This window comes from uncultured Sphingobacterium sp. (assembly GCF_964277905.1).
GTDB lineage: Bacteria > Bacteroidota > Bacteroidia > Sphingobacteriales > Sphingobacteriaceae > Sphingobacterium > Sphingobacterium siyangense.
Genome location: NZ_CAXYKD010000001.1, coordinates 230,687 through 288,357, shown reverse-complemented (window position 1 = coordinate 288,357; position 57,671 = coordinate 230,687). Strand labels below are relative to the sequence as shown.

Genomic DNA, 57,671 nt, shown 5'->3' with positions numbered 1-57,671 from the left:
GCTTTTCCAGTTGCTTGCCTAAACTGTACATTAAAAGTTAGTAGTAGACCGGCCGTCCAAAAAGATATAATTTGGATTCAGAGAACCATAGGTTTTCGCCGCTATGTCAGGTTTTAAATTACCGTCGCTTAAGCCAGTCAATGGAAAACGCGAAATTGTACGATTCGTTAGATCAGAAACATAAAAGAATTTACCTTCGTTGAGACGGTCATCAATGGCTACCCCCCAAGGTTTTTCTAAGCCCGTATTAGCACCACTGATAACGTAATCAGGGTCTATATTTTTGTCTGTAATCCCACTAAACAACGCCGTAGGGTCTTTGAAAAATAACACTTCTTTACCCGATGTCACCGCAAGTAAACCCTTATTAGGCGCATAGGACACGGGGCCTAGTTCAGTTTTACCCTTGATATAGACTTTCATTACTGGCTTAAATCCATCTACGCCGACAATCGTATCACGTGGCTGATCGATGAGTTGTTGTTTTAGATTAGTATAAACAGCAAATCCACTTTTATTTTCTGCTCCTTCATTATTAAAGCCTATAACAACAATTTTTTGATTATTATCACCTGTGCTATTGTTCACTAAGGTCAGAGAACTGGGAACAATGGTCCCCAGGTTAATCTGTTTGTCAATGATTAGTGCCCCACCTTTTAATCCTGCTTTTCCGCTTGGTGTGCTTATAGCATAAAACATGGAGCTGCCCGCTCCTCGATTTGTAACCGCCAATAGAAATGGTATTGTAGCAGATCCAGAAGTACCATTTTGCTGGGCATATGTATAATAAGCCAATCCCTTAACATTTGTAAAACCACGGTATCCAATTGCACCTGCATTACCTGGAATTCCATAAATATCATTTGCAAAAGGAATACGCTGAATAAAGGTATCCTGAGCCGTTATACTCGCCTGAAAAATAGCCTGGGCACTTGCATCAAAAAGAATGGGTCCCCCTCCCTTAGCCGGAGAAAGATACTGATAGATATTATCCAAATTGTTCGTATCTGCCGGATCTACAATCATCATATTCTTCAGGGAAGAATTATTCGGATCATAATCCAGGAAAGAGATATATAATCGTGATATCTGCGTGACGCGTCCAATATTGCTTGGTTCATCATCCAGTTTCTTGCATGATGTAAAACCTATTACACTAGCAAAGAATAGGATAATACAGGATTGAAACGAAAATTTCATATATTTTTTATTAAAAATAGCGTATTGCGTTAAACATACAAATCTACTAATATATGCAGCATATAAACGAATTTATATAATTCTTTTAAGGACAAACTCGTATAAGTATAACGGAAATATTTGTCAATTCGCTACTTTTTGATTAAAATTGTCCTTGTTTTTTATTAGCACATACGATTATGGAAAATAAGGAATTTGTAAGGGAGACGTTGGCATTACCGGGAGAGGGCAAAAAATTACTTTTACACTCCTGCTGTGCTCCTTGTTCTGGAGAAGTGATGGAAGCACTCATTGCTTCGGATATCGATTTTACAATCTATTTTTACAATCCCAATATTCATCCCCGCAAAGAATATGATTTACGCAAAGACGAGAACATCCGATTTGCGGAAAAACATAATATCCCTTTTATTGATGCGGACTACGATGTTGATCATTGGTTCGATTTGGCCAAAGGGATGGAGCAAGAGCCTGAAAGAGGCATTCGCTGCACCATGTGTTTTGATATGCGTTTTGAAAAAACGGCTGAGTATGCAGCTGCGAATGGCTTCGATGTGATTTCAAGTTCGCTGGGTATCTCCCGCTGGAAAAACATGGAGCAAATCAATGACTGTGGTTTACGTGCGGCCTCCCGCCATGAAGGGATGGAGTATTGGACATTCAACTGGCGCAAGAAAGGTGGTTCTGCCCGTATGCTTGAAGTCTCCAAAAAGGAGAAGTTCTATATGCAGGAATATTGCGGCTGTGCTTATTCGCTACGTGACACCAACAAATGGCGTATGGCAAATGGGCGCGAAAAGATAGAGTTAGGCAAAAATTATTATGAATAAGCCCTGTTACTGGTGTATATAAAGCTTTGCTTCGGAATATTTAAAAAAATATTTCTATCCTAATGATTTTATACATACCTTTGCAGGCTCAAATGCAAGATTGTGAAACATCTAAAACAATACAGAATTCCCTTTTCGGGACTCAACGCTGGAAAGCACAATTTTGAGTTTGACATTAATAAAAAGTTCTTTGACTGCTACGAACATTCGATTGTAAAAGATGGCAATCTGAAAGCAGAAGTTGAATTGCAAAAACAAGAAAATCTATTGATTTTGCATTTTGATATCCAAGGCGAAATTCAATTGACTTGTGATACCTGCTTAAAAGAGTTTATGTCACCGATTTCAATTCAAGAACGAATATTAGTCAAATTCACGGATGAAGATTGGACAGATAATACCGAAGAGGTGTTGATCTTATCCAAAAGCGACCATGAGTTGGATATAGCTGAGTTATTATACGAATACATTAATTTAGCTGTTCCCTATATCGTAAAATGTGAAGAGCAGGGACAAGGTATACAATGTGATCCTGAGATGCTCGCGTTATTTACAAGCGAGCCTGATTCAGAAAAACAAAAAGAAGAAGAAATTATCGACCCACGTTGGGAAGCATTGAGAAATATTAAAAATAACTAAAACAAAAATACGAGATGGCACATCCAAAACGTAAAACTTCTAAATCAAGAAGAGACAAAAGAAGAACACATTATAAAGCTGAAGCTCCAAGCTTGACAGTATGTAAAGAAACTGGCGCAGTTCATTTACCTCACCGTGCGTATACTGTAGACGGAAACTTGTACTACAACGGTAAATTGATCATTGAAAATACAGCTGTTGTCTAAGGTAAACCTTTCATAACACCAAAACATCCCAGACAAGCACTATTTTAGAAATTTGCTTTACTTTGGGATGTTTTTTGCGTATTATTGATTTACTAAATAATAACGGATGAAGATTGGTTTAGATATTTTAGGAGGAGATTATGCTCCTAAAGCAACGATAACAGGTGCTATTGAAGCACAAAAGCAGCTTACTGGAGACCAAAAAATAGTCCTTTTTGGTAAAACTGAAGAGACTAAACAATTAATCAATCAAGCCGGAGGAAATTCATCTGACTTTGAATATGTAGAGGCTCCAGAAGTCATTGCAATGGGTGAACATCCTACCAAAGCAATAACTCAAAAACCCAACTCAAGTATTGCGAAGGGATTTGAATATTTAAAAAACAAAGAAATTGACTCATTCGCTTCTGCTGGTAATACCGGCGCCATGCTTGTGGGGTCAATGTTCAGCGTTAAAGCTATCCCAGGCGTATTACGTCCTGCTATAGCATCCATTGTTCCCAAATTAAAATCTGGCTTCGGAATCTTATTGGACGTCGGCGCTAATGCGGACTGTAAACCAGAGATGTTGAACCAATTTGCAATCTTGGGAAGTGTCTTTGCCGAACATGTGTTTAATGTATCCAATCCTAAAGTTGGATTATTGAATATCGGAGAAGAAGAAGAAAAAGGAAACATCCTAACAACCTCTACCTACCCCCTACTTAAAGCCAACGACAAGATTAACTTTATCGGAAATGCAGAAGGCCGTGACCTGTTCAGTGACCATGCCGACGTTTACGTCTGTGATGGATTTACAGGCAACGTCGTCTTGAAACTCGCAGAATCATTTTATGTAGTGACGTTGAAAAAAGGTTTTAAAGATGATTTCTTCGACCGATTCAACTACGAACAGTACGGCGGAAGCCCTATCTTGGGAGTTAATGCTCCTGTCATTATTGGCCATGGTATTTCGACACCTGAGGCCATTAAAAATATGGTTTTATTTTCAAGAGATATGATCGAGTCTAAGTTCATTGACAGCATCAGATCTATTTTCAATTAGAATATTTATGTCAAAGATTCACGCCGCAATCACGGCTGTAAATGGTTACGTTCCGGATTATATCCTTACTAACAAAGAATTGGAAACAATGGTCGACACCAACGACGAATGGATTGTTTCCAGAACGGGAATCAAAGAGCGTCGCATCTTAAAAGGTGAAGGGCTTGCTACTTCAGATCTTGCTGTACCTGCGGTTCAAGGTTTATTGAAAAAAAGAGGTATAGCTGCTACAGATATTGACCTTATTATCTTTTGTACAAGCACACCAGACATGCTGTTCCCTGCGACTGCAAATATTCTGGCCGATAAAATCGGAGCTACAAATGCATGGGGATTTGATCTTCAGGCTGCTTGTTCAGGTTTCTTGTTCGGTCTGAATACAGGAACACAATTTATCACTGCTGGTACACATAAAAAAGTCCTAGTTATCGGTGCAGATAAAATGTCTTCGGTAATAAATTATCAGGACCGTAATACCTGTATCCTATTTGGTGATGGTTGTGGTTGTGTATTGTTGGAGCCAAATGAAGAAGGAATGGGTATACAGGATGCTATTTTAAAAACCGATGGTTCCGGAGGACAGTTTTTGAATATCAAAGGTGGCGGTTCGCTGAATCCGGCGTCGCATGCAACTGTAGATGCAGGATTACATTATGCTTACCAAGAAGGTCGTACAGTCTTTAAATTTGCAGTAACCAATATGGCTGATGTAGCTCATGAAGTTATGGTCAAAAACAACTTAAAATCAGAAGATATTGCTTGGTTGGTACCTCATCAGGCCAACAAACGTATTATTGATGCAACTGCAGAACGTGTGGGTCTTCCGGAAGAAAAAGTGATGGTGAACATTCAAAAATATGGGAATACGACCAGTGGTACTATCCCTTTATGCCTATGGGAATGGGAATCTCAATTGAAAAAAGGAGATAATCTTATCCTTGCAGCTTTTGGCGGTGGTTTCACTTGGGGATCCATCTATTTAAAATGGGCGTATTAATTGTCCATTTTATGGTATAATTTATTACTTTTGACAGTTAGAATTTTTTAGAAACAAACAAAACCTAGAATACTATGGGTATGGATATCAAACAAATTCAGGACTTGATTAAATTCGTTTCAAAATCAGGTGTGAATGAAGTCTCAATTGAAGAGCAAGATTTTAAAATTACAATAAAGACAAATCAAGAGCCTACGTACGTAACAGCTACTGTTCCTGCTGTTGCTCCAATTGCTGCTCCTCAAGTTGCACAAGCAGCGGCGCCAGCTCCGGTAGCTAGCCCTGTAGCACCAGCTGCAAGTGCTGAAGCAAACTTGATTACAGTCAAATCACCTATGATCGGTACATTTTACCGTTCGGCTGGACCTGGTAAACCATCTTTCGTTAATATTGGTGATGATATCAATACCGGTTCTGTATTATGCATCATTGAAGCAATGAAATTATTCAACGAAATTGAATCTGAAGTTTCAGGTAAAATCGTTAAGATTTTGGTAGAAGACGCTCAACCTGTTGAGTTCGACCAACCATTATTCTTAGTTGAGCCTAAGTAATTTACAATTACGTAAATGAATACATGTAGCCTCCAAAGGGCTACATTTTTTGCAAACTTCATAATTCAAGACAATGTTCAAAAAAATATTAATTGCAAATAGAGGCGAGATTGCCCTGCGCATTATCCGTACCTGTCGTGAAATGGGTATTAAAAGTGTTGCAGTATATTCGACTGCTGATAGAGACAGCTTACACGTAAGATTTGCGGATGAAGCAGTTTGTATTGGTCCTCCTCCGAGTAGAGATTCTTACTTAAACATTCCAAATATTATTTCTGCAGCTGAATTGACAAATGCAGATGCAATTCATCCAGGATATGGTTTCTTATCGGAAAACGCACGCTTTTCAGCAATCTGTGCAGAATATGGTATCAAATTTATTGGTGCTACTGCAGAACAGATCGAAAAAATGGGTGATAAATCCCGTGCTAAGGATACCATGAAAAAAGCTGGAGTTCCTACGGTTCCAGGATCGGATGGTTTGATCTCAAACGTAAAAGAAGGTATTACATTAGCGAATGAAATCGGCTACCCAGTAATCATCAAAGCAACTGCCGGTGGTGGTGGTCGTGGTATGCGTATCATTTGGAAAGATGAAGAGTTCGAACCAGCTTGGGATTCTGCACGTGTTGAATCTGCTGCAGCTTTCGGTAACGATGGCATCTACCTTGAAAAATATGTAGAAGAACCGCGTCACATCGAATTCCAAATTGTGGGCGATCAATTTGGCACGGTATGTCACCTATCTGAACGTGACTGCTCGATACAACGTCGTCACCAAAAATTGATTGAAGAATCTCCATCACCTTTTATGACTCCCGAATTGAGAGCTGAAATGGGAGAGGCTGCTGTCAAAGGTGCTAAAGCTGTAAACTATGAAGGTGCTGGTACAATCGAATTCTTGGTTGACAAACACCGCAACTTCTATTTCATGGAAATGAATACCCGTATCCAGGTCGAACACCCTGTAACGGAAGAAGTAATCAACTTTGATTTGATCAAAGAGCAGATAAAAGTGGCCGCAGGAATTCCGATCTCTGGTAAAAACTATGAACCAGGAATGCATGCGATTGAATGTCGTATCAATGCGGAGGACCCTTTCAACAATTTCCGTCCTTCACCAGGTAAAATCACCAACTTCCACTCACCAGGTGGACATGGTGTACGTGTAGATACACATGTTTACTCTGGTTATTCAATTCCGCCGAACTATGATTCTATGATTGCTAAATTGATCACTGTGGCACAAACACGTGAGGAAGCAATTTGTACCATGGAACGTGCGTTAAGCGAATTCGTCATTGAAGGGATCAAAACAACCATTCCTTTGCATTTGAGATTGATGCGTGACCCTAACTTTAGAGCCGGCAATTTCACAACAAAGTTTATGGAAACTTTCGACCTAACGGAATATCCAGCAGAAGATTAAATAAAATTATCTTTACATACATAAAAAATACCATTCTTTACAATAAGAATGGTATTTTTGTTTCCAAACAATTTTTATGAGTACACCTAATTCGAAAGATCTAATACAAGCTATTAAAGATAAAGGGAAGAATATAGAAGCAGAAATGTCTTTTTTTGACCACCTTGAGGTTTTGAGATGGCATTTGGTCCGTTCAGCAATTGCGATCTGTATCTTTGCAGGTATTGCCTTTACATTCTACGATTTCGTATTCAACGATATCATCATGGGGCCAAAGAATCTAAATTTTTGGACCTATCGCATGATGTGTAAAGCCGCAGATGCTTTCAATTTAGCGGACTTCTGTGTCAAAAAAATTCCTTTTAATATCATCAATACCGAACTAGCGGGTCAATTTATGCTTCAGATAAACTCCTGTTTATTGATGGCTTTGATGATGGGCTTCCCTTACCTTCTTTTTGAAATCTGGTTATTTGTAAAACCAGCATTGACCGATGTGGAAAGACGCTCTGCACGTGGTTTTGTTTTTTACTCTTCTTTATTGTTTATTTTAGGAGCGCTCTTCGGATACTATATCGTTGTACCTTTATCCATCAACTTTCTGGCAAATGTATCCCTAAGTGATGAAATCGTGAACCAGATTACCATTGATAACTACCTTTCTACGATAGCAACGTTAACATTGGGCTGTGGAATTGTTTTCCTACTGCCGATACTGGTGTTTATTCTCTCGAAAATAGGCATTATGACCCCTGAATTTATGCGGGCCAGCCGTCGTTATGCAACTGTAATTATTCTAGTGATAGCCGCTATCATTACACCTTCTGCAGATGTGATCACCATGTTGACCGTTGCAGCACCAATGTTCTTATTATATGAGATCAGTATTATGGTTTCTGCGGATGTCAAAAGAAAAAAATTAGCACAAGAAAAATAAAATAACAATAAAAATGAGCACCGTAAAGAAAATTGCGATTGGAAGTGACCATGCTGGTTTTGAATACAAAACAGCTTTGGTAAGCTTTTTGAATGAACTGGGTTATGAAGTAACAGACTTTGGAACAAACTCTCCAGATTCAGTTGATTATCCAGATTTCGCACACCCAGTTGCATCAGCAGTAGAAAATAAAGAAGCTGATGCCGGAGTCTTAATTTGTGGAAGTGCAAATGGTGTTGCTATCACAGCTAATAAACACCAAAATATTCGTGCTGCTATCTGTTGGTTGGAGGAAATTTCGGCTTTAGCCCGTCAGCATAATGATGCGAACTTGGTATGTATCCCAGCACGTTTTATCGACCTTGACCTTGCTAAAAAGATCGTCAACACATTTATGAACACGGAATTCGAGGGTGGACGTCACGCTAACCGTGTAAACAAAATAGCTTGTAGCTGTTAATAAATTAACATTTTTTAAGAAGCGGATGAAAGGTAAACTACATTTTTCATCCGCTTTTTTTTATATATTGTGCAGATACTGACACCTGTTATACGAATTAAGCAGATAATGCTCGCTTAATCCGGTTAATTAGAATTACAAAAATAAAGCGTTGAAAGTCGCACTAGTAAAAAATAAACAATGAAAAAAATATACAACCTGCTTTGGATCGCATGCTCCCTAATGAGCTGTGCAAAAGCACAGGACGTAAACAGTAAATATGCGGATGAAATCACCGTAGAATCGACGCAGAAGCATCTGCGTACTTTAGCTTCTGTCGATTTTGAAGGCCGAGGGACCGGCCAAAAAGGTGGTCGTCTAGCAGCAGAATATATTGCCAATGAATTTAAAAAATATGGACTTAGTGCGCCTGTCAATGGATCCTATTTCCAACCCCTGCAACTAATTCGCAACAGCTTTAAGGTAAAGCAATTTAGTATTAACGATAGACCCTTCCAACATGGTAAGGACATTTTTGTCATTGGCAACAATGAGAACAAGTTCTTCGAAAGCAATGAAATTGTGTTTATTGGCTATGGTATAGATGATCCCAAGTATTCGGATATCTCAGGCATGGATCTCCACAATAAGATCGTTATGTTGATCAATGAGAATGAGCCAACAGATGAGAAAGGGAATTCATGGATTACCAGCAAAAAGACTGCTTCGGACTGGGCAACAACCCGAAATAAAAAAGTCAAGGAGATCCTTAAACATAGTCCCAAAATGGTACTAGCCATTAATAGTCAGCTGTCTCAACTTCTGGAGGATGCAGGAGACCGTGCTATTGAGGGCCGTTATAATTTGGCGGTGGATCAACCTGCGCCGGAAAAGTCACCCATGATCCCCGTGGTCAATATTACAGACCATGCAGCAAATTATATTCTAAACTTAGCGAGAACCAATCTTGCCACTGTGGTTGCAAAAATTAATCGTACGGGACAACCGAATTCCTTTGCTATTTCAACAAATTTTAAAGCTGAGTTTGGCACCAATGCGGCGCCTTTAGCCGATCCTAATATTCTTGGCTACCTGGAAGGAACAGATAAAAAAGACGAAATCGTTGTGATCGGGGGCCACTATGACCACGATGGAATAGATTCCAAAGGAAATATCTTCTTTGGGGCCGATGACAATGCCTCGGGTACAACAGCTGTCCTTGAGTTGGCACGTGCTTTTTCTAAAGCTAAATCAACCGGAAATGGCCCACGGCGCAGTATTTTGTTCATCACCTATGCGGCAGAAGAAAAAGGTTTATTGGGTTCCAAATTCTATACAGAAAATCCCATATTTCCATTGAAAAACACCGTTGCCTGCATTAATATTGATATGATTGGCCGTGTTGACGACAAACATCTCAAAGGTAATCACGATTATATCCATGCGATCGGTTCAGATAAATTGAGCTCGGAGTTATATCAGATCAATAAAAATGAGAATGAAAAACATACGAAACTGGAGATTGACTATATGTATGACAATCCAAAGGATCCTATGCGCCTCTACTATCGCTCCGATCATTATAACTTTGCCAAGAAAGGTATACCATCTGTATTTTACTTTTCGGGCTTGCATCCGGACTACCACACACCTGCAGATACCTATGACAAGATCGACTTTCCATTGATGGTTAAACGTGAAAAGCTCGCATTTTACACCGCATGGCAAATAGCCAATCGGGAAAATCGCCTGGTGGTTGACAATAATAAAGAGTAAGGTCAAATTATCGCTTGTAAAAAGAACTATTTTATACTGTATAAAAAAGCAAGTAAATGATTGTTTACTTGCTTTTTTTATGTATTAAAATGAGCTTTAGCATAAACCTTTTATCCACAATTATTGTTATCTTTAATACAAAACAAGTATAATTTATGGCTTTTGTAGATTACTATAAAGTGCTTGGCATTGATAAAACAGCTTCAGCTGATGAGATCAAAAAAGCATATCGAAAACTAGCCCGTAAATACCACCCTGATGTCAACCCCAATGACAATGAGGCCAAACAACGATTTCAGGAGATTAATGAGGCAAATGAAGTATTATCCGACCCCGAAAAGCGCAAAAAATATGACCAATACGGTGAACATTGGCAACATGGAGAGGAGTATGAAAAAGCGCAGCAACAATACCGTCAGTCCCAATCCACCGGAGGAAATCCATTCGGAGCTGGGGGAAATCCATTTGGTAGCGGCGGCTCCCACGAGTACACCGGAAACTTTGATGATGGGCAATTCTCGGATTTCTTCGAACAGATGTTTGGCAGCAGACGCGGGGGAGGCCGCCAAAGTACCTTTCGTGGACAGGACTTTAATGCCGAACTCAGCTTAACCTTACAAGAAGCTTACACGACACATCAACAGACCTTCAATATCAATGGAAAAAGTATCCGCATCACAATTCATGCTGGAGTGGAGGATGGTCAAAAAATCAAACTGAAAGGATATGGCAGTGAGGGTATCAACGGGGGGCCGAAAGGAGATCTCTATATCACAATTAACATCACACCAGATGCCCGTTTTAAACGTCAGGGGAATGACTTATACACTACACTTGATGTAGACCTTTATACAGCTATTCTAGGCGGCGAAGTGACCTTAGATACGTTCGGCGGAAGGGTTAAACTGAAGATTAAAGCCGAAAGTCAAAATGGCGCAAAAATGCGACTTAAAGGAAAAGGATTCCCCTTATACCGCAAGGAAGGTGAATTTGGCGACCTTTATGTCACATTGAATATTCTAATGCCCAATAATCTGTCTGCCGAAGAAAAGGCATTGTTCCAACAGTTGAAGGATTTAAAACAATAATCTTATGGAAACGACACTCATTAAAGTCATCGACTTCTGCCAGTCCAGAAAGGTTGAAACAACCTTTCTGCAAAGCATGGAGGAATACGGACTCATACATATTGTCATTCAACAAGAAGAACAATATATTGATGAAGAGGAGCTCCAAAAATTGGAGCGTTTTTCAAATCTCTATTATGACCTTGAAGTAAACCCCGCAGGAATTCAGGTTGCTAGCCATCTATTGGAAAAAGTTGAGCAGCTCCAAAATGAAATTTTGCATTTAAAGAATAAATTGAAAGCCCTGGATTATTGATCCAAGGCTTTCAATTTATTCTTTAGAATTCGACGTCCCGCTCTGTATTCACCTTAGTCTGCCAAACAATTTTGTCTTGCAATGTGGTATACAGAATTTCATAATCCCCTTTACAGGTCACAAAGGACCCATAAAAATCTCCGGGCTTCATCACGCGGTAAACAACCAGTTTTCGTTCTCCGCCGACTTCACCATAGGCTTTCATTAACATATAGCCTGTTTTATTCACCTTTTCCTCAGGGATTTTATAATCCAAATGCGATCGGCTACTACCATCATCAGGGCATAAAATCTCTGTGCGGCTCGGGGTAAATTTATAACGATCGCGATACATAGCAACATTAGACATCACTACATCCTTCGCCCACGCGATATCGGTAAAATCCTCAGGGAAGAGAAAGATCAGCGACACCATTTTCTCTTGCCAAAGGCGCCCATTAAACGGAATTACAAAATGAAGCAGCTTTTGCCCCTTAAAAGTTGTAGTCGTATAAAAATATCGCCCCTCCTTATTTTGCTCCCGTTGAAAAGAACTTAAATCAAGTAGGTGATTTTTTTTCCCTTTTACATTTGGCGAATTGTTGACTACAGCAAGCATGTCATACTGATATTTTCCTTCCAGATGTCCAGAAAACAAAACCTGATACGCGGTATCTGAATAGCGTAAATGGCGCAATACACGACGAAATCGATTGTCAACCTGCTTTGCATTAATTGGATTAGTCTTACCTTGCCAATTTTTATCCTCCATAATATCATCTCCGAGGAATACGGTGAGCTCTTTGTTAATATTAACAAAATACTCATCTCCTTGTACAGCAAAACCGTTGGGAACCACTTTATAGGACTTACAGGAAGAAAGCATGGCCAAAACCACAATAAAATAGAAAATTTGAATGAATCTGCTCTGCATATTTATGATCTAATCTTTACTTCTTTAAATTTAAACGAATCGGCAATGTGTAAGCCACGCGTACCGGTTTACCGTTGACTAATCCCGGTTTCCATTTTTTCGCACCTTTTAGGAGCTCCAATGCCGCCTCTTTGGTTCCATAACCAAGATCTTTTTTTACATCAACATGGGATAAACTACCATCCTTTTCGACAATAAAAACCACTTCAACAATGCCATTAACCTCCCGTTTAATTGCTGCTTCAGGAAAAACAAAATTATCGCCTACCCAGATCATAAAAGATCGCATTCCCCCAACAGGTGTTGGTTGCACCTCAACTTTATCAAAAGTTACTAAGTCGGACTGAAAATCCAATGAAAGATTCCAGCGGTCGCTCTCATTTTCCGTCCTTATCGATTTTACTTCCTTGAGTTGTTTTTCCGTCTCTTCACCAGATTCAGCGCCCGGGAATGAATGAGATGACATCCGGACCTTTCTGCCCAATGTGTCGGTTTCCTCCCAATAATAAGTTGTTTTTCCGCCAACGGTAACGGGCAAGGAAAGCAGCGATCGAACGACTTTCCCATTGACGATTGCAGGTTTCCATTTCCCACTTGCTTTTACAGCATTTTCCACAGCTGATGCCAGGCCATAGCCCAAATCATTCTTAGCCTTTATATGGCTCAACTCACCATTTTTCTCCACGATGGCTGTGATGACAATTACCCCGATCACATTATTCTTGATTGCTTCATCACTCACGTGGATTCTACTGGCCAATCCCACGACATACTTTTTCATTCCTCCAACTGGAATAGCCAATACCTCCGGGTCTTTGTATATCTTCCTGTCTTCATTTACCTGTTCGTTTTTTAACTCCTCAGGTTGGTTCGATAATGCCTGGTCATCAATCACAGTTAACCTATTGACGCTTTCTTCAACATCTGCTACCATATCCTTGGCCCTACTCGTATTAAAGATCAACGTAGACCCCGCTACCACCAATAGCATGGGCAACACAATCACATATAACAAGCGTTGTCTTTGTACAGATTTAACTTTAAATAACATCGTGATGCGCTGCTTTAAAAAAGAATGATTGGAAAACTCATGTGAAAAAGCCAATTGATCTGTACGTAAAGCATGAGCAACCAGCATTTCTGCATAAGCCACTTTATCGGTCGAGCATATTTCATCTACAATATACTCGTGTTGAAACCTTATTTCCTTTTGAAAGAAATACACAACAGGATTGAACCAATTAAAAATTTTCAGCAGCTCAATCAACACCAAATCGTAGGAATGCCCCTGGGCAGTATGGACCTGCTCATGCCATGCAATATTCTCCTTGTTTTTAATCGATTTTCCAATCACAATCCTATTAAAAAAAGAAAAACTCAAGTATTCAGGAGAAGAGCGCATTACCCGAACAAGTTGCCTGATACGCACCGCCAGGAAAAAAAAGGCGACAGCCACTCCTATCCAATAGATCTTGGTAAGAATATCCAATAGAAAAAGAGGTTTTTTTTCGATCGGGCTCCCGATTTCGACATCCATATATGTTCCTAAATCGACCTGTGGAATATGATTGAAAATCATCTCTGTCTTGGGCAATTCAATAAAAATACCCACGGGAGCTAGTAAAGAAAATGCAACCATTCCAATCAGATAGATCCGATTCCATTGAAAAAAAGTAAGTTTTCTAAAAATCAGTTTGTAGAGCACAAAACTGATAATCAATGAAATATTGACAATCAATAAGTAAATCATAATCAAAAGTTTATAAAAGAGTATTGGTTGTTATTTATTACGTTCGATGATGGACAAGATGTCATCAAGTTCTTTGATGTCCAACCTGTTCTCTTCCAGAAAATAAGAGAGCATACTTTTGGGCGAATTATCAAAATAATTGGTTAATAACTTACCTGTAATACCTTTCTTATATTCCTCTTTTGAAATCTTTGGTAAATATTGATGACTTTTACCAAAGGATTCATGCGTTACAAAGCCCTTCGTTTCAAGAATACGAACGATGGTCGAGACCGTATTGTAAGCAGGTTTCGGTTCCGAAAGTCGATCAATAATCTCTTTGACAAAGCCACGGCCCATCTCCCAGAGCTCTTGCATAATCTGCTCTTCAGCTTTCGTTAACTCTTTAAAATCCTCCATAACTCCTCAAGAATAAATTAAATACCTGAATAATAAATCAATAGACAAGTTATAACTAAAAACATAGTTTAACAACTAATAAATTAGTTTAAAAACTAATATACTGATAATCAATTTATTATTTTTTGTCAATACGGAATATTGTCATATTTATTCATCGAAATTCTTTTTCCTTGAAGCTTTCAATTGAGATTGTTGTTTCTTTCGATCCAGCCTTTTGAGAACACTCGAATACGGAGTTTTGGTTTTCTTACGAGGTTTTGCTGGCACAAGTGCGGCCGTCAATATACGCTTAAAGCGATCGATTGCGATTTCTTTATTGCGGACCTGCGACCGGTCGATATCGCATTCCAATTGCAGTATTCCTTCTTTATTTATACGATTTGCCAATGCGGTGAACACCATTGCTTTTTCCTCAGCAGAAACAGCTGTCGATAGCGCAACATCCCACTGCAGCAATACTTTCGATGACACCTTGTTTACATGTTGTCCACCTGCTCCACCCGACCTGGAAAACTTAAACGTAAGTTCTCCTATTACTCCTTCTAAATTCATTTATTTTTAAATGCTTCTTCTATTTTTTCCATCTTTTTTAATAGAAAGCTCAATTTTTCCACTTGATCCCGTTGTACTTCGACAAGTTCTTGTTCTTTGCGGATAATGAGATGATCTATTTTTTCATGCAATTCCCTGATTTCGAGTTCAGCCTTCAAGTTGACCATATAGTCATTTCTTGCGCGTTCACGATCCTTATCTTCCTGTCTGTTTTGACTCATCATAATAACCGGAGCCTGCAAGGCCGCCACACAGGACAAAATCAAGTTAAGTAAAATAAAGGGATACGGGTCAAAGCCTTTATTATTTAACCAAAAGATATTGGCTGCAATCCAAACAATCAAAAATAAGATAAAGGAAATAATAAAGGTCCAGCTTCCACCAAACTCAGCTACTTTATCTGCAACCCGATCTCCTACGCTGACTGACTCCTTATCATCTCCGTCCAGACTTGCGCTGATTACTTTATTTTCCTTAAAGCTATTGATTACCTGCTGATCCAATTGACTTAATTGCCCCGACTCATCTTTCAGAAATTCGGAGATATAAGTTTCCTTAAATCGTGTCAACTCGCTTGCGGCGATATACTTGTCCTTACTAAAACTTGGATATTCCTTCTTTATCAGCTTAAAAATAGGTTGTCGGATTGAAGCCCCCAAAATACGTTGCTCCGAAGGAAATTGCTGTCCTGAAATATCACTTATAAAGTTATCCATATACCGATTTAATGTCTATTTAAAGATAGTGCTTTTTAACCAATCAAAAAATTCACAAAACTATGGCAATTGGTTTTTGTTATTTTACGCATAAATAGACGAAATTTGCAACACAAAATTCAGGAATAAGCGTTATCAATTTTTCATGTTAGCATGAAATAATTTAAAAAGACAATTGTTAAGGTAAATAACTTCGTCCGTGCCTTATGAATAAAAATAGTTTATATGTGATAGACATCACATGTCTTGGACGACAACACGCAGAATACTAACATTAGGTTCCTTGGAGCCTTTAAACACAAATTAAACAGCGCGTATAACGGAATGCCGTTAAAAATATACGCTCAGACATAATTACGCAAATGAAAATAGGAATTGTTTGTTATCCCACCTTTGGTGGAAGTGGTGTTGTTGCAACCGAACTAGGAAAGGCTTTGGCCGCTAATGGACATGAGATCCATTTTATCACCTACCGACAACCCGCACGTCTGGATTTCTTCTCTGAAAACCTGTACTACCATGAGGTAGCTGTTTCGCAGTATCCACTTTTTGACTTTCTACCCTATGAATCTGCATTAGCCAGCAAACTGGTTGATGTTGTTCGTTTTGAAAAGTTGGATTTGATTCACGTCCACTATGCCATTCCACATGCATCGGCGGCATTTATGGCAAAACAGATCTTACTCACCACGTATGGCATTAATATTCCTGTAGTAACGACCTTACATGGTACGGATATTACACTGGTTGGTAAAGACAAGAGTTTTAGTCCTGTTGTTACATTCTCCATCAATCAATCCGATGGCGTAACTGCGGTATCACAGAATCTGAAAGATCAAACGCTCCAATACTTTGACATTACCCGAGACATCAAAGTGATCCCAAACTTTATTGATCTGGACAGGTTCAGCAATAAAGATCGGTCACATTTCAAAAAAGCCATTGCACCGGGCAATGAACGCATATTGGTCCATACGTCCAACTTTAGAAAAGTCAAAAATACAGAAGATGTCATTCGTATTTTTAAGAAAGTCCATGATGTTATACCTTCCAAATTATTAATGGTAGGTGATGGTCCTGAGCGTCGAAATGCGGAAGAGTTATCCAGAGAACTTGATGTATGCAAAGACGTCCGTTTCTTGGGGAAACAGGACGCAGTGGAAGAAATATTATCTGTATCAGATCTTTTTCTGATGCCTTCAAGTTCGGAAAGTTTCGGTCTTGCGGCTTTAGAAGCCATGGCTTGTCAAGTTCCAGTCATCTCTTCCAATACCGGAGGTTTACCCGAGCTGAATGAAAATGGTGTAACTGGATTTCTCAGTGCTGTTGGTGATGTTGAAGATATGGCGAAAAACGCGATTTATATCTTGGAAGATGGAGAACGCTTAGAAAAATTTAAAGAAGCGGCATTAAATCATGCAAAAAAATTCCAATTGTCTAATATTATGCCTTTGTATGAGCAGTATTACCAAGAAGTCATTAATCAAACAATAAAAGCACAATAAATATCACTTTAAGGCTTAAGGGATGAAAAAAATATTTTATCTTTGACCTTTGGAAAATTTCCAAAAAAACAATTATGAAATACAAACGTATCTTATTAAAACTTAGCGGTGAATCCTTAATGGGTGACCAAAGCTATGGTATCGATATTAACCGTGTATCACAATACGCTAATGATATCAAAGAAATTCACGATCAAGGTTTAGAAATTGCAATTGTTATCGGTGGCGGTAATATATACCGTGGTCTAAGCGCTGAAAAATCAGGCATGGACCGTGTTCAAGCAGACTATATGGGCATGCTTGCCACAGTCATCAACAGCATGGCTCTTCAAGATGCGCTTGAGAAAGTTGGGAAAAAGACACGTTTGCTTACTGCGATCAAAATGGAGCAAATCTGCGAACCATTCATTCGTAGAAGAGCGGTACGCCATTTGGAAAAAGGCCGTATTGTTATTTTCGGAGCTGGTACTGGAAACCCATATTTCACAACGGATACCGCTGCATCTTTGCGTGCAATCGAAATCAATGCCGATGCTGTATTGAAAGGAACACGTGTAGATGGTATCTATACTGCCGATCCTGAAAAAGATCCTAGTGCAACAAAATTTGAAGAAATATCATTCACAGAGGTTTATGAGAAAGGATTAAATGTCATGGATATGACTGCCTTTACCCTTTGTCAAGAAAACAAATTACCGATCATTGTATTTGATATGAACAAACCTGGCAATTTATTAAAACTTGCCAATGGTGAACATGTCGGAACTGTGGTTAAATAATTTAAATCTGTAAAAAAACGTAATCTTATATGAACGAACTAATTTCAATTGAATTGGACGATTGTAAAGACAAGATGTCCAAAGCAGTTGCTCACACCGAATCCGAATTAACTAAAATTCGTGCGGGTAAAGCTTCTCCATCCATGTTAGATGGAATTTCAGTAGACTATTATGGCAGCGCCACTCCACTTTCACAAGTGGCTAACATTAATACAACTGATGCACGGACTATTGTTATCCAACCTTGGGAAAAATCGCTCATCAACGCAATTGAAAAAGCTATCACAGACGCTAACCTAGGAATCAACCCACAAAATGACGGTATCGTTATTCGTCTGAATATTCCTCCTTTGACAGAAGAAAGAAGACGTGATTTGGTTAAGAAAGTAAAAGAAGAAACTGAAAAAGGCCGTATTGGTGTTCGTAATATCCGTAAAGATGTAAACGAATCCATCAAAAAATTAAAAAATGACGGCGCTTCAGAAGATGAAATCAAAACTGCTGAAGGTGAAGTTCAAAAGTTAACAGATGCATTCATTGTAAAAGTTGATAAATTGGCTGAACTGAAAGAAAAAGATATCATGACTGTTTAAGTTTTCCTACTTGAATAGAAAAAAGGTCTGAAAAATATTCAGACCTTTTTTATTGGTATGAAGACCTCCCCACTCTTTCCCTGTAACGGACTCTTACCGCCCCCATAATACCATATCTCTCCGAAGATTTTATAATTATAAGATCAACATACTCTTCAAAAATATTCCTTGTTGTACCATTGATTTCTGAACAAATAATTGTACATTGTACACTAACAAGTAATCAATTATATGATGAACAATTCTCGCCGTCAATTTTTAAAGCAAGCTGGAATAGGTCTTTCGGCAGCTTATCTGGTGCCCAACTTTATATCTTGTCAAAATAAAGCCGGTGCAATCAGCGACAATCCATTACAGAATATAGGCGTACAGCTTTATTCCATCCGCGATTTAATGGATAAAGATCCGAAAGGATCTTTGGAACAAATTGCCAAAATTGGGTATAAACATGTTGAGCTCTATGGAATAGATGCTACAGCCAAACAGTTCTGGAAATTGCCCTACAAAGAGTTGAAGAAAATATTGGATGATAACGGTCTAAAAACACATTCAGGCCATTATGATATGTCCAAATACCTAAGTAAAGCTCATACCGACAAAGAAGACCTTGCGGTTTATTTTGATGCAGCAAAAGAACTTGGTCAAGAATATGTGATTGCTCCTGTAACACCGATGTTTGATCTGAATGCATTGAAAAAAGACGATTATCTCTATGCTGCAGAGCAATTGAATAAGGCTGGTGAACAGGCTAAAAAATTAGGTCTAAAAGTTGCTTATCACAACCACTTCTGGGAATTTAGGGATCTGGGCAATAATACGACGGGTGAAGAGGTGATGTTAGCATTCACTGAGCCTGATTTGGTTGATTTTGAATTAGACCTTTTCTGGGCAGAAAAAGCGGGTAAAAACCCGATAGCTTTGTTTGAAAAATTCCCCAACCGTTTTAAACTTTGGCATGTCAAAGATATGGATAAAACCAAATCCAATCCTATTGAATGGCCCAAAGATGGAAAATTGCCGATTGAGCAAATCTTCAATGATATCAAGTATACCGAAGTGGGGACCGGAAGCATCAACTTCCCTGAAATCGTTAAAGAAAGGAATAAAGCCGGACTTAAATATGCTTTTGTTGAGCAAGACAATATCTATATGCCAAATAAGATGGAAAGTCTCAAAAAAAGCTACGATTATGTACAGGCAAATCTTACAAAATAAAAAAGGGAGCAATGCTCCCTTTTTTATTTTGTAAGATTGTCAGCTTAAAATTCGGTATCTTCTACCTCCACTGCTGTCTCGATTACTTTTCTCGCCAACTCTTCTTTAAATTCGATGATATTCTTACTGATTGTTTCATCATGTGTACCAAGAATCTGAGCCGCCAATATACCTGCATTCTTCGCCGCATTTAAAGCGACAGTTGCTACAGGAATACCATTTGGCATCTGAAGAATAGAAAGTACCGAGTCCCATCCATCAATGGAATTTGATGATTTTACAGGCACGCCTATCACAGGTAAATGTGTAATAGAAGCAACCATTCCAGGCAAATGCGCCGCACCACCCGCTCCAGCAATAATAACTTTCAAACCACGAAAAGCTGCATTTTTCGCATAATCAAACATACGTTGCGGTGTACGATGTGCTGAGACGATCGTTACCTCAAATTCCACCCCAAGGGCTTTGAGCACATCTATAGCATCCTGCATAACAGGAAGGTCTGATTTGCTTCCCATGATAATGCCTACCTGGGCCTTATTATTGACTGACATAGTATTGTTTAAGCTTTAACTTTTAATATTTCTTGTACTTTTCTTGCATTGGAGATCGCTTTCTCCCGATCATCATTGATGATACAAACATGGCCCATCTTGCGGAATGGCTTCGTATATTTCTTTCCATATAAATGGATATATACGCCTTCCATTGCCAACACCTCTTCTACTCCCTCGTATTTGGCCAATCCTTCATAGCCAGGTTCACCTAACAGGTTAATCATAACGGCATTCGTTCTGCATCTGGTATCACCTAACGGTAGATTGAATATAGCCCTTAAATGCTGTGCAAATTGCGACACATAATTACCCTCTATTGTCTGATGACCACTATTATGAGGGCGCGGAGCCAATTCGTTGACCAAAATATCACCATTTTTCGTTAGGAACATCTCTACAGCCAATATACCTACGATCTGCAAATCATCGGCAATCTTTTTTGCTATAGCCTCTGCGCGTTGTTGAATCTCTACACCGTACAAAGACGGCGCAATCAAAAATTCCACCAAGTTAGCCTGAGGATTAAATTCCATTTCCACCATTGGAAATGTAGACACCTCCCCCTTATCATTCCGGGCAACAATGACCGCAATTTCCTTTTCAAAATCTACCCATTCTTCAATTAAGCTAGGTTCTTCGAACGCATCTTGTATATCCTGCTGGGTAACAATCTTCTTAACCCCTTTTCCATCATATCCATCCTTACGTAATTTCTGGATATAGGGTAAGTTTAACGAGGCATTTACTAAATTATCCTTATTGGATATCAATTGAAACGCCGACGTTGGTATATCGTTTTGTTTAAAAAATTGCTTTTGTAGACCTTTATCTTGAATCAGACGAATGATACGTGATTGTGGGTACACGATTACTCCCTCGCCTTCTAGTTTCTCCAAAGCATCTACATTCACCTTCTCGATCTCGATCGTGATCATGTCCAAATCCTTACCGAAATTATAGACCGTTTCAAAATCGCCCAATGAACCACATTCAAATTTATTGCACAACTTGCGACAAGGAGCATTCTTATCCGGGTCCAATACATGAACATTTACATTGTAATTAATGGCTTCCTGGATGAGCATTCTTCCCAGTTGACCACCGCCAAGAATCCCCAATTGCAATTCACCATAAAAATCTTTTGCCATAATTGATTTAAAATCTTATAAAATTTATCTTTTAAGCCTTTCCGCTGAACAATTGCTCACCTAACAAGCTTTCTTTGTCTATCTTTTTTTGCAATTCAATAAAAGCACCAATTAGCGCCTCTGGACGTGGCGGACATCCCTGGACATAAACATCCACAGGGATAACGCGATCTACCCCCTTGACCACATGATAACCATGCTGCCAATATGGACCACCACAGTTGGAACAAGAGCCCATCGAAATAACATATTTAGGATCTGGCATCTGTTCATATAGTTTCTTGATACGATCGGCCATCTTAAAGGTAACCGTTCCAGCAATAATGATCACGTCGGATTGCCTTGGAGAAGGCCTTGGAAATACGCCCATCCGATCTAAATCGTAAGTTGAAGCCATTGCCCCCATCATTTCAATGGCGCAGCAAGCAATACCAAAGCTCATAGGCCACATCGAAGATAATCTTGCCCAATTCAGCAAATCATCTAATTTGGCAACAATAACACCATTATTCTGCAATTGACTATCTAAACTCATGCTTACTCAGGTTTTTTAAATCGAGGTTTAAAGGCTGGTTTCGGCGTCGACACCTGTTCATCTACCGTTGTTTTGTGCGCGACAGTTTCATCTACAACCAGTGCATAATCACGCACCTGATAGGTCTTACTATTCAGGCTTGCATAGGCGCTATCCGGGATAGGTACAGGAACTTTAGGTAAGGACACATTCGGTTTAACCCATTCTAAATCGCCCTTTTTCCAGACAAAAACCAACCCTAGAATTAAAATGCCAATGAACATCGCCATTTCTATCATGGTAAACCACCCCCATCTTCCATCTGCTGCAATATATTCGGACTGTCCAAATACAGTGGCCCATGGAAAAATAAAAATAAGCTCCACATCAAAAAGTAAAAATACGAGGGCGATCACATAAAACCGTGGATTAAACTGAACCCAAGAAGAACCAATGGGATCCTCTCCACATTCGTAGGTACCAGATTTGATGGGATTATTCTTTTTCGGAGAGATTAAACGTGCAAGAAAAATGGTCGCACAGACTAACAGCGCCCCTATCAGAAGAATGATAAGGATTTTGCCGTATTCCGATAATTGCGCGGGGTCATCCATAATAATTACAAATTTAACAAATATTTCGTTCACTCGGGTGAGGAACTTGAAATTACGAATTATTTCTTTAAAAACAGTTCGAATTTTACGGAATCAACCAGCAGTATCCTGTCCGCAAGTAACATAGATTCATCTTGTACAGCGCATAGTAGAAACGAAAAAATTAATCAAAAAGGCAATACAATGATCAAAGCCTTCATGACTTCGCAGACACCAACAGCAATGAAAGCGGACTGAAGGTTCTTTCTGGCCAATAAGATCAGACACTTTCAGAAAAAAAAATAGGGCATCGTATAAAACGATGCCCTTCTTATGATGTAACTATTCTCTAAAAATTACATTTTTCCTGGCATTTTGGGCATATTACGCATCATTTTAGCTGCCATCGCTGGATTAGACATCTGCTTCATGACTTTACGCATATCACCAAATTGTTTCAATAACTTATTCACTTCATTAATATCAGTACCTGATCCTTTCGCAATACGTAAACGACGTTTTTGATCAATGACATCTGGATTTTCGCGTTCAAAAGGTGTCATGGAATCGATAATCGCTTCAATGGGTTTGAAAGCATTGTCATCTACTTCAATATCTTTCATTGCTTTACCAACACCAGGGATCATTCCCATGAGGTCTTTCATATTACCCATTTTCTTGATTTGTTGAATCTGGGATTTAAAATCGTTGAAATCGAATTTATTCTTACGGATTTTCTTTTGGAGCTCTGCAGCTTGCTTCTCGTCAAACTGTTGCTGCGCACGTTCCACTAAGGATACGACGTCACCCATACCCAAAATACGGGATGCCATACGATCAGGGTGGAATACGTCCAATGCATCCATCTTTTCACCTGTACCAATAAACTTAATGGGTTTATTAACGACAGATTTAATCGACAATGCAGCACCACCGCGTGTATCACCATCCAACTTAGTCAATACTACACCTGTAAAGTCCAGACGGTCGTTGAACGTTTTAGCCGTATTCACGGCATCTTGACCAGTCATTGAATCCACAACAAATAGGATTTCGTCTGGTTTTGTCGCTTCTTTAACTGCAGTAATCTCTACCATTAAAGGCTCATCGATCGCCAAACGACCAGCTGTATCGATGATTACAACGTTATTTCCATTACGTTTTGCTTCTTCCACACCGGCTTTGGCAATCGCAATAGGATCGTTAGATTCACGATTCACATACACTGGTACGCCCACCTGTTCCGCGAGCACTTCCAATTGATCGATCGCTGCAGGACGGTAAACGTCACCAGCCACCAATAATGGTTTTTTATTCTTTTTATCTTTAAGGTACAAGGCCAACTTACCTGAGAACGTTGTTTTACCAGCACCATTCAAACCCGCAATTAAAATAACTGTTGGATTTTTTCCAGTCTCAAGCTCTGTAACAGATCCGCCCATCAAAGCTGTCAACTCATCATTCATGATCTTCGTCAACAATTGGCCCGGGGAAATACTTGTCAGTACATTTTCGCCTAAAGCTTTTTGTTTAACATCGTCGGTAAAAGTTTTGGCAGTTTTATAATTCACATCGGCATCCAACAACGCTTTGCGAATTTCTTTCATCGTTTCTGCAACGTTGATCTCGGTAATACTACCTTGTCCTTTTAATACTTTAAAGGCCCTATCTAACTTATCTTGAAGATTTGAAAACATAAAATCTGAATCTTATTCTATATAAACAGCAAAGTTAAAAAAATTGTCTATAGTAACCTCATTAACACACCATAAAAAATGCGACTATAAAAAATAATCGCATTTTTGTAGGATAAAGTTACAATACCCCTATTTAATCACTTCTACGGCCACCGAATAAAATCGATGCATAATATAAAAGTGTCACCAACGCACTTAACGCTGCTACAACATACGTCATCGCTGCCCATTTCAAAGCATCTTTTGCACCGTCATGCTCTTCACCATTATAGGTTACACCAGCATGGTTTAACCATTCCAGCGCGCGGTTCGACGCATCAAACTCGACAGGCAAGGTGATAAAAGAAAATAAGGTCGTAATAGCCAGCGCCCCAACTCCAACAGCTAAAAGCCATGGGTTACCACCTTTAGAAAAAGCAAATAGCATAACGCCGAGCATCAATACCCATGAAGTCATTTTGGAAGCCGCATTGACCATCGGTACCATTGCCGAACGGAATCCCAACCATTTATAAGCTTTGGCGTGCTGTACAGCGTGACCACATTCGTGCGCCGCTACCGCTGCAGCTGCAACACTGCGACCACTGTAAACTTCAGGGCTTAAATTAACGGTTTTATCCGACGGATTATAGTGATCTCCCAAACGATCTGGGATAGACAATACCTTTACATCATATATACCGTTATCATTTAACATTTTTTGCGCAATCTCAGCTCCAGACATCCCGTTGCTCAAAGGCATTTCGGAGTATTTCTTAAATTTGTTTTTGAATCTTGTTTGGACAATTAGGCTTACCACCATTATTCCAATAAATAAAATCAAGTACATAGCTATTCAATCGTTTTATAGTTATAATATGACTATCAAACCTTATTCCAATCGTTGAAAAAAGGTATATGCATAAATTTCTAAGATAAAAAAAGTCTTTGACCTGACAAAAAGAACAGGTTCTTCTGATCTCCACATGACATAATTACCACATCATTTGGACAAATAACTCCGCTTTCAGCTTCGGTCCAACGAAACACTTACACTGATTAACAAGAATTCAATACGTATACTCATCGGTCATTTCCGAAGGCGCACAGTTATTTTAAGTTCGATCAGGGGAGTTTATTGAAAGAAATGGCTTTTGAAGGCATGATGCGCAAAGGATTGTAGCATTGCCTTAATTACAAACAAGCGGCAGGAAAATACAAAAGCAGCGATACTGCCTGTAATCCCAATTAGGAATGTAAATAAAAAGGGGCGTTTTGAAATGCCCCCTTTATTATAAATAGCCCATTTGCAGGGTAAGATCGGTACCTTCAATCATCTTACGTAAATTACTCAATGCGTAGCGCATCCTCCCCAAAGCAGTATTGATACTTACTTCGGTTATTTCCGCAATATCTTTAAAACTCATATCACAAAAGTGTCGCATAATGAGCACTTCTTTTTGATCGTCCGGAAGTTTTTGGATCATTTTTTTAAGATCAACATCAACCTGCTGTTTGAGCATTTTTGACTCTGCGCTTTCATCACTAAATTCGAGCACCTCAAAAATATCAAAGCCATCAGCATTCACAATATTTGGAGCACGTTTTGCTTTTCTAAAAAAGTCAACAATCATATTGTGCGCTATACGAATAGCCCAAGGTAAAAACTTACCCTCTTCATTATATTTACCGGATTTTAATGTGTTGATGATTTTAATGAAAGTCTCCTGGAAAATATCTTCAGCAAGATATTCATCTTTTACTTTCATATATATAGAAGTATATATTTTCGATTTATATCGATTCAACAATGCCTCTAGACCGGACTCTTGGCCACCGACATACATTTGGATCAACTCTTGATCGCTTTTACCTTTTAGAAGTCTCATACGTCACTTACTTTTTTAGCAGTTCGCAAATAAATTATCAGTTCTGTGTTAAAATGTAAATGTTTGCCGTATAAACTATCCTTTCTTATTGTAAAACAATCAATTAATCTAAAACCAAATTACCGCAAAATAAATGAGTAATCAAATTATTACAATTTATTTTAAGGTTTTTTAACATTTAAAAATAAGTTATCTGCCTCACATTTCCAAACCGAGCTCTTAAGGCAATTCTCCCAATCCCTCCGAAACAAGCTAAAACCAGCGGTTGTACATGAGAAGAGCAACACGCCAATGAGGCATTATTTAATCCGAACTTTATAGGGAGTTAATAGGGACCTAATAGGGACCTCATTCGGATGAATCCCTATTTGAACCGTATAAAGTACGGTTCAGGTTATTATATAATTCCCGTGATAAGTTAAATTGGTACGGACTTATACCATACATGTTATGCTGAAAATAGCTGTAAGAAAATAAAAAAAGCGGAACCACCGCATCGGTGATTCCGCTTTTTTTATTTCTAGGGGAATTTCTTATTTATACAATGGGAACTCAGCCATCATTGCTCTTACTTTGCCATGGATCAAATCCAGTTGAGCATCGTTAGATGCATTTTTCAATGCCTCATCGATCAATTCGCCGATTTGTATAATTTCATTCTCTTTAATACCACGTGTTGTAATTGCAGCAGTACCAAAACGTACACCTGAAGTCACAAAAGGAGAACGTGTATCGAAAGGAACCATATTTTTATTTGTTGTGATACCGGCTTTACCTAATACAGCTTCAGCTTCTTTACCAGAAATATCTTTGTTGCGAAGATCCACCAACATCAAGTGATTGTCTGTACCACCAGAGATGATCTTGTAATCTCTTTCTACAAAGAATTGTGCCAATGCAGCTGCATTTTTCTTTACCTGAACGATATATTCCATATACTCATCGGATAAAGCCTCTCCGTAAGCGATCGCTTTCGCTGCGATTGTATGCTCCAAAGGACCACCTTGTGTACCTGGGAATACAGCTAAATCCAATAATTGTGTGATTGTACGGATTTCACCTTTAGGTGTTTTGATACCCCATGGATTTTCAAAATCTTTACCGACCATAATCATACCACCACGTGGACCACGAAGCGTTTTGTGCGTCGTTGTCGTAACGATATGGCAATGTGGAAGTGGATCATTCAATAAACCACGAGCGATTAAACCTGCAGGGTGAGAAATATCAGCCATTACGATAGCACCAATCTCGTCAGCAACTTTACGAATGCGCGCGTAATCCCAATCACGAGAATAAGCCGAAGCACCACAGATGATCATCTTTGGTTTTTCACGAAGCGCTGTTTCTTCCAATTGCTCGTAGTCAATTAGACCTGTATGTTCTTTTACACCATAAAATAATGGTTGATAGATCTTACCAGATAAGTTCGCTGGTGAACCGTGTGTCAAGTGACCACCGTGAGATAAATCAAGACCTAAAATTTTGTCACCAGGTTTGATTGTCGCCAAAAAAACAGCCGCATTTGCTTGAGCACCAGAGTGAGGCTGAACATTTACCCATTCTGCGCCAAATAATTGTTTTGCACGATCAATTGCGATGGTTTCAATCTCATCCACAACTTCACAACCTCCATAGTAACGTTTTCCTGGGAGGCCTTCTGCATATTTATTTGTCAACACTGAACCAGCAGCTTCCATCACTTGTTTTGAAACAAAGTTTTCTGAAGCAATTAATTCAATACCTTCTTCTTGGCGTTTAAGCTCATCAGCTATTAAATTAAAAATGGCTTGATCTCTTTCCATTGTTTTTAAATGTTGTAAAGTAAATTTTGTAGTTTATTTTAATGCCTCAAAGATAGCATATTCCATAAAGAATATCGACAAAAAGTCCTATTTTATTAAATATTCTTAGAAAAAAAACCTTATTTATGCGAATTACCTAATTAGGTCAAGATCATTTTATGATGCTATCGGACCGAATAAGCGTACGAAGAATTGAATGTTTCGAAAATGTCAAAAAATTCCGGTCAAGCATTTTGCCATTAAAAAAATGTATTTTTGTATTGGATTGGCTAAAACACTATTACAATGAGTACAGAACATACAGCAGTTGCTCCTGTTTCTTTAACAGAAGGGGCAATCAAGGAACTAAATAAATTAAAGGATCAACAAGAAATCTCTGATGATTTTGGTTTACGTGTCGGTGTTGAAGGCGGCGGTTGTTCCGGTATGAGTTATATCTTGGGCTTTGACCAGAAAAAGGACGGCGATAACGAATACGAAATTCAAGGAATTCGCATCTTTATGAACAAAGCACATGGCCTATATCTTGCCGGTATGGAAATCGACTTCAAATCGGGACTCGATGCAAGGGGCTTCACATTCAATAATCCCAATGCAACAAGTACCTGCGGATGCGGAAGCAGTTTTTCAGCATAACTGAATTTCAGCAAGAATGAAATAACAAAGGGACTGCCATGGGTAGTCCCTTTGTCGTAGCAGATACTACCGTCGTTTTTCGCGAGTTGATCAAGGGGGAGATTTCAAAAAGTTCAACCTCGATTTAATGATATAAGCACAACAAAGCCCTCTTTCATTTTCCATCATAAATCACTAAATTAGCGACCTTTAGAAAAGAAGCATACAACAGTCTGATGTACAAAGAATATAAGCAGTTAAATTTACCCGAGATAGGTAAAGAGATTTTGACCCGTTGGGAACAGGAAAAAATATTCGAAAAAAGTATCAATAATCGTCCTGAAAGCAAGACCTATACATTTTTTGAAGGTCCGCCTTCTGCAAATGGAATGCCTGGAATTCACCACGTGATGGCACGTACGATTAAGGATATTTTCTGTCGTTACAAGACTTTGAAAGGTTACCAAGTGAAACGAAAAGGCGGCTGGGATACCCATGGTCTGCCCATTGAACTTGCTGTCGAAAAAGCTCTTGGAATCACAAAAGAGGATATCGGCAAAAAGATTACCGTAGAACAATATAATGACGCTTGTCGCAAGGAGGTAATGAAATATACCGATGTATGGAATGACCTAACCACCAAAATGGGCTATTGGGTTGACCTTGAGCATCCTTATATTACTTACAAGAATGAATACATCGAAACCTTATGGTATTTATTAAAAGAACTTTACAAAAAAGGTCTTTTGTACAAGGGTTATACGATACAACCTTACTCTCCGGCAGCAGGTACAGGATTGAGTTCGCATGAACTTAACCAGCCCGGCACCTATAAAGATGTTAAAGATACCACCATCGTTGCAGAATTTAGACTTATCAAAAGTCAGCTTCATCCAGCTATAGAAAAATTAGTTGACGACGATGCGGAGGATGTAGCATTCATTGCCTGGACGACCACGCCATGGACTTTACCGTCCAACACAGCTTTGGTTGTAGGCAAGAAAATAAATTATGTTAAGATCCGAACTTTCAATAAATATACTGGAGCTCCTGTATCTGTCGTGTTAGCGAAAGATTTGATCAGCAAACATTTTAAAGCGGAAGGAGAAAATGCGTCCTTCCAAGACTATAAATTGGGCGACAAAGTAATTCCTTGGGAGCTTGCAGCAGAATTTGTAGGCGAAGAACTTGTTGGCTTGCGCTATGAGCAATTGTTGCCCTATATCACCAACGCGGACTTACAAGAAAATGCTTTCCGCGTTATTCCAGGCGACTTTGTTACGACCGAAGACGGTACCGGTATCGTCCACGCTGCTCCTACTTATGGTGCGGATGACTTTCGTGTAGCAAAAGAACATGGTGTACCGGGCATCTTGGTGAAAGATGAAAATGGAAAAGAGGTACCTACTGTTGACCGTACTGGACGTTTTGTAAGTGAAATCACAGATTTTGCAGGAAGATTTGTCAAAGAGGAATATTACAGCGCTGAGGAACGTTCAAAAGAAGACTTCAAACCCACAGACGTGTTGATCTCTATCAAACTAAAAGAGGACAACAAAGCTTTCGATGTCAAAAAATATGAGCATACCTATCCACATTGTTGGCGTACCGACAAACCTGTTCTATACTATCCATTAGATAGCTGGTTTATCCGCACCACAGCAGTGAAGGAAGATTTGGTTGCATTAAATAAAACCATCAACTGGAAACCTGAAGCAACCGGTACCGGCCGCTTTGGAAACTGGTTAGAAAACTTGGTAGACTGGAACCTTTCGCGTTCGCGTTACTGGGGAACTCCACTTCCTATCTGGCGTTCAGAAGACGAAAATGAAGAAGTTTGTATCGGCTCCTTACCTGAATTAAAGTCCTTATTGGAAACTTCTTTGACCTCAGACGTTTTGTCTGACGATGAAAAAGCGAAGAATAAAGCTTACTTGGATAAATTCGACACCGAGCAACTGGATCTTCACCGCCCATATGTGGACGATATCGTTCTTGTTTCTGATGCCGGACAAAAGTTATTCCGCGAACCTGATTTGATAGACGTCTGGTTTGATTCGGGCGCAATGCCTTATGCACAATGGGGATTGGATCACGAAAAATTAGCCAAAGGCGAAGAGTTTCCTTTTAAAGCTGGATTCGATCATGCATACCCGGCAGACTTTATCGCTGAAGGGGTTGATCAAACACGGGGTTGGTTTTTTACCTTACATGCGATTTCTACGATGATGTACAAATCGGTTTCCTTCAAAAACGTGGTTTCCAATGGCTTGGTATTGGATAAAAATGGAAATAAGATGTCCAAACGCCTAGGCAATGGTGTTGATCCATTCTCGACGATCGATCAATACAGTGCCGATGCAACACGCTGGTACATGATCAGTAATGCCGCACCATGGGACAACCTTAAATTCAATATGGAAGGGTTGGATGAAGTCCGCCGTAAATTCTTTGGTACTTTATATAATACCTACGCTTTTTTTGCATTGTATGCCAATATCGATAAGTTCTCTTATTCAGAACCAGATATTGCTTTGGAAAAACGTCCCGAAATTGACCGTTGGATTATCTCCTTGTTAAATTCGTTGACCAAGGAAGTAGACGAATACTTAGCGGATTACGAGCCTACAAAGGCCGCGCGCGCTATTCAAAACTTTGTTGATGAACATCTCAGCAACTGGTATGTCCGTCTTTGCCGTCGTCGTTTCTGGAAAGGAGATTATACAGAAGATAAAATTTCGGCCTATCAAACACTTTATACATGTCTTGATACGATTGCGAAATTGATGTCGCCAATATCACCTTTCTTCTCGGATAGATTATTCCTGGATTTGAATTCAGCCACGAACAAGGAACAAGTAGAATCTGTTCACCTGGCGAATTTCCCCGTTTATAATGAAAGTCTAGTCGATAAAGATCTGGAAGAACGCATGGCTTTAGCGCAGGATATCTCATCGCTGACACTTTCTTTACGGAAGAAAACTTCCATCAATGTACGTCAACCATTAAATAAAATTTTGGTTCCGGTACTTGATAGTGCTTTCCAAGAAAAGGTAGAGAAAGTAAAAGATCTGATACTTTCTGAGACCAATATCAAAGATATCGAGTTCATTACAGATACCACTGGTATTATTAAGAAAAAAATAAAACCAAATTTCAAAGCTCTTGGCGCGAAAGTTGGTAAGGATATGAAGTTAGTTTCTTCGTCTATCCAATCGTTGACTATAGATCAAATCAGCACATTGGAATCAACAGGCGAATTGGCCCTAGCAGGCACGCCATATACGATTTTACTGAGCGATGTAGAAATTATAGCAGAAGACGTTGAAGGATGGCAAGTCGCGAATCTAGGTAAATTGACCGTAGCATTAGATGTACATATCACCGAAGAATTGAAAAAAGAAGGTTTATCAAGAGAATTGATCAACCGCCTACAAAATCTAAGGAAGGATAAAGGATTAGAAGTCACTGATAGAATTAACGTAAAGTTAACAGCTGCTTCAGAAGTGGTCAATGCTGCCAACGAAAATTTATCGTATATTTGCACCGAAATTCTGGCCGATTCATTGGTATTTGAAGATTCACTAACTGAAGGAGAGACCATCGAGATCGATGGCAAAGAACTTAAGGCATTAATCCAAAAAAATTAAATTATGGCAAACAACAACGAGAAAACACGCTATAGCGATTCAGAATTACAAGAATTCAAAGATATTATCTTGGACAAGCTTAGAATAGCAAAAGAAGAGCTTACCTCGTTGACCGCAACGCTTAATAACAGTAATGCTAATGGTACCGACGATACTGCTGGAACGTACAAGACATTGGAAGATGGTTCAGCTACTTTAGAAAAAGAGCAAACAAATCAATTGGCTGCTCGTCAAAAGAAATTTATCGACAACCTAGAAGCGGCGTTGGTGCGCATCGAGAACAAAACGTATGGTATCTGTAGAGAGACCGGAAAACTGATTCAAAAAGAACGTTTGAAAGCTGTTCCACATACAACGTTGAGCATCGAAGCGAAAAACAAACAATATTAATTTTAGGCATTAAATATATGGTCTTTGCTTAGGCAAAGACCATTTTTATAACACAATGAAGGGTTATACGAAACCGATCGCGCTCATCGTAGCGATACTTTTAATAGATCAATTGTCAAAAATATGGGTTAAGCTCACAATGACAATTGGACAAAGCCACCATGTATTGGGCAAATTTTTCCAGATTCATTTTATTGAAAACAATGGAATGGCCTATGGTATGGAATTTGGTGGTGATTATGGAAAATTATTTTTGACGGTATTTCGTATTTTAGCCGTAGCTGGTATTGGATACGGCCTGCATTACATGATCAAAAATAAGTATAACCGTGGTTTTATCTTGAATGTTGCCCTAATTCTCGCCGGTGCCTTAGGAAATATCATCGATTCTGCTTTTTACGGTGTCATCTTTAGTGAAAGTACCTGGTATGATAAAGCGAGTTTATTCCCAGCAGGTGGTGGTTATTCTTCCTTCCTGCACGGAAAAGTGGTCGATATGCTTTATTTCCCATTAATTCAAGGCAACTTCCCTTCTTGGGTGCCCTTTTGGGGCGGTGAAGAGTTCCTCTTCTTCCGACCTGTATTCAACATTGCCGACTCGGCAATTTCTGTTGGGGTGGTTTTGATCCTGTTATTTCAAAAACGGTATTTCAAAACAGAAAAAGAAGAGAAATCCAGCATCCACAGTGAAATCGTTGAAGATTAACGAAATATCCCTAAAAGCCTTGTTAATCCCAAGGCTTTTATTTTTTTGTACATATAACCCAATACAACTATCTAAACTCTACTATTAGCATGAAAAACATTAGCCTACTTCTGACATTTTGCGGCCTACTAGGAATCCAAATAGCACAGGCACAGCAGATCGAAGTTTCCAACTTAAAGAAACATATATATTACCTCGCTGACGACAAAATGCAGGGACGGGGAACGGGCAGTAAGGAAGTATTTAAAGCTGCAGATTATATTGAAAAAGAATTCAAAAAATATAAACTTCAGCCTAAAGGTGAAAAAGGGTACCGCCAATCCTTCAAAGCCAAAGTCTGGAAAGTAAAAGTTGCAGACAGCATTCGCAATGCAGATAATATCATTGGATTTATTGACAATGGCGCAGACTTAACAGTTGTTATAGGCGCACATTACGATCACTTGGGAACAGGTCGTCAAGGAAGTTCAAAAGATTCCTTAGGAGTAGGCAAAATCCACAATGGAGCCGACGATAATGCCTCCGGTACAGCTGGTTTATTGGAGCTCGCACGTTACTTTAGCAGCAACAATGAAAAAGAACCCTACAACTTGTTGTTTATTGCTTTCGGAGCGGAAGAATTGGGATTAGTTGGTTCCAAATATTTTACGGAACACCCTACCCTACCATTGGAGAAAATCACAGCCATGCTCAATATGGATATGATCGGCCGTTATAATCCCAGCAATGGCCTTGCTGTAATCGGCTATGGAACAAGTAGTCAATGGCCAGCTATATTCAAAGATGTTCAGGCACCTATAAAATTTAATCTTAGCAAGGATGGCAACGGCGGATCTGACCAAACCTCATTCTACAAAAAGAATATACCGGTGTTGTTTTTCCATACTGGTGGACACCCAGACTACCATATGCCGACCGATGATGCCGATAAAATTGATTATAATGCTTTAAAATCAATTTTAGATCTAGAAAAAACAGTAGTTGAAAATATCATGAAACAATCCAGTAAAATGGATTTTATATGGACCAACTAAAACAAAAAAGGCGGATTTGTGAATAAACTAAACAGCGCACTTAAGACCCTGCAAACGAGTCGTTATAAACAGGCGCTTGGATATCATTTAATTATTGTTGATGAAAAAAATTCTAGTGACAGGATCCAATGGATTCCTTGGCCAAAAAGTCGTTGATTTACTTGCTAAAAATGACCAATATGATGTTGTTGCCATTTCTAAGGGGCCAAATCGCAACCCAAATCAAGTGAATTATGCTTTCTTTCAGGTAGACCTATCGGATCGGGAAAAATTGACAGATTTTTTATCTGCACAAACTTTTGATGCAATTGTACATACAGCAGCTATGACCAGTGTAGAAGCTTGTGAAGCAGATCAAGCAGCATGTCAATTGCTTAACGTCGATCTCGTAGCCTATCTGGCTTCCTATTGTACTGCACATCAGACCCAACTGATCCACTTATCCACGGACTTTGTATTTGATGGCAAAAAAAATGCGCCTTATGATGAAACAGATCTCCCCAATCCACAAAGTGAATATGGAAAGAGTAAATATGCTTCCGAACAAGTGCTTGTACAATCCAACTGTAATTATGCTATCCTTCGCACGATATTAGTATATGGGATCAATGCTGACCCCAATCGCTCGAATCTAGTATTATGGGCTAAAAGTAAGTTGTCGCAAAATGAACCCATAAAAGTAGTCAATGACCAATGGAGAATGCCTACCTTTGTGGATGATTTAGCTTATGCTTGCCAACTCGCTATTGACCGAAAAGCGCAGGGAATATTTCATATTTCAGGAGCAGAATTAATGTCGATCAATGAGGCTGTCTACAAAATTGCGGACTACTGGCAGCTAGATAAAGGATTGATTTCGGAGATCAGTGCTGCCAGCATTGGACAGGCGGAGAACAGGCCACGGCAGACAGGCTTTGATCTGACTAGATCTAACGCTGAATTGGGTTATGTGCCGACGTCATTTATGGATTCTTTGGCAATCATAGATAATCAATTCAAAACGTTTGGACGATAATGACAAATAATGATATGATAGAGAAATTTGCGCGAGAGTCATACACTGAGATGAACGAATTGGTATTACCCAACGACACAAATACTTTTGGGAATTTGATGGGTGGCCGTTTATTGTATTGGATGGATATCTGTTCGGCTATTGCTGCTCAAAAACACTGCAGCAATGTCGTCGTAACAGTATCAGTCGACAATGTATCTTTTAAGCGATCCATTAAACTCGGTGAGGTCGTCACGATACAAGCTCAGGTAACACGTGCGTTTAATAGTTCTTTGGAGGTACGCATGGAAATTTTCGCTTCTAATTTACCGGAAGGCACCCGTGTAAAAACCAACGAAGCTTATTATACCTTTGTTGCTGTTGATGCGGATAACAACCCTAAAGCTGTGCCTGTATTAATTCCAGAATCAGATATAGAACACAAAGCTTACGAAGATGCATTACAACGAAGAGAACTGCGCCTTATTCTCGCGGGGAAATTAAAGCCTGAAAATGCAAAAAAATTAAAAGCGCTGGTCAGTCTTTTTAGCCAAAAGAACTAATGCTTGATGTTCATGACTTACATACTGGGTAAATACTAAAAAAGGGAAAACGATCGTTTTCCCTTTTTTTTATATCCCCATACACTGGGTCGATTTATTTGCGCTAGCTTACGCGTTGCCAAGCGCTAAAATCCGATCAAATTCTTCTGGCTTCAAAGGCATTACAGACAAACGTCCTTGTCTGACCAAGGCGATATCCTGCAACTGCTCATCAGCCTTAATGGTTTCCAACGTAACGGATTTCTTCAGCGTCTCTACAGGTGCCAGATCCACCACGACCCAACGCTCATCATCTGTTGTCGGATCTTGATAAAATTCCTTGACGACTTTCGCCACCCCCACAACTTCTTTTCCTTCATTGCTATGGTAGAACAGGACCAGATCCCCTTCTTTCATAGCTTTGATATTATTCCTAGCTTGATAATTACGAACGCCATCCCAAAATGTACGGCCATCTTTATTAAATTGTTCCCAGCTATATTTAAATGGTTCAGATTTTACTAAGAAGTATTGCATGGTCAAATTTCTGTTAAGCGTTAAAAACTATTGTTGTGGCATTAAAACTTCCATTTTATCTGCAAAATGCGCACAGTAATCACGCAAGTCGCCAATAACTTTTTCCGCCATCGGATCACCGCCTGAAGAACGGATAAAAGAGTCGCCCAATGTTTGCAGCGTTTCATAGAAAAAACGTTTCATCTCATCGTAGGGCATATCTTTAGTCCAAAGGTCAATGCGCATTGAATTTTTATAATGTGAATCCCATAGGGCTAAAAACATCGCTTTTGCAGGTAATTCCTCCGCATTATTTCCATCTGTAGAAGACCACATGATATTTTCAGGCACGTTGTTTTCATCTAACTCTACCTGTAATTTTATTTCAGCTTTTTTCATTTTAATATTATTGAGCTATTTATATTGAGCTATGTTTTTTGAAACAGGAACTATATTTGCCATCGATTCACAACCTAACTCGTCTTTATTTTTAATTTTACCTCTTACCCAAAGGTTACTCTGACAATTAAACTGGTGACACAAACGACTACCAAAAATGCCAATTGTAATAACCACATTTTTTTATTTGGCTTTACAAAGACCCTAAATACAATATCAATGACGGTCAATATCAACAACAATAGGATAAATGCGCCCCAAGTAAATAAGGCCTTTTCGTCATTGGGGTTTTCCATAACAAACCAGGCAACAAGGCATGCACTAGCGATATTTAGTGGTGTAAAGCGCACAATAAATTAACGTTTTTTAAAATTACGATTTGTTCCTCCCGATTTTCCGCCTGCAGACTTACTTTTACTTTTTGCTTTTGGTTTAAATCCGGAAGCTCGTTGTGCCTCCCGCATTTCTTTCTGTTTGATAACGTATTTTTTCTCGTGAAAAGCACCTTGGAAATCTGGATCATCTTTTCGTTTTTGATTATCAATCTCGCGCGCAATATCCTGTTTTTCATGAAAGGGTGTTTTCTCTATAAAGACATCCTCTGGTAGTGCGTAGACAGGTATACTTTGCTTGATCAATTTTTCGATTTTGCGAACGTAATATTTCTCGGCATCATTACAGAACGTGATAGCATCCCCCTCATTGAAAGCTCGCCCGGTACGTCCAATACGATGCACATAATCTTCTATAACAATAGGTACTTCAAAGTTGATCACATGGCTTACATTAGAAACGTCAAGCCCTCGCGCCGCCACATCCGTTGCGACCAAAATACGAATATTCCCTTCCTTAAACGCATTGATGGAGTTGATACGTGTATTCTGACCTTTATTGGCATGAATAACACGAACCTCATCTTTACCGTATTTACGTTCCAAAAAGTGGAAGACATTATCTGCTACCTGCTTTGTTTTACAGAAAACAATCAGTCGACTAAACGCTTCATCATCTTTCAAGAGATGCTGAAGTAAATTCAATTTTGTCTTTTGGTTGGGAACAACATATAGCGCTTGACTTACCGTCTTGGCTGGTGTAGCTTGTTCGGAAACCTCAATAATGGTCGGAAACGCTAAGAAATCACCTGCAATTTTGCGAACAAGCTCACTCATTGTTGCTGAGAACAATAAGTTCTGACGTTTGCGTGGCACAATTTCAAGTACACGGTGGATCTTACTAATAAAACCCATATCCATCATCTTATCGGCCTCATCCAAGACCAAAAATTTGAGTGATTTGACAACAATGTGCCCTTCCAGGTACAAGTCCAAAAATCGACCTGGTGTTGCAACGATAATATCCACTCCTTTTTCAAGTGCTTCTATTTGAGTTTTTGGTCCTAATCCACCATAAAGTACCACTGAACGCAAATCAAGATAAGTAGAAAACAGCTTAATATTTTCTTCGATCTGCATGGCCAATTCTCTCGTTGGTGTCAAAATCAACGCACGCGCATCATTTCCCTGAGCATATTTTAGCTTCATCAGCATCGGCAAAACGAATGCCGCCGTTTTTCCTGTTCCAGTCTGAGCGATTCCCATCACATCCTGCCCGGCCAATATTGGAGTAATTGCCTTCTCTTGGATCTCTGTCGGTTGTTGATACCCCGCCTCCGCTATCGCATTTAAGATCTGTTTATTGAATTTAAAATTTTCAAATGATTGCTGCATCTTGCAAAGATAAGGAAAAGAGTCCATTTGACTTTCCTTGACAACCAATACGGTACACATTTACTTTCAATTGACATAAAAATTGGTAAAAAGCATATTATAAAGTCTAATATTTTGGTTTTTAAGAGAATTAAAGCATTTTTGTACTGTATAAACAAACTTTTTATCAGGTTGATATGAAAAAATTATGGATGTGTTTGTTGTTCATCACAACAAGCTTTGCTGCATTTGCCGATGAGGGAATGTGGTTTTTAATGTATCTAAAGCGTCTGAATGAGTCAGATATGCAGAAAAAAGGACTTCGCTTAAGTGCCGAAGAAATCTACAGCATTAACCACTCTAGCTTAAAAGATGCAATCGTACAATTCAACGGTGGCTGTACTGCTGAGATCGTTTCTGATCAAGGCTTGGTATTCACCAACCATCACTGTGGATATGGTGCTATTGCTGAACTTTCTACACCAGAAAATGATCATTTAACAAATGGTTTCTGGGCCAAATCAAAAAATGAAGAGTTAAAGCCTAAATCTTTGTCGGTTCGCTTTTTTGTGCGCATGGATGATGTTTCAAAACGAATCTTAGGTTTGGTCAACAACAAAATGGCTGAAGATGAACGAAAAAAAATCATTGCTGCTGAAATTGCCAAAATTCAAAAAGAGAATAGCGAAAATGGTAAATATGTGGTTGAAGTAAAATCATTCTACCAAGGCAATGAGTATTATTATTTTGTATACCAAGATTACAATGATGTCCGTTTGGTGGGAACACCCCCAAATAGCATTGGAAAATTTGGCGGTGATACGGATAACTGGGAATGGCCACGTCATACCGGAGATTTCTCAATTTTCCGCGTTTACGCCGATAAAAATGGTAATCCAGCGGAGTATGCAAAAGATAATGTGCCTTTGAAACCTAAACATTTCCTACCTGTCAGCTTAAAAGGTGTTCAAGAAGGAGATTTCGCGATGATCTTAGGCTATCCAGGACGTACTAATCGTTGGATGCCTGCTGGAGGAATCAATCAGAATGTTAAATTCGCTTATCCAGCTTGGGTAGAAGCTTCTAAAACAGGTATGGATGCCATGAAAAAATTTATGGATCAAGACCAAGCTGTAAAATTGAACTACGCTTCAAAATACTCTCAGGTAGCTAATTACTGGAAAAACCGTCAAGGAATGATTGATGCTTTGACATTACATAAAACCGCAGAATCTAAAGCAAAAGACGAAGCTAAATTTGACAAATGGGCAAATAAAGCTGCAAACAAAGCAGAATACGGTGATGTCATCAAAACAATCAACGAATTTTATGCTTCGACAAACGAGAAAGCTAGACATGACAACTATTTAATGGGCATGTTGCGTTCTAGTGCAATTGCAGCTTTACCGAACACAATTGGATCAGGTTTAGAAGTATATACTACTGGAGATGAAGCAAGAAGAAATGCTATTCTTCCTCGTTTAAAATCTGCCATCGATGCAGGTTATGAAAAAATGTACATGCCACTTGAAGAGCAAGTATTGATTGACGAATTGAATCTTTATGCTAAAAAAGCAGGAAATATTGCACCATATATTGCAGAATTGGCTGCAAAAAATAATGGTGACTTTACGGCTTATGTCAAAGAATCTGTGAAGAACAGCATCTTCGCTTCTGCTGAACGTTTGAACAATTACCTGGAGACCCCTAACGCTGAAATTTTAGCCAATGACCCATTGTATAAACTTTCTTCAGCCTTACTTAACAGATACCGTCAAGTAGATCCTAGCTGGAAAACACAAGACGACAAATTTGAAGGTGCTTATCGTAAATATGTCGCTGGGGTATTGGCTTCGAATCCAAAAGGTAAATTCTATCCAGATGCGAACAGTACGTTACGTTTAACTTACGGTTCGATCAAGGGCCTACCGCAAGATCCCCGTAACGATGCTGACAAAAACTTTTACACAACGTTAAAAGGCACTATTGCGAAGTACAAAAAGGGCGACGAGGAGTTTGATTTACCACAACGTTTGATGGATCTGTACAATAATAAGGACTATGGTCGTTATGCCGACAAGAAAGGATATTTACCAGTGAACTTCCTAAGTGACAACGACATAACAGGCGGAAACTCAGGTTCACCAGTGATAAATGGCAACGGCGAATTAATTGGCCTAGCTTTTGATGGTAATATTGAAGCTATGGCTGGTGATGTGATCTTCGACCACAAGCTACAACGTACAATTTCAGTTGATATCCGTTATGTATTATTTATCATCGATAAATTTGCAGGAGCAACCAACATTATTGACGAACTTAAGATTGTTGAATAGTTTTTTTTAAGCTTTTTCGATAAAAAAAAACGAAATTTATTTTCTATTTGATTCGTTTTTGTATATTTAAGGAGTGTTTAGGAAAAACCATAAAAACTAAAATTATAATTATAAAAAAATGGAAAACTACGTAAAATTAAAAGAGTTAGTAGCTTCTATCGAAGCTGATGCAGACAAGTTCTTCAACAATGGTAATTCTGCAGCTGGTACACGTGTACGTAAAGGATTACAAGAAATCAAAACCTTAGCACAAGAACTTCGTAACGAAGTTACTGCTAAGAAAAACGACGGAAAATAGTTTTTTCGAAGTTAAACATAAAAAAGGCCTTTCAAATGAAAGGCCTTTTTTTGTTGGCTTTTACAGAAATGTACAGGCCATCACCAAATTGTAAATCTTAATACCCAGGTAATCACCGAAAGAGGCCTTCAGTTTATCATAAACCTGTTGCCTGGTCAAGGGTTTATCTTTTTTCTTTAACAATGTTGCCGATGAAGGGTTTACGGCTCCCAACTCCACCTTCGTTGCAAACATATTGTAATGCAGCTCTGGAACCGCCAAACCAAGGATCATCCCCGGTAGTCCATTAAAGGCCGAAGGACCTCCCGAAACAGGGATTTGATCCGTATAAAAAGCAACGGCATAGATGGAATCCAATACAAGTCCATTGGCCCTTCGGCAGGGATAACCTGCGATTTCACGGTATTCATTCGTGATTTTCCACTTGATCTTTAATGTCGAATCTGCCACGACAACTCGTTCCCCTCCTAACTCAAAGACAGAATTAAATGCTTTACTCTTCAAATTTTGATAGCCACTTATCCCTGACTCAAAAATTCCAGACCGCATCAGCCCGCTAACAACATCCGAATACTCTTCAGTAATATGTTCATAGAGGACCTCATCATTGGAAAATGTCAGTTTCTTTTTCAGCACCTGATTTTCGGGAGTCTGCTCCATCATTTCTTTGATCGAGTTACGTGTATCCTCGTCTTTTGCATAGGTTGCATAACGTTTGAGCAGGTTTTTAAGAAACACGGTTTTGTCATAGGTAATTGTTCCTTGCGTAGGAAAATAAGCATATTGTCCAAAAGCTGTGGCTCCCCAAAAAAAGAACAGCAATAAGACGAGTAAATTTTTGATATCTTTCATTTTATTTCGATTTTACGAGCATTTTATTTATTTCCCAAGTCAGCTTAACCATATAATATCTACTGATTGTGTTGTATCGGCGTTCGGTCAATAGTGTCCCGTTTTGACTTCTGTCAAAACCCACATTCTGTTTGAGGAGGTCATTAACCATAAAGGTCAATTCAAGCTTTTCATCTTTTCGGAATTTTTTTGATAATGCGGGACTCAGCACAAATCGTTCAAATTTTTTACTGTACACCGCTGTAGGAGCCTGATAGCTATAGCTAAAATCTGCCCGCACAATAAATTTGGCCGGCAGAAAGTACTTTAGGTTTCCTTCAGATGAAAACGTAAATCCCTTACTATCCTCCATTGCGCCAATGGAATTATCTTGGATAAGATAGCCTGGGGACAATTCAATACCAAAGTCCAAGCCTTTGGTAGTCGATCGCTGTAGACCATAATTTACCCCATAACGCTGCACCTTGGCATTCGCCAAAACAGTATTGACATAGTTATAATTGTTGCTGAAAGATACGGATGGTCCTCCCCCATGTCTCAATTGAATTTTTTTCCATAACTTGCCATAAAACATTGGCCTGATGCTAATTTGATTATTGCTATTATGATTCAAATTTCCCCAAACAAAGGTCGTTTTACCCAGTGAATCAATCGTTGTATTTTGCACCAATGCATTGTTTGTACGTGATGCACTTAAAAAGACACCTATAAACTTATCTTCCAATACAGAATAGGTTCTAAAGCTTAGGTTCAAATTATTGGTGTAAGATGGTTTCAAATTTTCATTACCTAAATATTCATTCAGCGGATCCAAATTCGACCGGAGTGGCTGGATCTGATTTAAAGAGGGCAAACCATTGGTACCCTGATATTCCAAATTGATCGATTTATTTTTTTGTATTTCATAATTAACATCAACCACCGGATTATATACAAAAAATGATCGTGAGAGTCTCGAATTCTCCATACGGTTTAATTGCGACAGATTATTATTTTCGAACCTATTCGAGATATTGACCACTAGCTTTTCCAGGGGCTTGTAATTAATTGCGAAATTATAGGTGTTTTTTATCGTTTTATATAAGAAATCATTGCTATACAAACTATCTAGTCTATCAAAAGTACCGGTATTCTGATTTTTATCGAAAGACCTAACTGCATTGTTATTTCTATTGAGATTCAATCCATATTCGAAAGAAAGGATAATCTTTTTTGAGATCGGTTCGGAATAAGCAAATTCGCCCCCCGTGGAAAAAGAGCTATTTTTAACAAATTTCTTCTGGTCGAGAGTCGAATCTCTTTCAACATTCCCTGCTTTGTAAAATCTAAGTTTAGAAAACAAATCTTGCTCACCATCCTGTTTATTGCCCGATGTAAAATAGTTGAATGATAACGAACGGCCTTTCTTTTTAAAACGTCTTACATAGAGTGCTGAGGCATTATACTGTTCTGATCTAGAATCGTTCTTAAACTTTCGCATGTTATCGTTGATCTTTTGATCAAATTGATTTACAGTAGTTGATTGTGTCTCTGAAGAACTATTATCATGTCTTTTGTTTGCACCTGCCCAAACCGTTAAATCCGACATGGAATCGACCTTAAATTCATATTTCAAACCAATATTATGCTTTCTGTTTTCATTTGACGCCAATGTGCTGCTGTTGCTAGTCAATATCGTGTCGCGTGCCGCATTGCGTGTGAACACGCTGCGATCCAAATCAACATCGGATCGGATATGCTTATAGTCGATCCGCCAAGCATGTTTTTTGTTAGCGGTTTTATCTGAATATAGAAATCCCGTATTCAAGGACTTAGGAATACCTTCACCATTAAAATTATCGCCTCTATCGTAGTCTCCCCCCATGCTTGATACTTCCTCATAACTGAGCCCACTCTTGCCTGTATTACTTGCAATCAAATAAGCCGAAGCTTTAAACGATTGATTAAAATAGTTCAAAAAGCCCTGTCCAGCGTAGAATTTATCACTACCTCCACCAACATCCACTTTGCCGAATATTCCACGTCTAGCTTCCTCTTTTAACTTCACGTTGATTGTCTGTGTACGTTCACCATCATCAATCCCTGTTTTCTCAGCCTTATCAGACTTCTTTTCATAGACCTGAATTTTATCAACCATATCAGAACGAATATTCCGGCTTACTAAAATGGGATCGTCACCAAAGAACTCCTCCCCGTCAACAAGCATTTTCTTCACTGTTTTTCCTTGGGCAGTAATCTTTCCAGAGGCATCGACGGTAATCCCAGGTAGGACTTTCAACAAATCTTCAACTTTGGCGTTTTTTTCCACTTTAAAACTTCCAGCATCATATTCCGTTGTATCACCCTTGATACTAATGGGCACCCGTCCCATAACAATGACTTCCTCCAGCAAGGTTGCGCTGCTGGTCATTCCAATAGAAATGTTACTGTAATGCTGCCCTGGCAGGATCTCCGCGTAATATTCACCGTACTTCGGATAGGTTACAATGATAAAATATTGTCCAGTATCAGGCCGCTCAAGAGAGAACTTACCATTTTCATCCGAACGGGCAAAATTGGTCAAAATGGAATCTTTAGCTGTTAACAACATAATTGTTGCATTATGCAGCTTAAGCTGATCTTTTACATCAATGATTTTTCCTTCAATCCGGGATTGAGCATGAACTATTCCGCAGAAACAGAATAAAATAAGTAAAAGTAGTTGCCCCACTCTTTTCATCATATGGTTTGGATAGTATATAATTATATAAATAATAAAATTCGTGCACAAAACTAATATTTAGTTTCAGTTAATTTAAGTTTATCTCAAAAAAAACACAAGTAATAAACAGACATTCAAAAACAAAACAAACCATTAATTAACAATGTGATACAAATTAAAAATCATAAAAAAAGCTCTTCAAAAGAAGAGCTTTTTTATCTAAACAGTTAGAAATATACAACATATTATTTGAATAGCATGCTGTGATCTTTATAAATTGCCAAGTTCCATAATAAATTGAACAGTTTCTTTATTCATGTGTTGAGACAGCACACCTGTAATCTGATCTGTCATGGCCTTTCTTGTCATTCGTTTTACCTTCGTATTGTCAAATTTCTTTTTGTCCATCACAACTGTGTTGCTGAGTTCAACTTTTGTTGCAAAATAAGAAACGTGCTGACTAGGTACAACCAAGCCTAAAATCATTCCCGGAAGACCATTGATGGACTCTGGACCGCCACTGATAGGAATTTCATTGCAGTAGTATCCAATGACATAAATGGAGTCCAGTGTAATACCATTGGCTCTTCTGCAATTGTAGCCCGCGATCTCACGGTATTCATCTGTGATTTTCCATTCGATACGTTTCATGGAATCCTGAACGATGATTTTTTCACCGACGATATCGTTGTATCTCAAAAAGGATCGGTTGGACATATTTGAAAGTGTTGCTGCATCAAAGTCTAGCGCAAGCATCATAATATACTGCTTAATTTCTGCATCCAGGCTCTCGTCTTTTACCGACTCGAACAAAGTCTCCGTGGTATTGAATTTCATTGACTTCTTTAACACGGCACTTTCTGGTAATCTTGGTACTATACGCTCAAAAAACTGTTTTGAGTTATCATCGGCCTTAGCGATGAATTTTTTACTTACGATATTCTTCATATACATCGTCTTATCGTAGGAAATAGTTCCCGATCGACCAAACAATGTATACTGTGCTTTAAGACCTAAGGCTGAACAACAGAAGAAGAGAAAAAAGATATATTTTAACATTGTATTTCGCTTAATATTTTATAAAAACATTTTTGTAAAATCCCATGATAGTTTAAGCATATAATATCTGCGTATCGTATCATATCGACGTTGGGTAAAGACAGAAGTCGATGCCGAACGACTAAAGCCTTTGTTCTGGTTAAGAACATCGTTGATCATAAAATCCAACACCAACGATTCATTTTTCAGGAATTTCTTGCTTACACCCGGATGCAACAAAAACTGCTCAAACTTCTCATCAAAAGCTTTGGTGGCTGCCTCGTAGGAGTAGGTATAATTGGTATAAACCTTAAATGTTTTGTTGAAAAAATACTCCACACTTCCGTTGGAAGCGAAAACAAAACCATTACTGTTGGTATTGCGTTCCAAACTTGATTTCATCAAACGATATTGCGGACTAAAGTTCAGGTCAAAATTTAAACCTGTCTTGGTATCTCTTTTGAAATTATACGTAAAATTAAAGTTCGTCGTATTTACTTTATTCAATTGGTGATTGAACATATTATAATTATCACTCATATTCACATAAAACTGTGGCGAGTTGGACAGGCCAAGTTTTTTGCTCAGCTTGAAATAAACTCCAGACCATACGTTCAGGGAAGTATTTGTCTTACCATCAACATTATTCCAAGTATATGTATTGATCCCGTTCAATGTATCAATATTCTGTGTTATCGGGTTCCTTTCGGTAGAAATATTACCACCGACATAAACATAGTTTCCGGTCAACACACGGAACGAATTATAATTCAGATTTAATGAGTTTCTAAATGATGGTTTTAAGTTTTCATTTCCCAAATAGCGATTAATCTGGTCTGAGTTATCCAAGATCGGTTGGATCTGGCTTAAAGAAGGTAATTGATTTTTACCCGTATAGTTCATCCATAACCCCTTAGTTTTTGTAAAGGAATAACCTGCACTTACATTTGGATTGTACGTAAAGTAACTTCTTGTAATCCCCTCGCTTGTATAGTTATTGAACTGTTTCAATTTGTCATTATTGAAATTATTAGCCACAGTGAACTTAAATTTTTCAGTTGTATGAACTACAGCCAATTTGTACCTATTGCTGCTTCTATCAAAATCGTAGTTATTACTGAAACGACGATCCAATTGAGTATAATTTCCCTCTCCATCAATATTGAAAGACTCCACGATGGAACTACTATTACTTTGCTCAATTCCTGTTCCCACAACAAGATTCCAAATTTTGGATAAAGGTTCGGTATAGGAAATTGAAGCGCTTAGCACGTCACTTGTATTGTTACGCACCTTACTTTGATCTGTAGTTGAATCCGTTTTTAAGCTATAATTTCTCAGGTCGGAATTTAAATGTCCAGTACCTTTCATCTCATTTCTTTTCCATTGACCATCGAATGTAAAAGAACGTCCTTTTTTCTTGAATTTGTGCGTAAAATAAGTACTAAAATTGAACTCGTTGATATTATTTTTCACCAATTCTCGAGTATTCTCAGCAATAGTTGTATCTGCATTTTGGCCAAACTGATAAGCCTCACGCTTGTTATCTGACCAAAGATTCTTTCTTGATGCCCCGCCTCGTATGGTTAAGAGATTTAACGAATCTAATTTCAGGTCATATTTCAGATTGGCACGATGCTGGTCATTTTCAGAATCTACATTCTTCACTGATTTGTTATTGATCAAACCGGTCGTAATCGTTTCATCATTTCCATCGCTGCTCAATCTTCCGTATTTATAGTTAATGTTGACTGTATGTTTATCCTTATCAAATTTATCCGAGAAGTTAACGCCCGAATTTATGGCTTTAGGTACACCAATAACCCCTTGTCCAGAAAAAGGATCCGTAAAATTAGACCAGCTCATCGATCCATCATCACCATAGGAAACACCTGAATCACCACCATACTTTTGTGCATCCTGCCAGTTCATGCTCGTGGTACCATTATTACCAAAAAGCCCATAAACTGATATTTTCTGCGATCCCTTAAACTTGTTCAACATCAATTGCCCCATATAGTAGTCATCGGTTCCACCGCCAATAAGCGCTTTTCCGAACATGCCATTTTTAGAGCCTTCTTTTAGCTTTACATTGATCGTTTGCTCACGCTGACCGTCATCCACTCCTGTTCGCTCTGCCTGCTCGGATTTTTTCTCGTATACCTGAACTTTATCCACCATATCCGATCGGATATTTCGTGTCACCAGTGTCGGATCATCACCGAAAAATTCTTCACCGTCTACCAATACTTTTTTGACTGTTTTACCTTGTGCAGTAATCTTTCCAGATGCATCAACCGTGATGCCAGGCAAAGCTTTCAACAGGTCTTCAACCTTGGCATTCTTCTCAACTTTAAAACTGCCGGCATCATATTCTGTGGTATCACCTTTAATTGTGATTGGGATCCGTCCAGTAACGATGACTTCTTGTAATAATGTGGCTGTATTTGTTAGGCCAATAGCCAATTTGGAGTAATCCACTCCAGATTGAATCTCCGTATAAAAATCGCCATACTTGGGATAACTCACGATCAGCACGTAAGCTCCTGTATCGGGCTTGGCTAAGGAAAACAGACCATTTTCGTCAGATCTCGTAAAGCCTGTTAATATGGAATCTTTAGCGGTCAACAGCATAACTGTTGCATCTGATAACTTTAGTTGGTCCTTTACATCACTTATTTTTCCAGCAATCTTGGATTGGCCCAAAGCCAAACCGGGAATAGCAAAAATGAAAAATAAGAGAGTTTGTAAAACTCTTTTCATAAAATTGTTGGATAGTAAATTAATATCAATATAACATTAGTAGATAAAACCAATGTTTTGTTACAGTAAATTTAATTTTTTTTCTTAAAAAATGGATTTTGGTTCATAGTTCCCCATTCGAGCAAAATAAGAGATCCTTTTTACAGAAGCTCAGATCCGATGTATTCATACAAAAGATCTTCACTATGCTTGATAAGGCCTCTTCTGTTGCATATTGATCAAACGCCACAACTGAAGACAGAAAAAGCATATCAAAACAGCAAAAGATAACTGGCCACCAATCGCACTATAATTTTTAAGATCAGGGGCAATGTCTGCAACTTGAATTTTGGCCATCAGATAATTATTGAACATCATGCCACAAACAGTCCCAAGAAGAAAAAATGTAATCGCATACTTTTTATTTGACAGAGCTTTCTCTTTATCTTTCTCAAGCGCAGCAATACCGTTCATGATACGTTGTTCAAAATCATCAAATGGCATTTCTATTTTACTCATTTGCATAACTTTCTTGAATTTTTCCTGTTCCTTATCCATAATACTCTGCTTTTTTAATTAACTGACTTAAAATGATCTGCATATTTTTACGGGCCCGGTGCAAGATCACTTTGGTATTCGCTAATGTCCAGCCCATAATTTCTTTAATTTCATCCATCGACTGTTCTTCAAGATAGAACAACCGTAATGCAACAGACTCTCGAGCGGGCAGAATAGTGAGTGCATCGTTGATCATTTCTTTTCTCTCGTGGTCGATTATTTCATCCAATACGGAATCTTCATGCGACATGTCATGGTGGGATAGATCAAAATTGACCAACTCCAGTTTCTTATGACGAATAGCATTAAAAGCAACATGCACAACAATTCGGTAAAACCAGGTACTAAATTTCGATTTCCCTTCAAAGGAAGACAGCGATTGATAGCATTTTATAAATGCATCCTGAACGACATCTTCTGCCAAATGCTCTTCCTTTACAATAGAAAGAGCGACAGAAAATGCCATATCCTTATACGTTTTTATAAAATAACGATAGGATTCCACATCGCCTGATAGAACTTTTCGAATATAGATTTCATCCATTGGCGGGTTAAATATCGCGTTTTTTATCCAATCGGTTAGCAATTATCATTGCAACACCCGCAGAAATAATCAAAATTGCGACGGCAAGTGAATCTGGCAAATCAGTATTCATGTAGTTGTCCAAAATTCCCACAATGAATAATCCTATTCCTATGCCAAGCACCAAAATACCGGGCTTTTGCCAATCTAGTGACTCTCTTTTCTTATTTTCACCTGGAATCTGTACAGCCACGCTCCGATACCGCATAATAAAATAAACACACAACGTGATACATGTAAATAGTCCGATTCCTAAAATGGCCCCTACTGATTGCTTTTCCATAATTATTTGAATTAGTTTTTACATTAGTCGCAACCATTCCCGAAAAGGTTACAACAAATTGAGTTAAATGTCTCGATTTGTGTAAATTTGTTTCAAACACAAACAATATGCAAAACATTAAAGAATATGTAGAAGCAAACAAGCAACGTTTTTTGGATGAGTTGTTTGATTTATTGCGTTTACCATCAGTAAGTGCCGATCCTAAATTTAAAGGAGATGTTGAAAAAACTGCTGAATTTGTTGCTCAGAAATTGCGTGAAGCTGGAGCAGACAATGTAGAAGTTTGTCCTACCGCTGGTAATCCAATCGTTTATGGAGAAAAAATTATCGATCCGGCACTTCCGACAGTGTTGACATATGGTCATTACGACGTACAACCTGCTGATCCATACGAGTTGTGGGATACCCCTCCTTTCGAACCGACGGTCCGTGATGGCAAAATCTATGCACGTGGATCTGCCGATGATAAAGGTCAGTTTTATATGCATGTAAAAGCCTTCGAATACATGATTAAAAATGATGCATTAGCATGCAACATCAAATTTATGATTGAGGGTGAAGAGGAAGTGGGCTCAGTCAATTTGGGCACATTTGTTAAAGAAAATACAGAAAGACTGAAAGCTGATGTTATTGTTATTTCCGATACATCGATGATCAGCATGGCTCAACCATCGTTAGAAACTGGCTTACGTGGACTTTCTTATGTTGAAGTTGAAGTTACGGGGCCTAATAGAGATTTACACTCCGGCGTATATGGTGGAGCAGTAGCCAATCCGGCGACGATATTAGCAAAACTGATTGCATCATTACATGACGAAAACAATCATATCGCTATCCCTGGATTTTATGATGATGTTGTCGAATTGACGGCTGAAGAACGCAAAGCATTAAATGAAGCACCTTTTGACATTGAAGAATACAAAACTGACCTGGGTATCCAAAATATCTGGGGAGAAAAGGGTTTCACAACATTAGAACGCACCGGTATTCGCCCAACCTTAGAAGTAAACGGTATTTGGAGTGGTTATATCGGTGAAGGCGCCAAAACGGTATTGCCTTCAAAAGCGAATGCAAAAATTTCAATGCGTCTTGTACCAAACCAAAACTCTCACCGTATTACGGAGCTTTTCAAAAAACATTTTGATTCTATTGCACCAGACTATGTGAAAGTAGAAGTTAAACCTCATCATGGTGGTGAACCTGTCGTCACACCGACCGACAGTGTTGCTTACAAAGCGGCAGAAAAAGCCCTACATGACACCTTTGGTGTTAAGCCTATCCCAACGCGTGGTGGTGGTTCAATTCCAATCGTCGCTCTTTTTGAAGAAGTATTGGGTTTGAAGACTGTACTCCTAGGCTTCGGACTAGATAGTGACAACCTACACTCTCCCAATGAAAAGTATGGTATTGAGAATTACCTTATGGGAATATCAACAATTCCTTTATTTCATAAATATTACGCGGAACTAAGCAAATAATTTAGTTTTTCATTAGATAAAGGGTTATTTTTAAATTTTAGAAATAACCCTTTATCGTTTTATGGATTTTGATTTTCGTTTAATTGTATTTTACACTGCGGCTCAGCACCTTAATTTCACCAAAACGGCTTCGGCCCTTTTCATCTCACAACCAGCCGTAAGCAAAAACATCCAAGAACTAGAGAAGAAACTTGGCGTACCACTCTTCGAAAGAAAGGGCAACAATCTTAATTTAACCGATTCAGGTCAGATTCTCTATAAATATGCCCAACAGATTATCAATCTGTATAATCAGGCGGGCCAAGAAATACAGGAGTTGCAGGAAGGGCGAAAAGGAAATCTGGTCTTAGGAGCCAGCACAACCATCTCCCAATATGTTTTACCTGCTCTGCTTGCCGATTTTCTATCCCAACATCCCAACAACCGTATCCAGTCTTTTCAATCCAATAGCCGCAGTATTGAGGAGCAGCTTATCGACAAAACATTGGATTTAGGTATCACGGAGGGGTCTACCGACAACCGGGCGCTGAAATACATTCCTTTTATGAAGGATGAGCTAGTTCTGGTCACAAATAGCCAAAACCCACTATTAGCTCAATTAAAAAATCCAATACTATCCGATATCACGCGCTTACCTTTGGTATTACGCGAGCAGGGCTCGGGTACACGAACAATTATTGAGAATGCACTAAAAGATAAAAGCATTAATCTATCCGAAGTACAGATAGAAATGATCTTGCCTTCAACAGAGAGTATCAAAGGCTACCTTGCTCGTCGCAACAGCTTTGCTTTTTTATCTATTCATACAGTGCAAAAAGAAGTGTTAAATAATCTATTGACCATTGTTGATATTCCACAATTGACAATAGAACGTTATTTCTATTTTACCCATTTATATGGAGGCCTTGCCGGTACACCCAACCAGTTTCTGCAATTCTGTCTGCGGCAAAACTTCAAGTTATAACCAAATGTTATATCTCATAAACAAACTTCGTTTTAATTCCAGATTTGAGGCGGCTAGATTTGTACAAATGAATTAGCGTAATGGAATATAAAAAACTAACAGATTATTTAAAGGCACTCAGCTGGATCATTGTAGCATTGGTTATTACATGTACGACCTTATGTGTATTTCCACTAAAACATGAGGAAAACAAAAAGCAAACAGATTCTCTTGAAATGCGCAACGACTCGCTTATTACGCACGTTTCCCAATTTAAGGAAATCTCATTCAAAGATAATCCCGAAGGTAAAATGGCCATTTATGGTGAAAAGCTAATCAAAAATACATACGATTATTTCTATGATGGGGAGGTCAAAATCGGAAACAAGCTTGCCTGCAGCAGCTGCCATCTCAATGGAGGCACAAAGGCTTTTGCTGCCCCTTATGTCGGGCTCACCAATGTCTTTCCAACCTATATTGGACGAGAAAATAAGGTTGAATCACTTGAAGAGCGCATCAATGGTTGCTTTGAGAGAAGCATGAACGGCCGAGCCATTCCTGAAAATAGTAAGGAAATGAGAGCCATTATCACCTATATTAAAAACATCAGCATAAATACAGTTAATAAAGGTCGGTTGGCAGGCCAAGGATTTATAAAAATGGATATTCCCAACCGTGCTGCGGACTTGAAACATGGTCAATTGGTCTTTGAGAATAAATGTACAAGTTGTCATGGAAAGGATGGTCAGGGGCTACCACAAACAGCGGGAAAAGGATATCAATATCCACCCTTATGGGGAAAAGACAGCTACAATGACGGTGCTGGAATGGCACGATTGCTTACCGCGGCTCGTTTTATCAAAGCTAATATGCCTTTAGGCGCAACTTATGATGCACCTCAATTGAAAGACGACGAGGCCTATGATGTCGCAGCATATATCAATTCTTTCGATAGACCTCAAAAAACAAACAAGCAATTGGACTATCCTAATTTAAGCAAAAAACCCAAAGATAGCCCCTATCCACCTTATGCCGATAACGTTAGTATAGAACAACATAAACTCGGACCTTTTAATTTTTAAACATAAATACCCCATTAAATCAATAATAAATATGAAAAAACAATTTACAATCGCTTGCATTTTAGTAGCGATAACGACTATTCAAGCGAAAGCACAGGACAATAAATTGTTGCTCAATAACCATCAATACAGCGGTGCCGTTGCAAAGAAAAAAGCGTATAAAGCCATTTATCAGCTGGACAGCAATGATCCAAAAACAATTGAAAAAGCAATCCGTAATATTAACAATGTCTTGAAAGACCCACGGTTAAAAGGACACTTACAGATTGAGTTGGTTGCATTTTCCGGTGGTACCGAAGCTTACCTAAAAAAGAACAGCCAATATGAGAAACCTTTGAAAGACCTCGTCGAGAAAGGCGTTATCGTAGCGCAGTGCCTAAATACGTTGGAAGAGAAACATATTGCCAAAGAAGAACTATTTGATTTTATAGGCTATGTTCCTAGCGGAAATGGTGAATTAATCTTAAGAGCAAATGAAGGTTGGGTTATCGTTAAACCATAAGTATAATGAAAAATTTTCTACTGCTTGGTCTAACAATAGCATTATTGGGAGCCCAGGAAATTAAGGCACAAGAACATCGTTTTGATCCCCCCTGGAATAATCCACCAGAATCGGCTCTAAATTTTACGGTACCCGGGATAGACAATATTCCAGATTTATATGGTGATATCGAGAATCCGCAGCTTACTGTCTTTTTCGCTGGCAATCAATTTATGGTTGTCGATGATCTACTTGCATCATTCAAAAAAGAATATCCACAATACGAACGTATTTTTATTGAAACCCTGCCGCCGGGCATTTTAGCTAAACAGATTAAAGGCGGATCAATCACGATAGACAATCTACGCATTACGCATAAGCCCGATATTTACACAGCGAGCAAACGAGCGATCAACGAGATGGCAGATTACTTCAGCCATACACAGGTTTATTGCTACAACAATATCTGTTTGATGATTCCAAAAGGAAATCCCGCTAATATCAGAACATTGAATGATCTGGGGAATGACAAAGTTCGTATCAGCATGCCTAATCCCCAATGGGAAGGAATTGGCGAACAGATCAAAGCATCTTATAAAAAAGCCGGGGGCGAACAACTCGTCAAGAAAATCATGGATGATAAGGTCAAAGATGGCAGCACTTATCTGACCAAGATCCACCATCGCGAAAGCCCCATGCGTGTATTGTATGGACAGGCCGATGCGGCTCCCGTTTGGGCTTCCGAAGTCGTTTACCAAAAACTAATTGGCCATCCAGTTGAAGGGATCACCATTCCTGATGCGCAAAATACAACTGCAACTTACGTCGCTGCAAAGCTTAAAAACGCACCCCATACACAGGCAGCAGATGACTTTTTAAAATTCATGGACTCGCCAACAGCCAAGAATATTTACAAGAAATATGGTTTCACAGTAGACTAAAAAAGAAAATGGATAATTAATTATCCATTTTCTTTCTTTACTTTAGGTCAAAATTAGTTGACTTGTATGATCCTATTGCTCAAAAAACTCCATCGGTATTGGTATTTTATCAGCGTTCTACTTGTTTTTCTTCTGTTTTTCCCTTATATCTATTTTTTAGCACGACGTCCCGAAAAAAACTATGCTAGAATCGCCCGTATGCGACGCTGGGTATCAGTTAGTGGTTCGGCCCTAGCTGGTGTATTTTTTAAGGTGAGCTATGAATCAAAAATAGATTGGAACCGTTCCATGGTATTGTGTCCCAATCATACTTCGGTCTTGGATATAACGGCCCTCACCTATTTATGCCCAGCTCCTTTTTCATTTATCGGAAAAGCTTCATTGCTTAAAAATCCGGTTACACGTATTTTTTTCAAAACAATAGATATCCCGGTCACAAGAAGAAGTAAAGTATCTTCTTTCAAGGCCTTCCAACGTGCCAATGAACTCGTCCGAAATGGCAGAAGTGTCGTTATCTTTCCGGAAGGAAAAATCGATGACGGTTTCCCCCCGCAGATTCACGCATTTAAATCCGGAGCCTTTCGAATTGCTATTCAGAATGACGTTCCCACAGTGCCCATTATCATAGAAAATGCCTGGGATATCTTTTTCGATGACGGCTCGAAAAGGGGATCTCGGCCTGGAATAGTTAAAATACATGTATTCACCCCGATAGAGACTAAAGATTTTAACGATGATAATGCATCAGAACTAGAAAAAGTTGTATATGACAAAATGCATTCCTATTGGATTATGAAGAATAAATCGTATTTTCATAACCTAGAGAACCTCCAAAAAATATGTCAGGAAAGATCTTAATCGAAATCAAGGATATTGCTAGAGAATACCAAATTGGTGCGGAAACAATTCATGCCTTAAGCTCCGTTACACTCAACATCCATAAAGGAGAATTTGTGGCCTTAATGGGGCCTTCAGGATCAGGCAAATCCACGTTAATGAACATTCTCGGTTGCTTGGATACGCCAAGCCGAGGAGAATATATCCTCAATGGGATTAATGTGAGTGACATGACTGACGATGAACTCGCCGAAGTAAGGAACAAAGAAATTGGTTTTGTCTTTCAAACTTTTAACCTATTACCAAAGAATACAGCACTTGAAAATGTTGCGCTTCCCCTAATTTACGCGGGCTATAATAAAGTTAGACGTGAGGAAAAAGCCACTGCAGCATTGGAAAGTGTCGGCTTAGGGCATCGTATGGATCATAGACCTAACGAACTATCGGGTGGGCAACGACAACGTGTTGCTGTTGCAAGAGCATTGATCAACGATCCTTCCATTATACTTGCCGATGAGCCAACAGGAAACCTTGACACCAAAACGTCCATTGAAATTATGGGCCTACTGGAAGAAATTCACTCCAAGGGTAATACCATTATTCTAGTGACACATGAAGAGGATATCGCATTACATGCACACCGTATTGTACGCATGCGAGATGGCTTGATCGAAAATGATTATCCAAACCCTGAAATCAAATCAGTGTCACCAAGACTTGATGCATTAAACGAAAAGGGAAGTGACTTTGAGAATATCTAAAAATATTATGACACTAAAAATCAACAACTTACATTAATACAGCAAAAATAACACGTGATTTACTTGCTTAAGTTAAATTAAATCATAGTTTTGCGAAAATAGAGAACTTAAATTGTTTTTATATGTATTGGACATTAGAATTAGCTTCGCATCTAGAAGATGCACCATGGCCAGCAACAAAAGATGAATTAATCGATTACGCTATTCGTTCGGGTGCACCTGTTGAGGTGATTGAAAACTTACAATCTCTTGAGGACGATGGTGAGCCATATGAAAATATCGAAGAAATTTGGCCCGACTATCCAACAAAAGACGATTTCTTCTTCAATGAAGATGAATACTAAAAAATAAAAAACGCCTTTGTTCAAAAGGCGTTTTTTATTAAAGGTATCGCCCTCTTTTCGGAGACAACTCCGTACGATATCCATAACCTCCCGAAGGTTTTTATTCCATAGTTTTAATCTATTTTGATGAAGCTAAGTCTTACAGATATGAATATAAAATTAAAGCTATTGTTGTTCATGTTTATTGGCTGTATAGTCAGCCAAAGCCTATTTGCTCAGGAACAACAAACTTCCAATGAATATGTTGTTGTTTTAAAAAAGTTTGTCCAGCGCTTGAATGATCCTAATTTAGCGACTGATATTATTTTAAGCCAAGATCTAATAACATCAAAAAAACTGGACGAAGATCTACAGGAATACCTATTGGCAAGCATCGATGAAATCAGGATAAATGTACAGAGCAAGGATATCAACCAACTGGAATATCTTAGCTTTGCTCAAGCAGGAAGAAAAGAAACAAGTGATATCGATCTCGAAGGTATTGACCCGCAACAAGTCTACTTTGTCAAATACCTCAAGCGTTTTGTATTTGCGGCAGTCATCCGTGATAGCAAAATTGCTTCTTTTACATTAGTTTCCAAAGGGAACAATAAAGCTCATTTTGTATTCTATTAGTTTTCATCGCCCCTATTTTATCAGACGCTTGCTCCTAGAACCCTTAAATATCACGCTTAGTTTTACATAAATGCACGCTTATCAGGTTTTATTTTACAGTATATTTGTGAGCAATATTAAGCCAATGATGCTTTCTTAAAATTTTTTCAATAAAAACACTTGCATTTTATAATTCTATCAACCATATTTGTATTAATAAAAATA

General features: G+C 38.7%; 60 protein-coding genes (1 of these 60 cut by a window edge). 35 read left to right on the top strand and 25 right to left on the bottom strand.

Translation table 11 applies throughout. The features are described 5' to 3' along the window. On the top strand, positions 1 to 22 hold the 3' end of the coding sequence (locus ACHWSC_RS01165) for a transglutaminase-like domain-containing protein (protein ID WP_394675523.1). Its footprint begins 830 nt before the window's first position; the window shows 22 of its 852 coding nt (coding positions 831-852); the start codon falls outside the window, past its left edge; its stop codon occupies positions 20 to 22. Positions 23 to 30: 8 nt separating this feature from the next. Here the strand turns inward: ACHWSC_RS01165 and ACHWSC_RS01160 are convergent, their stop codons facing one another. Continuing rightward, the gene (locus ACHWSC_RS01160) at positions 31 to 1,200 is read right to left on the bottom strand and encodes a hypothetical protein (RefSeq protein WP_394675522.1); all 1,170 of its coding nucleotides are present in this window, start codon (positions 1,198 to 1,200) and stop codon (positions 31 to 33) included. 179 nt (positions 1,201 to 1,379) lie between these two features. Between ACHWSC_RS01160 and ACHWSC_RS01155 the strand changes: the two genes are divergently transcribed. The 12 genes from ACHWSC_RS01155 (at position 1,380) to ACHWSC_RS01100 (ending at position 11,435) form a co-directional block, all read left to right on the top strand. Further along, positions 1,380 to 2,030, top strand: a complete 651-nt coding sequence (locus ACHWSC_RS01155; protein WP_120333454.1) for an epoxyqueuosine reductase QueH — start codon at positions 1,380 to 1,382, stop codon at positions 2,028 to 2,030. Between the two features lie 102 nt (positions 2,031 to 2,132). Next, positions 2,133 to 2,669: a YceD family protein gene (locus ACHWSC_RS01150; protein ID WP_394675521.1), complete on the top strand. Its 537-nt coding sequence runs from the start codon at positions 2,133 to 2,135 to the stop codon at positions 2,667 to 2,669. Positions 2,670 to 2,683: 14 nt separating this feature from the next. Next, a complete protein-coding gene (gene rpmF, locus ACHWSC_RS01145; protein ID WP_046672269.1) occupies positions 2,684 to 2,875 on the top strand; it encodes a 50S ribosomal protein L32 in 192 nt (63 codons plus the stop codon). A gap of 106 nt (positions 2,876 to 2,981) precedes the next feature. Continuing rightward, positions 2,982 to 3,920: a phosphate acyltransferase PlsX gene (gene plsX, locus ACHWSC_RS01140; RefSeq protein ID WP_046672270.1), complete on the top strand. Its 939-nt coding sequence runs from the start codon at positions 2,982 to 2,984 to the stop codon at positions 3,918 to 3,920. Between the two features lie 7 nt (positions 3,921 to 3,927). Continuing rightward, positions 3,928 to 4,917, top strand: a complete 990-nt coding sequence (locus ACHWSC_RS01135) for a beta-ketoacyl-ACP synthase III (protein ID WP_046672271.1) — start codon at positions 3,928 to 3,930, stop codon at positions 4,915 to 4,917. Between the two features lie 74 nt (positions 4,918 to 4,991). Continuing rightward, entirely contained in the window at positions 4,992 to 5,471 is a 480-nt protein-coding gene (gene accB / locus ACHWSC_RS01130) for an acetyl-CoA carboxylase biotin carboxyl carrier protein (RefSeq protein WP_394675520.1), read from the top strand. Between the two features lie 73 nt (positions 5,472 to 5,544). Further along, a complete protein-coding gene (gene accC / locus ACHWSC_RS01125) occupies positions 5,545 to 6,900 on the top strand; it encodes an acetyl-CoA carboxylase biotin carboxylase subunit (protein WP_046672273.1) in 1,356 nt (451 codons plus the stop codon). Between the two features lie 76 nt (positions 6,901 to 6,976). After that, entirely contained in the window at positions 6,977 to 7,837 is an 861-nt protein-coding gene (tatC, locus tag ACHWSC_RS01120) for a twin-arginine translocase subunit TatC (RefSeq protein ID WP_088160308.1), read from the top strand. 13 nt (positions 7,838 to 7,850) lie between these two features. Next, on the top strand, positions 7,851 to 8,297 hold the full coding sequence (gene rpiB, locus ACHWSC_RS01115) for a ribose 5-phosphate isomerase B (protein ID WP_394675519.1): 447 nt from the start codon (positions 7,851 to 7,853) through the stop codon (positions 8,295 to 8,297). A gap of 180 nt (positions 8,298 to 8,477) precedes the next feature. Further along, positions 8,478 to 10,052: a M28 family peptidase gene (locus tag ACHWSC_RS01110; RefSeq protein WP_394675518.1), complete on the top strand. Its 1,575-nt coding sequence runs from the start codon at positions 8,478 to 8,480 to the stop codon at positions 10,050 to 10,052. A 155-nt stretch (positions 10,053 to 10,207) separates the two neighbouring features. Further along, entirely contained in the window at positions 10,208 to 11,140 is a 933-nt protein-coding gene (locus ACHWSC_RS01105) for a DnaJ C-terminal domain-containing protein (protein ID WP_394675517.1), read from the top strand. A gap of 4 nt (positions 11,141 to 11,144) precedes the next feature. Continuing rightward, positions 11,145 to 11,435, top strand: coding sequence for a chaperone modulator CbpM (locus ACHWSC_RS01100; protein ID WP_088160304.1), 291 nt, complete (start codon positions 11,145 to 11,147; stop codon positions 11,433 to 11,435). A 22-nt stretch (positions 11,436 to 11,457) separates the two neighbouring features. Here ACHWSC_RS01100 and ACHWSC_RS01095 read toward each other — a convergent pair whose 3' ends face one another. From ACHWSC_RS01095 to ACHWSC_RS01075, 5 genes are all read right to left on the bottom strand, one after another. Continuing rightward, a complete protein-coding gene (locus ACHWSC_RS01095; protein ID WP_112373758.1) occupies positions 11,458 to 12,348 on the bottom strand; it encodes a hypothetical protein in 891 nt (296 codons plus the stop codon). Between the two features lie 16 nt (positions 12,349 to 12,364). Continuing rightward, entirely contained in the window at positions 12,365 to 14,098 is a 1,734-nt protein-coding gene (locus ACHWSC_RS01090) for an energy transducer TonB (protein ID WP_394675516.1), read from the bottom strand. 30 nt (positions 14,099 to 14,128) lie between these two features. Then, a complete protein-coding gene (locus tag ACHWSC_RS01085; protein ID WP_075991136.1) occupies positions 14,129 to 14,497 on the bottom strand; it encodes a BlaI/MecI/CopY family transcriptional regulator in 369 nt (122 codons plus the stop codon). 150 nt (positions 14,498 to 14,647) lie between these two features. After that, positions 14,648 to 15,052, bottom strand: a complete 405-nt coding sequence (arfB, locus tag ACHWSC_RS01080; protein WP_313262516.1) for an alternative ribosome rescue aminoacyl-tRNA hydrolase ArfB — start codon at positions 15,050 to 15,052, stop codon at positions 14,648 to 14,650. Further along, on the bottom strand, positions 15,049 to 15,768 hold the full coding sequence (locus ACHWSC_RS01075; RefSeq protein WP_088160301.1) for a DUF1003 domain-containing protein: 720 nt from the start codon (positions 15,766 to 15,768) through the stop codon (positions 15,049 to 15,051). Before ACHWSC_RS01075 ends, arfB begins: the two co-directional genes overlap by 4 nt. A 362-nt stretch (positions 15,769 to 16,130) precedes the next feature. On the opposite strand from ACHWSC_RS01075, the gene bshA reads away from it, so the two are divergent. The 4 genes from bshA to ACHWSC_RS01055 all read left to right on the top strand — a co-directional run bounded on the left by bshA (position 16,131) and on the right by ACHWSC_RS01055 (position 19,860). Beyond that, positions 16,131 to 17,273 (top strand): N-acetyl-alpha-D-glucosaminyl L-malate synthase BshA, encoded by a 1,143-nt coding sequence (gene bshA / locus ACHWSC_RS01070; protein WP_394675515.1) that lies wholly within the window; start codon positions 16,131 to 16,133, stop codon positions 17,271 to 17,273. A 74-nt stretch (positions 17,274 to 17,347) separates the two neighbouring features. Further along, the gene (gene pyrH / locus ACHWSC_RS01065) at positions 17,348 to 18,052 is read left to right on the top strand and encodes a UMP kinase (protein WP_075991132.1); all 705 of its coding nucleotides are present in this window, start codon (positions 17,348 to 17,350) and stop codon (positions 18,050 to 18,052) included. A gap of 29 nt (positions 18,053 to 18,081) precedes the next feature. Beyond that, positions 18,082 to 18,645, top strand: a complete 564-nt coding sequence (gene frr / locus ACHWSC_RS01060) for a ribosome recycling factor (protein ID WP_088160299.1) — start codon at positions 18,082 to 18,084, stop codon at positions 18,643 to 18,645. 231 nt (positions 18,646 to 18,876) lie between these two features. Beyond that, entirely contained in the window at positions 18,877 to 19,860 is a 984-nt protein-coding gene (locus ACHWSC_RS01055) for a sugar phosphate isomerase/epimerase (RefSeq protein WP_227550265.1), read from the top strand. 44 nt (positions 19,861 to 19,904) lie between these two features. On the opposite strand, the gene purE is transcribed toward ACHWSC_RS01055, so the two are convergent. From purE to glyA, 8 genes are all read right to left on the bottom strand, one after another. After that, positions 19,905 to 20,414: a 5-(carboxyamino)imidazole ribonucleotide mutase gene (purE, locus tag ACHWSC_RS01050; protein ID WP_088160297.1), complete on the bottom strand. Its 510-nt coding sequence runs from the start codon at positions 20,412 to 20,414 to the stop codon at positions 19,905 to 19,907. A gap of 8 nt (positions 20,415 to 20,422) precedes the next feature. Continuing rightward, on the bottom strand, positions 20,423 to 21,565 hold the full coding sequence (locus ACHWSC_RS01045; RefSeq protein WP_394675514.1) for a 5-(carboxyamino)imidazole ribonucleotide synthase: 1,143 nt from the start codon (positions 21,563 to 21,565) through the stop codon (positions 20,423 to 20,425). A gap of 31 nt (positions 21,566 to 21,596) precedes the next feature. Continuing rightward, complete coding sequence (locus tag ACHWSC_RS01040; RefSeq protein WP_046674041.1) at positions 21,597 to 22,100, bottom strand: NADH-quinone oxidoreductase subunit B; 504 nt, start codon at positions 22,098 to 22,100, stop codon at positions 21,597 to 21,599. A 2-nt stretch (positions 22,101 to 22,102) separates the two neighbouring features. Next, on the bottom strand, positions 22,103 to 22,693 hold the full coding sequence (locus ACHWSC_RS01035; protein ID WP_075991126.1) for an NADH-quinone oxidoreductase subunit A: 591 nt from the start codon (positions 22,691 to 22,693) through the stop codon (positions 22,103 to 22,105). A gap of 335 nt (positions 22,694 to 23,028) precedes the next feature. Next, positions 23,029 to 24,369 (bottom strand): signal recognition particle protein, encoded by a 1,341-nt coding sequence (ffh, locus tag ACHWSC_RS01030; RefSeq protein ID WP_075991125.1) that lies wholly within the window; start codon positions 24,367 to 24,369, stop codon positions 23,029 to 23,031. Positions 24,370 to 24,502: 133 nt separating this feature from the next. After that, complete coding sequence (locus tag ACHWSC_RS01025) at positions 24,503 to 25,198, bottom strand: zinc metallopeptidase (protein WP_088160292.1); 696 nt, start codon at positions 25,196 to 25,198, stop codon at positions 24,503 to 24,505. Between the two features lie 442 nt (positions 25,199 to 25,640). Next, positions 25,641 to 26,237, bottom strand: coding sequence for an RNA polymerase sigma factor (locus ACHWSC_RS01020; RefSeq protein WP_075991123.1), 597 nt, complete (start codon positions 26,235 to 26,237; stop codon positions 25,641 to 25,643). Between the two features lie 533 nt (positions 26,238 to 26,770). After that, positions 26,771 to 28,042 carry a serine hydroxymethyltransferase gene (glyA, locus tag ACHWSC_RS01015; protein ID WP_394675513.1) on the bottom strand — a complete coding sequence of 424 codons (1,272 nt, stop codon included), beginning with the start codon at positions 28,040 to 28,042 and terminating at the stop codon, positions 26,771 to 26,773. 285 nt (positions 28,043 to 28,327) lie between these two features. On the opposite strand from glyA, the gene ACHWSC_RS01010 reads away from it, so the two are divergent. The 7 genes from ACHWSC_RS01010 to ACHWSC_RS00980 all read left to right on the top strand — a co-directional run bounded on the left by ACHWSC_RS01010 (position 28,328) and on the right by ACHWSC_RS00980 (position 35,994). After that, positions 28,328 to 28,678, top strand: coding sequence for an iron-sulfur cluster assembly accessory protein (locus tag ACHWSC_RS01010; protein ID WP_046674047.1), 351 nt, complete (start codon positions 28,328 to 28,330; stop codon positions 28,676 to 28,678). 215 nt (positions 28,679 to 28,893) lie between these two features. Continuing rightward, positions 28,894 to 32,307, top strand: a complete 3,414-nt coding sequence (gene ileS / locus ACHWSC_RS01005) for an isoleucine--tRNA ligase (RefSeq protein WP_394675512.1) — start codon at positions 28,894 to 28,896, stop codon at positions 32,305 to 32,307. 3 nt (positions 32,308 to 32,310) lie between these two features. After that, entirely contained in the window at positions 32,311 to 32,697 is a 387-nt protein-coding gene (locus tag ACHWSC_RS01000) for a TraR/DksA family transcriptional regulator (RefSeq protein WP_394675511.1), read from the top strand. A gap of 55 nt (positions 32,698 to 32,752) precedes the next feature. Then, positions 32,753 to 33,403: a lipoprotein signal peptidase gene (locus tag ACHWSC_RS00995; protein ID WP_075991120.1), complete on the top strand. Its 651-nt coding sequence runs from the start codon at positions 32,753 to 32,755 to the stop codon at positions 33,401 to 33,403. Positions 33,404 to 33,492: 89 nt separating this feature from the next. After that, on the top strand, positions 33,493 to 34,437 hold the full coding sequence (locus tag ACHWSC_RS00990) for a M20/M25/M40 family metallo-hydrolase (RefSeq protein ID WP_394675510.1): 945 nt from the start codon (positions 33,493 to 33,495) through the stop codon (positions 34,435 to 34,437). 100 nt (positions 34,438 to 34,537) lie between these two features. Next, the gene (locus ACHWSC_RS00985; RefSeq protein WP_120333470.1) at positions 34,538 to 35,452 is read left to right on the top strand and encodes an SDR family oxidoreductase; all 915 of its coding nucleotides are present in this window, start codon (positions 34,538 to 34,540) and stop codon (positions 35,450 to 35,452) included. A gap of 14 nt (positions 35,453 to 35,466) precedes the next feature. Next, entirely contained in the window at positions 35,467 to 35,994 is a 528-nt protein-coding gene (locus ACHWSC_RS00980; RefSeq protein ID WP_394675509.1) for an acyl-CoA thioesterase, read from the top strand. Between the two features lie 108 nt (positions 35,995 to 36,102). On the opposite strand, the gene ACHWSC_RS00975 is transcribed toward ACHWSC_RS00980, so the two are convergent. From ACHWSC_RS00975 to ACHWSC_RS00960, 4 genes are all read right to left on the bottom strand, one after another. Then, entirely contained in the window at positions 36,103 to 36,510 is a 408-nt protein-coding gene (locus ACHWSC_RS00975) for an EVE domain-containing protein (protein ID WP_075991117.1), read from the bottom strand. Positions 36,511 to 36,537: 27 nt separating this feature from the next. Then, positions 36,538 to 36,888 carry a gliding motility protein GldC gene (gene gldC, locus ACHWSC_RS00970; protein WP_088160288.1) on the bottom strand — a complete coding sequence of 117 codons (351 nt, stop codon included), beginning with the start codon at positions 36,886 to 36,888 and terminating at the stop codon, positions 36,538 to 36,540. A 104-nt stretch (positions 36,889 to 36,992) separates the two neighbouring features. Continuing rightward, entirely contained in the window at positions 36,993 to 37,238 is a 246-nt protein-coding gene (locus tag ACHWSC_RS00965) for a hypothetical protein (protein WP_394675508.1), read from the bottom strand. Between the two features lie 6 nt (positions 37,239 to 37,244). Beyond that, positions 37,245 to 38,615 carry a DEAD/DEAH box helicase gene (locus tag ACHWSC_RS00960; RefSeq protein WP_394675507.1) on the bottom strand — a complete coding sequence of 457 codons (1,371 nt, stop codon included), beginning with the start codon at positions 38,613 to 38,615 and terminating at the stop codon, positions 37,245 to 37,247. A gap of 176 nt (positions 38,616 to 38,791) precedes the next feature. Here ACHWSC_RS00960 and ACHWSC_RS00955 point away from each other — a divergent pair, with 176 nt between their 5' ends. Together ACHWSC_RS00955 and ACHWSC_RS00950 are read left to right on the top strand one after the other, a co-directional pair. Continuing rightward, entirely contained in the window at positions 38,792 to 40,930 is a 2,139-nt protein-coding gene (locus tag ACHWSC_RS00955) for a S46 family peptidase (protein ID WP_394675506.1), read from the top strand. A gap of 118 nt (positions 40,931 to 41,048) precedes the next feature. Continuing rightward, positions 41,049 to 41,228: a histone H1 gene (locus ACHWSC_RS00950; protein ID WP_070562307.1), complete on the top strand. Its 180-nt coding sequence runs from the start codon at positions 41,049 to 41,051 to the stop codon at positions 41,226 to 41,228. 60 nt (positions 41,229 to 41,288) lie between these two features. Here ACHWSC_RS00950 and ACHWSC_RS00945 read toward each other — a convergent pair whose 3' ends face one another. From ACHWSC_RS00945 to ACHWSC_RS00915, 7 genes are all read right to left on the bottom strand, one after another. Continuing rightward, the gene (locus ACHWSC_RS00945; protein WP_394675505.1) at positions 41,289 to 42,080 is read right to left on the bottom strand and encodes a GLPGLI family protein; all 792 of its coding nucleotides are present in this window, start codon (positions 42,078 to 42,080) and stop codon (positions 41,289 to 41,291) included. A gap of 1 nt (position 42,081) precedes the next feature. Beyond that, positions 42,082 to 44,802 (bottom strand): outer membrane beta-barrel protein, encoded by a 2,721-nt coding sequence (locus ACHWSC_RS00940; protein WP_394675504.1) that lies wholly within the window; start codon positions 44,800 to 44,802, stop codon positions 42,082 to 42,084. Positions 44,803 to 45,051: 249 nt separating this feature from the next. Next, positions 45,052 to 45,840, bottom strand: a complete 789-nt coding sequence (locus ACHWSC_RS00935; protein ID WP_394675503.1) for a GLPGLI family protein — start codon at positions 45,838 to 45,840, stop codon at positions 45,052 to 45,054. An 18-nt stretch (positions 45,841 to 45,858) separates the two neighbouring features. Further along, on the bottom strand, positions 45,859 to 48,582 hold the full coding sequence (locus ACHWSC_RS00930) for an outer membrane beta-barrel protein (RefSeq protein WP_394675502.1): 2,724 nt from the start codon (positions 48,580 to 48,582) through the stop codon (positions 45,859 to 45,861). A gap of 183 nt (positions 48,583 to 48,765) precedes the next feature. Continuing rightward, positions 48,766 to 49,119, bottom strand: coding sequence for a hypothetical protein (locus ACHWSC_RS00925; RefSeq protein WP_394675501.1), 354 nt, complete (start codon positions 49,117 to 49,119; stop codon positions 48,766 to 48,768). After that, entirely contained in the window at positions 49,112 to 49,663 is a 552-nt protein-coding gene (locus ACHWSC_RS00920) for an RNA polymerase sigma factor (protein WP_394675500.1), read from the bottom strand. The genes ACHWSC_RS00925 and ACHWSC_RS00920 overlap by 8 nt, the downstream gene beginning before the upstream one ends. Positions 49,664 to 49,670: 7 nt before the next feature. Then, on the bottom strand, positions 49,671 to 49,985 hold the full coding sequence (locus ACHWSC_RS00915; protein WP_145327816.1) for a hypothetical protein: 315 nt from the start codon (positions 49,983 to 49,985) through the stop codon (positions 49,671 to 49,673). 107 nt (positions 49,986 to 50,092) lie between these two features. Between ACHWSC_RS00915 and ACHWSC_RS00910 the strand changes: the two genes are divergently transcribed. From ACHWSC_RS00910 to ACHWSC_RS00870, 9 genes are all read left to right on the top strand, one after another. After that, the gene (locus ACHWSC_RS00910) at positions 50,093 to 51,463 is read left to right on the top strand and encodes a dipeptidase (protein WP_394675499.1); all 1,371 of its coding nucleotides are present in this window, start codon (positions 50,093 to 50,095) and stop codon (positions 51,461 to 51,463) included. 61 nt (positions 51,464 to 51,524) lie between these two features. After that, positions 51,525 to 52,427 (top strand): LysR substrate-binding domain-containing protein, encoded by a 903-nt coding sequence (locus ACHWSC_RS00905; RefSeq protein WP_394675498.1) that lies wholly within the window; start codon positions 51,525 to 51,527, stop codon positions 52,425 to 52,427. An 80-nt stretch (positions 52,428 to 52,507) separates the two neighbouring features. Next, on the top strand, positions 52,508 to 53,488 hold the full coding sequence (locus ACHWSC_RS00900) for a c-type cytochrome (protein ID WP_394675497.1): 981 nt from the start codon (positions 52,508 to 52,510) through the stop codon (positions 53,486 to 53,488). Positions 53,489 to 53,519: 31 nt separating this feature from the next. Next, a complete protein-coding gene (locus tag ACHWSC_RS00895; RefSeq protein WP_120333478.1) occupies positions 53,520 to 53,990 on the top strand; it encodes a DsrE family protein in 471 nt (156 codons plus the stop codon). Positions 53,991 to 53,995: 5 nt separating this feature from the next. Then, on the top strand, positions 53,996 to 54,910 hold the full coding sequence (locus ACHWSC_RS00890) for a substrate-binding domain-containing protein (protein ID WP_394675496.1): 915 nt from the start codon (positions 53,996 to 53,998) through the stop codon (positions 54,908 to 54,910). A 66-nt stretch (positions 54,911 to 54,976) separates the two neighbouring features. Next, positions 54,977 to 55,768, top strand: coding sequence for a lysophospholipid acyltransferase family protein (locus ACHWSC_RS00885; RefSeq protein ID WP_394675495.1), 792 nt, complete (start codon positions 54,977 to 54,979; stop codon positions 55,766 to 55,768). Beyond that, a complete protein-coding gene (locus ACHWSC_RS00880; protein WP_075991101.1) occupies positions 55,750 to 56,508 on the top strand; it encodes an ABC transporter ATP-binding protein in 759 nt (252 codons plus the stop codon). The genes ACHWSC_RS00885 and ACHWSC_RS00880 overlap by 19 nt, the downstream gene beginning before the upstream one ends. A 122-nt stretch (positions 56,509 to 56,630) precedes the next feature. Next, positions 56,631 to 56,852 (top strand): DUF2795 domain-containing protein, encoded by a 222-nt coding sequence (locus ACHWSC_RS00875; RefSeq protein ID WP_028072584.1) that lies wholly within the window; start codon positions 56,631 to 56,633, stop codon positions 56,850 to 56,852. A gap of 147 nt (positions 56,853 to 56,999) precedes the next feature. Then, on the top strand, positions 57,000 to 57,467 hold the full coding sequence (locus ACHWSC_RS00870; protein WP_394675494.1) for a hypothetical protein: 468 nt from the start codon (positions 57,000 to 57,002) through the stop codon (positions 57,465 to 57,467). Positions 57,468 to 57,671: the final 204 nt, after the last annotated feature.

Bases quoted from the DNA above. Each gene is read 5' to 3' on its own strand.
- ACHWSC_RS00955 (WP_394675506.1), top strand. From the start codon at position 38,792: ATGAAAAAATTATGGATGTGTTTGTTGTTCATCACAACAAGCTTTGCT.
- ACHWSC_RS01155 (WP_120333454.1), top strand. From the start codon at position 1,380: ATGGAAAATAAGGAATTTGTAAGGGAGACGTTGGCATTACCGGGAGAG.
- ACHWSC_RS00895 (WP_120333478.1), top strand. From the start codon at position 53,520: ATGAAAAAACAATTTACAATCGCTTGCATTTTAGTAGCGATAACGACT.
- accB (WP_394675520.1), top strand. From the start codon at position 4,992: ATGGGTATGGATATCAAACAAATTCAGGACTTGATTAAATTCGTTTCA.
- ACHWSC_RS01160 (WP_394675522.1), bottom strand. From the start codon at position 1,200: ATGAAATTTTCGTTTCAATCCTGTATTATCCTATTCTTTGCTAGTGTA.
- ACHWSC_RS01095 (WP_112373758.1), bottom strand. From the start codon at position 12,348: ATGCAGAGCAGATTCATTCAAATTTTCTATTTTATTGTGGTTTTGGCC.
- ACHWSC_RS00905 (WP_394675498.1), top strand. From the start codon at position 51,525: ATGGATTTTGATTTTCGTTTAATTGTATTTTACACTGCGGCTCAGCAC.
- ACHWSC_RS00910 (WP_394675499.1), top strand. From the start codon at position 50,093: ATGCAAAACATTAAAGAATATGTAGAAGCAAACAAGCAACGTTTTTTG.
- plsX (WP_046672270.1), top strand. From the start codon at position 2,982: ATGAAGATTGGTTTAGATATTTTAGGAGGAGATTATGCTCCTAAAGCA.
- pyrH (WP_075991132.1), top strand. From the start codon at position 17,348: ATGAAATACAAACGTATCTTATTAAAACTTAGCGGTGAATCCTTAATG.
- ACHWSC_RS00995 (WP_075991120.1), top strand. From the start codon at position 32,753: ATGAAGGGTTATACGAAACCGATCGCGCTCATCGTAGCGATACTTTTA.
- ACHWSC_RS00985 (WP_120333470.1), top strand. From the start codon at position 34,538: ATGAAAAAAATTCTAGTGACAGGATCCAATGGATTCCTTGGCCAAAAA.
- ACHWSC_RS00980 (WP_394675509.1), top strand. From the start codon at position 35,467: ATGATAGAGAAATTTGCGCGAGAGTCATACACTGAGATGAACGAATTG.
- ACHWSC_RS00890 (WP_394675496.1), top strand. From the start codon at position 53,996: ATGAAAAATTTTCTACTGCTTGGTCTAACAATAGCATTATTGGGAGCC.
- ACHWSC_RS01010 (WP_046674047.1), top strand. From the start codon at position 28,328: ATGAGTACAGAACATACAGCAGTTGCTCCTGTTTCTTTAACAGAAGGG.
- ACHWSC_RS00875 (WP_028072584.1), top strand. From the start codon at position 56,631: ATGTATTGGACATTAGAATTAGCTTCGCATCTAGAAGATGCACCATGG.
- ACHWSC_RS00885 (WP_394675495.1), top strand. From the start codon at position 54,977: ATGATCCTATTGCTCAAAAAACTCCATCGGTATTGGTATTTTATCAGC.
- ACHWSC_RS00880 (WP_075991101.1), top strand. From the start codon at position 55,750: ATGTCAGGAAAGATCTTAATCGAAATCAAGGATATTGCTAGAGAATAC.
- ACHWSC_RS01055 (WP_227550265.1), top strand. From the start codon at position 18,877: ATGATGAACAATTCTCGCCGTCAATTTTTAAAGCAAGCTGGAATAGGT.
- ACHWSC_RS01135 (WP_046672271.1), top strand. From the start codon at position 3,928: ATGTCAAAGATTCACGCCGCAATCACGGCTGTAAATGGTTACGTTCCG.
- ACHWSC_RS01000 (WP_394675511.1), top strand. From the start codon at position 32,311: ATGGCAAACAACAACGAGAAAACACGCTATAGCGATTCAGAATTACAA.
- ACHWSC_RS00950 (WP_070562307.1), top strand. From the start codon at position 41,049: ATGGAAAACTACGTAAAATTAAAAGAGTTAGTAGCTTCTATCGAAGCT.
- ACHWSC_RS01075 (WP_088160301.1), bottom strand. From the start codon at position 15,768: ATGGATAACTTTATAAGTGATATTTCAGGACAGCAATTTCCTTCGGAG.
- ACHWSC_RS00925 (WP_394675501.1), bottom strand. From the start codon at position 49,119: ATGGATAAGGAACAGGAAAAATTCAAGAAAGTTATGCAAATGAGTAAA.
- ACHWSC_RS00940 (WP_394675504.1), bottom strand. From the start codon at position 44,802: ATGATGAAAAGAGTGGGGCAACTACTTTTACTTATTTTATTCTGTTTC.
- rpiB (WP_394675519.1), top strand. From the start codon at position 7,851: ATGAGCACCGTAAAGAAAATTGCGATTGGAAGTGACCATGCTGGTTTT.
- tatC (WP_088160308.1), top strand. From the start codon at position 6,977: ATGAGTACACCTAATTCGAAAGATCTAATACAAGCTATTAAAGATAAA.
- ACHWSC_RS00935 (WP_394675503.1), bottom strand. From the start codon at position 45,840: ATGTTAAAATATATCTTTTTTCTCTTCTTCTGTTGTTCAGCCTTAGGT.
- rpmF (WP_046672269.1), top strand. From the start codon at position 2,684: ATGGCACATCCAAAACGTAAAACTTCTAAATCAAGAAGAGACAAAAGA.
- ACHWSC_RS00960 (WP_394675507.1), bottom strand. From the start codon at position 38,615: ATGCAGCAATCATTTGAAAATTTTAAATTCAATAAACAGATCTTAAAT.
- ffh (WP_075991125.1), bottom strand. From the start codon at position 24,369: ATGTTTTCAAATCTTCAAGATAAGTTAGATAGGGCCTTTAAAGTATTA.
- gldC (WP_088160288.1), bottom strand. From the start codon at position 36,888: ATGAAAAAAGCTGAAATAAAATTACAGGTAGAGTTAGATGAAAACAAC.
- frr (WP_088160299.1), top strand. From the start codon at position 18,082: ATGAACGAACTAATTTCAATTGAATTGGACGATTGTAAAGACAAGATG.
- ACHWSC_RS00945 (WP_394675505.1), bottom strand. From the start codon at position 42,080: ATGAAAGATATCAAAAATTTACTCGTCTTATTGCTGTTCTTTTTTTGG.
- ACHWSC_RS01040 (WP_046674041.1), bottom strand. From the start codon at position 22,100: ATGAGTTTAGATAGTCAATTGCAGAATAATGGTGTTATTGTTGCCAAA.
- ACHWSC_RS01090 (WP_394675516.1), bottom strand. From the start codon at position 14,098: ATGATTTACTTATTGATTGTCAATATTTCATTGATTATCAGTTTTGTG.
- purE (WP_088160297.1), bottom strand. From the start codon at position 20,414: ATGTCAGTCAATAATAAGGCCCAGGTAGGCATTATCATGGGAAGCAAA.
- ACHWSC_RS00870 (WP_394675494.1), top strand. From the start codon at position 57,000: ATGAATATAAAATTAAAGCTATTGTTGTTCATGTTTATTGGCTGTATA.
- ACHWSC_RS00990 (WP_394675510.1), top strand. From the start codon at position 33,493: ATGAAAAACATTAGCCTACTTCTGACATTTTGCGGCCTACTAGGAATC.
- ACHWSC_RS00900 (WP_394675497.1), top strand. From the start codon at position 52,508: ATGGAATATAAAAAACTAACAGATTATTTAAAGGCACTCAGCTGGATC.
- ACHWSC_RS00915 (WP_145327816.1), bottom strand. From the start codon at position 49,985: ATGGAAAAGCAATCAGTAGGGGCCATTTTAGGAATCGGACTATTTACA.
- ACHWSC_RS01100 (WP_088160304.1), top strand. From the start codon at position 11,145: ATGGAAACGACACTCATTAAAGTCATCGACTTCTGCCAGTCCAGAAAG.
- arfB (WP_313262516.1), bottom strand. From the start codon at position 15,052: ATGAATTTAGAAGGAGTAATAGGAGAACTTACGTTTAAGTTTTCCAGG.
- ACHWSC_RS01020 (WP_075991123.1), bottom strand. From the start codon at position 26,237: ATGAGACTTCTAAAAGGTAAAAGCGATCAAGAGTTGATCCAAATGTAT.
- ACHWSC_RS00975 (WP_075991117.1), bottom strand. From the start codon at position 36,510: ATGCAATACTTCTTAGTAAAATCTGAACCATTTAAATATAGCTGGGAA.
- ACHWSC_RS00920 (WP_394675500.1), bottom strand. From the start codon at position 49,663: ATGGATGAAATCTATATTCGAAAAGTTCTATCAGGCGATGTGGAATCC.
- bshA (WP_394675515.1), top strand. From the start codon at position 16,131: ATGAAAATAGGAATTGTTTGTTATCCCACCTTTGGTGGAAGTGGTGTT.
- ACHWSC_RS01085 (WP_075991136.1), bottom strand. From the start codon at position 14,497: ATGGAGGATTTTAAAGAGTTAACGAAAGCTGAAGAGCAGATTATGCAA.
- ACHWSC_RS01110 (WP_394675518.1), top strand. From the start codon at position 8,478: ATGAAAAAAATATACAACCTGCTTTGGATCGCATGCTCCCTAATGAGC.
- ACHWSC_RS01045 (WP_394675514.1), bottom strand. From the start codon at position 21,565: ATGGCAAAAGATTTTTATGGTGAATTGCAATTGGGGATTCTTGGCGGT.
- ileS (WP_394675512.1), top strand. From the start codon at position 28,894: ATGTACAAAGAATATAAGCAGTTAAATTTACCCGAGATAGGTAAAGAG.
- ACHWSC_RS01025 (WP_088160292.1), bottom strand. From the start codon at position 25,198: ATGTACTTGATTTTATTTATTGGAATAATGGTGGTAAGCCTAATTGTC.
- glyA (WP_394675513.1), bottom strand. From the start codon at position 28,042: ATGGAAAGAGATCAAGCCATTTTTAATTTAATAGCTGATGAGCTTAAA.
- accC (WP_046672273.1), top strand. From the start codon at position 5,545: ATGTTCAAAAAAATATTAATTGCAAATAGAGGCGAGATTGCCCTGCGC.
- ACHWSC_RS00930 (WP_394675502.1), bottom strand. From the start codon at position 48,582: ATGAAAAGAGTTTTACAAACTCTCTTATTTTTCATTTTTGCTATTCCC.
- ACHWSC_RS01035 (WP_075991126.1), bottom strand. From the start codon at position 22,693: ATGGATGACCCCGCGCAATTATCGGAATACGGCAAAATCCTTATCATT.
- ACHWSC_RS01105 (WP_394675517.1), top strand. From the start codon at position 10,208: ATGGCTTTTGTAGATTACTATAAAGTGCTTGGCATTGATAAAACAGCT.